At 62.4% G+C, this 53,849-nt stretch carries 69 protein-coding genes and 1 pseudogene (1 of these 70 running past the window's edge); 47 read left to right on the top strand and 23 right to left on the bottom strand.

Annotated features, from left to right (window positions below; translation table 11 throughout):
• From MKZ35_RS09090 to MKZ35_RS09065, 6 genes are all read left to right on the top strand, one after another.
• Nucleotides 1-60 carry the end of an alpha/beta fold hydrolase gene (locus MKZ35_RS09090; protein ID WP_482512920.1) on the top strand. The gene continues 882 nt to the left of window position 1, outside the view, so only the last 60 of its 942 coding nucleotides appear in the window; the start codon falls outside the window, past its left edge; its stop codon occupies nt 58-60.
• A gap of 22 nt (nt 61-82) precedes the next feature.
• Nucleotides 83-466 carry an alcohol dehydrogenase catalytic domain-containing protein gene (locus MKZ35_RS09085; RefSeq protein WP_482512919.1) on the top strand — a complete coding sequence of 128 codons (384 nt, stop codon included), beginning with the start codon at nt 83-85 and terminating at the stop codon, nt 464-466.
• Nucleotides 417-983, top strand: a complete 567-nt coding sequence (locus MKZ35_RS09080) for a zinc-binding dehydrogenase (protein ID WP_482512918.1) — start codon at nt 417-419, stop codon at nt 981-983. Before MKZ35_RS09085 ends, MKZ35_RS09080 begins: the two co-directional genes overlap by 50 nt.
• Entirely contained in the window at nt 980-1,684 is a 705-nt protein-coding gene (locus tag MKZ35_RS09075) for a hypothetical protein (RefSeq protein WP_482512917.1), read from the top strand. The genes MKZ35_RS09080 and MKZ35_RS09075 overlap by 4 nt, the downstream gene beginning before the upstream one ends.
• 61 nt (nt 1,685-1,745) lie before the next feature.
• On the top strand, nt 1,746-5,369 hold the full coding sequence (locus MKZ35_RS09070) for a bifunctional metallophosphoesterase/BamA family protein (RefSeq protein ID WP_482512916.1): 3,624 nt from the start codon (nt 1,746-1,748) through the stop codon (nt 5,367-5,369).
• 75 nt (nt 5,370-5,444) lie between these two features.
• On the top strand, nt 5,445-5,831 hold the full coding sequence (locus MKZ35_RS09065; protein WP_482512915.1) for a VOC family protein: 387 nt from the start codon (nt 5,445-5,447) through the stop codon (nt 5,829-5,831).
• Between the two features lie 70 nt (nt 5,832-5,901).
• On the opposite strand, the gene MKZ35_RS09060 is transcribed toward MKZ35_RS09065, so the two are convergent.
• The 4 genes from MKZ35_RS09060 to MKZ35_RS09045 form a co-directional block, all read right to left on the bottom strand.
• The gene (locus MKZ35_RS09060) at nt 5,902-6,042 is read right to left on the bottom strand and encodes a DNA-3-methyladenine glycosylase I (RefSeq protein WP_482514726.1); all 141 of its coding nucleotides are present in this window, start codon (nt 6,040-6,042) and stop codon (nt 5,902-5,904) included.
• Nucleotides 6,039-6,488, bottom strand: a complete 450-nt coding sequence (locus MKZ35_RS09055) for a DNA-3-methyladenine glycosylase I (protein WP_482512914.1) — start codon at nt 6,486-6,488, stop codon at nt 6,039-6,041. The genes MKZ35_RS09060 and MKZ35_RS09055 overlap by 4 nt, the downstream gene beginning before the upstream one ends.
• Before the next feature lie 11 nt (nt 6,489-6,499).
• Nucleotides 6,500-7,753 carry a DUF763 domain-containing protein gene (locus MKZ35_RS09050; protein WP_482512913.1) on the bottom strand — a complete coding sequence of 418 codons (1,254 nt, stop codon included), beginning with the start codon at nt 7,751-7,753 and terminating at the stop codon, nt 6,500-6,502.
• 103 nt (nt 7,754-7,856) lie between these two features.
• A complete protein-coding gene (locus MKZ35_RS09045) occupies nt 7,857-8,546 on the bottom strand; it encodes a MarR family winged helix-turn-helix transcriptional regulator (protein WP_482512912.1) in 690 nt (229 codons plus the stop codon).
• Between the two features lie 207 nt (nt 8,547-8,753).
• On the opposite strand from MKZ35_RS09045, the gene MKZ35_RS09040 reads away from it, so the two are divergent.
• The 24 genes and pseudogenes from MKZ35_RS09040 (at nt 8,754) to MKZ35_RS08925 (ending at nt 29,314) form a co-directional block, all read left to right on the top strand.
• Entirely contained in the window at nt 8,754-10,118 is a 1,365-nt protein-coding gene (locus MKZ35_RS09040) for a TolC family protein (RefSeq protein WP_482512911.1), read from the top strand.
• 37 nt (nt 10,119-10,155) lie between these two features.
• Complete coding sequence (locus MKZ35_RS09035; protein ID WP_482512910.1) at nt 10,156-11,247, top strand: HlyD family secretion protein; 1,092 nt, start codon at nt 10,156-10,158, stop codon at nt 11,245-11,247.
• Nucleotides 11,248-11,286: 39 nt separating this feature from the next.
• The gene (locus MKZ35_RS09030) at nt 11,287-12,915 is read left to right on the top strand and encodes a DHA2 family efflux MFS transporter permease subunit (protein WP_482512909.1); all 1,629 of its coding nucleotides are present in this window, start codon (nt 11,287-11,289) and stop codon (nt 12,913-12,915) included.
• Between the two features lie 199 nt (nt 12,916-13,114).
• Nucleotides 13,115-13,792 (top strand): DUF2461 domain-containing protein, encoded by a 678-nt coding sequence (locus MKZ35_RS09025; RefSeq protein ID WP_482512908.1) that lies wholly within the window; start codon nt 13,115-13,117, stop codon nt 13,790-13,792.
• Nucleotides 13,793-13,962: 170 nt separating this feature from the next.
• Nucleotides 13,963-14,217, top strand: coding sequence for an acyl carrier protein (locus tag MKZ35_RS09020; protein WP_482512907.1), 255 nt, complete (start codon nt 13,963-13,965; stop codon nt 14,215-14,217).
• Nucleotides 14,218-15,026: 809 nt separating this feature from the next.
• Nucleotides 15,027-15,329, top strand: a complete 303-nt coding sequence (locus MKZ35_RS09015) for a VOC family protein (protein WP_482512906.1) — start codon at nt 15,027-15,029, stop codon at nt 15,327-15,329.
• 190 nt (nt 15,330-15,519) lie between these two features.
• Nucleotides 15,520-16,143 carry a TetR/AcrR family transcriptional regulator gene (locus MKZ35_RS09010; RefSeq protein WP_482512905.1) on the top strand — a complete coding sequence of 208 codons (624 nt, stop codon included), beginning with the start codon at nt 15,520-15,522 and terminating at the stop codon, nt 16,141-16,143.
• A gap of 18 nt (nt 16,144-16,161) precedes the next feature.
• A complete protein-coding gene (locus tag MKZ35_RS09005; protein ID WP_482512904.1) occupies nt 16,162-17,571 on the top strand; it encodes a TolC family protein in 1,410 nt (469 codons plus the stop codon).
• Between the two features lie 48 nt (nt 17,572-17,619).
• A complete protein-coding gene (locus tag MKZ35_RS09000) occupies nt 17,620-18,708 on the top strand; it encodes an efflux RND transporter periplasmic adaptor subunit (RefSeq protein ID WP_482512903.1) in 1,089 nt (362 codons plus the stop codon).
• Nucleotides 18,709-18,832: 124 nt separating this feature from the next.
• Nucleotides 18,833-20,053 (top strand): annotated as a pseudogene (locus tag MKZ35_RS08995) (efflux RND transporter permease subunit); the annotation flags it as partial.
• Nucleotides 20,054-20,121: 68 nt separating this feature from the next.
• Nucleotides 20,122-21,966, top strand: coding sequence for an efflux RND transporter permease subunit (locus tag MKZ35_RS08990; RefSeq protein WP_482512902.1), 1,845 nt, complete (start codon nt 20,122-20,124; stop codon nt 21,964-21,966).
• A gap of 44 nt (nt 21,967-22,010) precedes the next feature.
• On the top strand, nt 22,011-22,295 hold the full coding sequence (locus MKZ35_RS08985; protein WP_482512901.1) for a DUF2798 domain-containing protein: 285 nt from the start codon (nt 22,011-22,013) through the stop codon (nt 22,293-22,295).
• Nucleotides 22,296-22,342: 47 nt separating this feature from the next.
• Nucleotides 22,343-23,137: a hypothetical protein gene (locus MKZ35_RS08980; RefSeq protein WP_482512900.1), complete on the top strand. Its 795-nt coding sequence runs from the start codon at nt 22,343-22,345 to the stop codon at nt 23,135-23,137.
• Entirely contained in the window at nt 23,086-23,673 is a 588-nt protein-coding gene (locus tag MKZ35_RS08975) for a hypothetical protein (RefSeq protein ID WP_482512899.1), read from the top strand. Before MKZ35_RS08980 ends, MKZ35_RS08975 begins: the two co-directional genes overlap by 52 nt.
• Nucleotides 23,674-23,853: 180 nt before the next feature.
• Nucleotides 23,854-24,171 (top strand): VOC family protein, encoded by a 318-nt coding sequence (locus MKZ35_RS08970; RefSeq protein ID WP_482512898.1) that lies wholly within the window; start codon nt 23,854-23,856, stop codon nt 24,169-24,171.
• A 421-nt stretch (nt 24,172-24,592) separates the two neighbouring features.
• Nucleotides 24,593-25,366 carry a hypothetical protein gene (locus MKZ35_RS08965; protein ID WP_482512897.1) on the top strand — a complete coding sequence of 258 codons (774 nt, stop codon included), beginning with the start codon at nt 24,593-24,595 and terminating at the stop codon, nt 25,364-25,366.
• Nucleotides 25,367-25,377: 11 nt separating this feature from the next.
• Nucleotides 25,378-25,632 (top strand): hexameric tyrosine-coordinated heme protein, encoded by a 255-nt coding sequence (locus tag MKZ35_RS08960; RefSeq protein ID WP_482512896.1) that lies wholly within the window; start codon nt 25,378-25,380, stop codon nt 25,630-25,632.
• 97 nt (nt 25,633-25,729) lie between these two features.
• Nucleotides 25,730-26,311: a protoglobin domain-containing protein gene (locus MKZ35_RS08955; RefSeq protein ID WP_482512895.1), complete on the top strand. Its 582-nt coding sequence runs from the start codon at nt 25,730-25,732 to the stop codon at nt 26,309-26,311.
• 32 nt (nt 26,312-26,343) lie between these two features.
• Nucleotides 26,344-26,607 carry a DUF2024 family protein gene (locus MKZ35_RS08950; RefSeq protein ID WP_035558423.1) on the top strand — a complete coding sequence of 88 codons (264 nt, stop codon included), beginning with the start codon at nt 26,344-26,346 and terminating at the stop codon, nt 26,605-26,607.
• Between the two features lie 26 nt (nt 26,608-26,633).
• Nucleotides 26,634-26,915 (top strand): hypothetical protein, encoded by a 282-nt coding sequence (locus MKZ35_RS08945; RefSeq protein ID WP_482512894.1) that lies wholly within the window; start codon nt 26,634-26,636, stop codon nt 26,913-26,915.
• Entirely contained in the window at nt 26,905-27,552 is a 648-nt protein-coding gene (locus MKZ35_RS08940; protein ID WP_482512893.1) for a MarR family winged helix-turn-helix transcriptional regulator, read from the top strand. The genes MKZ35_RS08945 and MKZ35_RS08940 overlap by 11 nt, the downstream gene beginning before the upstream one ends.
• Nucleotides 27,553-27,581: 29 nt before the next feature.
• Nucleotides 27,582-28,208, top strand: a complete 627-nt coding sequence (locus tag MKZ35_RS08935; protein WP_482512892.1) for an FMN-binding negative transcriptional regulator — start codon at nt 27,582-27,584, stop codon at nt 28,206-28,208.
• 343 nt (nt 28,209-28,551) lie between these two features.
• Complete coding sequence (locus MKZ35_RS08930; RefSeq protein WP_482512891.1) at nt 28,552-28,863, top strand: cupin domain-containing protein; 312 nt, start codon at nt 28,552-28,554, stop codon at nt 28,861-28,863.
• Nucleotides 28,864-28,906: 43 nt separating this feature from the next.
• Nucleotides 28,907-29,314, top strand: coding sequence for a group III truncated hemoglobin (locus MKZ35_RS08925; protein WP_482512890.1), 408 nt, complete (start codon nt 28,907-28,909; stop codon nt 29,312-29,314).
• Between the two features lie 17 nt (nt 29,315-29,331).
• Here MKZ35_RS08925 and MKZ35_RS08920 read toward each other — a convergent pair whose 3' ends face one another.
• From MKZ35_RS08920 to MKZ35_RS08910, 3 genes are all read right to left on the bottom strand, one after another.
• Complete coding sequence (locus tag MKZ35_RS08920; RefSeq protein WP_035558529.1) at nt 29,332-29,979, bottom strand: MOSC domain-containing protein; 648 nt, start codon at nt 29,977-29,979, stop codon at nt 29,332-29,334.
• 109 nt (nt 29,980-30,088) lie between these two features.
• Entirely contained in the window at nt 30,089-30,847 is a 759-nt protein-coding gene (locus MKZ35_RS08915) for an aminotransferase-like domain-containing protein (RefSeq protein WP_482512889.1), read from the bottom strand.
• Nucleotides 30,808-31,563, bottom strand: coding sequence for an aminotransferase-like domain-containing protein (locus MKZ35_RS08910; RefSeq protein ID WP_482512888.1), 756 nt, complete (start codon nt 31,561-31,563; stop codon nt 30,808-30,810). The genes MKZ35_RS08915 and MKZ35_RS08910 overlap by 40 nt, the downstream gene beginning before the upstream one ends.
• 158 nt (nt 31,564-31,721) lie before the next feature.
• Between MKZ35_RS08910 and MKZ35_RS08905 the strand changes: the two genes are divergently transcribed.
• The 11 genes from MKZ35_RS08905 to MKZ35_RS08855 all read left to right on the top strand — a co-directional run bounded on the left by MKZ35_RS08905 (nt 31,722) and on the right by MKZ35_RS08855 (nt 39,074).
• On the top strand, nt 31,722-32,189 hold the full coding sequence (locus MKZ35_RS08905) for a cupin domain-containing protein (protein ID WP_482512887.1): 468 nt from the start codon (nt 31,722-31,724) through the stop codon (nt 32,187-32,189).
• Between the two features lie 12 nt (nt 32,190-32,201).
• Nucleotides 32,202-33,104 (top strand): dihydrodipicolinate synthase family protein, encoded by a 903-nt coding sequence (locus MKZ35_RS08900; RefSeq protein WP_482512886.1) that lies wholly within the window; start codon nt 32,202-32,204, stop codon nt 33,102-33,104.
• A gap of 169 nt (nt 33,105-33,273) precedes the next feature.
• Nucleotides 33,274-33,651, top strand: a complete 378-nt coding sequence (locus tag MKZ35_RS08895) for a VOC family protein (RefSeq protein ID WP_482512885.1) — start codon at nt 33,274-33,276, stop codon at nt 33,649-33,651.
• Nucleotides 33,652-33,761: 110 nt separating this feature from the next.
• Nucleotides 33,762-35,291, top strand: coding sequence for a hypothetical protein (locus MKZ35_RS08890; RefSeq protein WP_482512884.1), 1,530 nt, complete (start codon nt 33,762-33,764; stop codon nt 35,289-35,291).
• A 126-nt stretch (nt 35,292-35,417) separates the two neighbouring features.
• Nucleotides 35,418-35,690 carry a helix-turn-helix domain-containing protein gene (locus MKZ35_RS08885; RefSeq protein WP_035558396.1) on the top strand — a complete coding sequence of 91 codons (273 nt, stop codon included), beginning with the start codon at nt 35,418-35,420 and terminating at the stop codon, nt 35,688-35,690.
• 12 nt (nt 35,691-35,702) lie between these two features.
• Nucleotides 35,703-36,581, top strand: coding sequence for a helix-turn-helix domain-containing protein (locus MKZ35_RS08880; RefSeq protein WP_482512883.1), 879 nt, complete (start codon nt 35,703-35,705; stop codon nt 36,579-36,581).
• Nucleotides 36,578-37,216, top strand: a complete 639-nt coding sequence (locus MKZ35_RS08875; protein WP_482512882.1) for a P-loop NTPase family protein — start codon at nt 36,578-36,580, stop codon at nt 37,214-37,216. The genes MKZ35_RS08880 and MKZ35_RS08875 overlap by 4 nt, the downstream gene beginning before the upstream one ends.
• Nucleotides 37,217-37,297: 81 nt before the next feature.
• Entirely contained in the window at nt 37,298-37,507 is a 210-nt protein-coding gene (locus MKZ35_RS08870; protein ID WP_482512881.1) for a hypothetical protein, read from the top strand.
• On the top strand, nt 37,507-37,746 hold the full coding sequence (locus tag MKZ35_RS08865; RefSeq protein WP_482512880.1) for a hypothetical protein: 240 nt from the start codon (nt 37,507-37,509) through the stop codon (nt 37,744-37,746). Before MKZ35_RS08870 ends, MKZ35_RS08865 begins: the two co-directional genes overlap by 1 nt.
• Before the next feature lie 122 nt (nt 37,747-37,868).
• Complete coding sequence (locus MKZ35_RS08860) at nt 37,869-38,660, top strand: arginase family protein (protein WP_482512879.1); 792 nt, start codon at nt 37,869-37,871, stop codon at nt 38,658-38,660.
• A gap of 96 nt (nt 38,661-38,756) precedes the next feature.
• Nucleotides 38,757-39,074 carry an antibiotic biosynthesis monooxygenase gene (locus MKZ35_RS08855; protein WP_482512878.1) on the top strand — a complete coding sequence of 106 codons (318 nt, stop codon included), beginning with the start codon at nt 38,757-38,759 and terminating at the stop codon, nt 39,072-39,074.
• Between the two features lie 303 nt (nt 39,075-39,377).
• Here MKZ35_RS08855 and MKZ35_RS08850 read toward each other — a convergent pair whose 3' ends face one another.
• The 6 genes from MKZ35_RS08850 to MKZ35_RS08825 all read right to left on the bottom strand — a co-directional run bounded on the left by MKZ35_RS08850 (nt 39,378) and on the right by MKZ35_RS08825 (nt 42,867).
• Entirely contained in the window at nt 39,378-39,773 is a 396-nt protein-coding gene (locus MKZ35_RS08850) for a VOC family protein (RefSeq protein WP_482512877.1), read from the bottom strand.
• Nucleotides 39,770-40,252, bottom strand: coding sequence for a DoxX family protein (locus MKZ35_RS08845; protein WP_482512876.1), 483 nt, complete (start codon nt 40,250-40,252; stop codon nt 39,770-39,772). The genes MKZ35_RS08850 and MKZ35_RS08845 overlap by 4 nt, the downstream gene beginning before the upstream one ends.
• 34 nt (nt 40,253-40,286) lie before the next feature.
• On the bottom strand, nt 40,287-40,640 hold the full coding sequence (locus tag MKZ35_RS08840) for a nuclear transport factor 2 family protein (RefSeq protein WP_482512875.1): 354 nt from the start codon (nt 40,638-40,640) through the stop codon (nt 40,287-40,289).
• An 88-nt stretch (nt 40,641-40,728) separates the two neighbouring features.
• Nucleotides 40,729-41,334, bottom strand: coding sequence for a Crp/Fnr family transcriptional regulator (locus MKZ35_RS08835; RefSeq protein WP_482512874.1), 606 nt, complete (start codon nt 41,332-41,334; stop codon nt 40,729-40,731).
• 150 nt (nt 41,335-41,484) lie between these two features.
• Complete coding sequence (locus MKZ35_RS08830) at nt 41,485-42,372, bottom strand: SDR family oxidoreductase (protein ID WP_482512873.1); 888 nt, start codon at nt 42,370-42,372, stop codon at nt 41,485-41,487.
• 15 nt (nt 42,373-42,387) lie between these two features.
• Nucleotides 42,388-42,867 (bottom strand): ester cyclase, encoded by a 480-nt coding sequence (locus MKZ35_RS08825; RefSeq protein WP_482512872.1) that lies wholly within the window; start codon nt 42,865-42,867, stop codon nt 42,388-42,390.
• Nucleotides 42,868-43,010: 143 nt separating this feature from the next.
• On the opposite strand from MKZ35_RS08825, the gene MKZ35_RS08820 reads away from it, so the two are divergent.
• Together MKZ35_RS08820 and MKZ35_RS08815 are read left to right on the top strand one after the other, a co-directional pair.
• Nucleotides 43,011-43,364, top strand: coding sequence for a winged helix-turn-helix transcriptional regulator (locus MKZ35_RS08820; protein WP_482512871.1), 354 nt, complete (start codon nt 43,011-43,013; stop codon nt 43,362-43,364).
• A gap of 84 nt (nt 43,365-43,448) precedes the next feature.
• Nucleotides 43,449-43,718, top strand: coding sequence for a hypothetical protein (locus tag MKZ35_RS08815; protein WP_482512870.1), 270 nt, complete (start codon nt 43,449-43,451; stop codon nt 43,716-43,718).
• A 412-nt stretch (nt 43,719-44,130) separates the two neighbouring features.
• Here the strand turns inward: MKZ35_RS08815 and MKZ35_RS08810 are convergent, their stop codons facing one another.
• From MKZ35_RS08810 to MKZ35_RS08780, 7 genes are all read right to left on the bottom strand, one after another.
• The gene (locus tag MKZ35_RS08810) at nt 44,131-45,066 is read right to left on the bottom strand and encodes a proline dehydrogenase family protein (protein WP_482512869.1); all 936 of its coding nucleotides are present in this window, start codon (nt 45,064-45,066) and stop codon (nt 44,131-44,133) included.
• A 105-nt stretch (nt 45,067-45,171) separates the two neighbouring features.
• The gene (locus MKZ35_RS08805) at nt 45,172-45,582 is read right to left on the bottom strand and encodes a winged helix-turn-helix transcriptional regulator (RefSeq protein ID WP_482512868.1); all 411 of its coding nucleotides are present in this window, start codon (nt 45,580-45,582) and stop codon (nt 45,172-45,174) included.
• Nucleotides 45,583-45,804: 222 nt separating this feature from the next.
• Entirely contained in the window at nt 45,805-46,146 is a 342-nt protein-coding gene (locus MKZ35_RS08800) for a GNAT family N-acetyltransferase (RefSeq protein WP_482512866.1), read from the bottom strand.
• Nucleotides 46,147-46,154: 8 nt separating this feature from the next.
• Nucleotides 46,155-46,601, bottom strand: a complete 447-nt coding sequence (locus MKZ35_RS08795) for a DMT family transporter (protein WP_482512865.1) — start codon at nt 46,599-46,601, stop codon at nt 46,155-46,157.
• A complete protein-coding gene (locus MKZ35_RS08790; protein WP_482512864.1) occupies nt 46,598-47,470 on the bottom strand; it encodes an alpha/beta fold hydrolase in 873 nt (290 codons plus the stop codon). The genes MKZ35_RS08795 and MKZ35_RS08790 overlap by 4 nt, the downstream gene beginning before the upstream one ends.
• 58 nt (nt 47,471-47,528) lie before the next feature.
• On the bottom strand, nt 47,529-48,089 hold the full coding sequence (locus tag MKZ35_RS08785) for a TetR/AcrR family transcriptional regulator (protein WP_482512863.1): 561 nt from the start codon (nt 48,087-48,089) through the stop codon (nt 47,529-47,531).
• A gap of 101 nt (nt 48,090-48,190) precedes the next feature.
• Complete coding sequence (locus MKZ35_RS08780) at nt 48,191-48,328, bottom strand: hypothetical protein (protein ID WP_482512862.1); 138 nt, start codon at nt 48,326-48,328, stop codon at nt 48,191-48,193.
• Nucleotides 48,329-48,330: 2 nt separating this feature from the next.
• On the opposite strand from MKZ35_RS08780, the gene MKZ35_RS08775 reads away from it, so the two are divergent.
• Nucleotides 48,331-48,522, top strand: coding sequence for a hypothetical protein (locus MKZ35_RS08775; protein WP_482512861.1), 192 nt, complete (start codon nt 48,331-48,333; stop codon nt 48,520-48,522).
• Nucleotides 48,523-48,573: 51 nt separating this feature from the next.
• Here the strand turns inward: MKZ35_RS08775 and MKZ35_RS08770 are convergent, their stop codons facing one another.
• Together MKZ35_RS08770 and MKZ35_RS08765 are read right to left on the bottom strand one after the other, a co-directional pair.
• The gene (locus MKZ35_RS08770; protein ID WP_482514725.1) at nt 48,574-49,290 is read right to left on the bottom strand and encodes a zinc-dependent alcohol dehydrogenase family protein; all 717 of its coding nucleotides are present in this window, start codon (nt 49,288-49,290) and stop codon (nt 48,574-48,576) included.
• On the bottom strand, nt 49,227-49,583 hold the full coding sequence (locus tag MKZ35_RS08765; protein ID WP_482512860.1) for an alcohol dehydrogenase catalytic domain-containing protein: 357 nt from the start codon (nt 49,581-49,583) through the stop codon (nt 49,227-49,229). The genes MKZ35_RS08770 and MKZ35_RS08765 overlap by 64 nt, the downstream gene beginning before the upstream one ends.
• Before the next feature lie 120 nt (nt 49,584-49,703).
• Here MKZ35_RS08765 and MKZ35_RS08760 point away from each other — a divergent pair, with 120 nt between their 5' ends.
• From MKZ35_RS08760 to MKZ35_RS08750, 3 genes are all read left to right on the top strand, one after another.
• Nucleotides 49,704-50,081 (top strand): winged helix-turn-helix transcriptional regulator, encoded by a 378-nt coding sequence (locus tag MKZ35_RS08760; protein ID WP_482512859.1) that lies wholly within the window; start codon nt 49,704-49,706, stop codon nt 50,079-50,081.
• Nucleotides 50,082-50,334: 253 nt separating this feature from the next.
• Complete coding sequence (locus tag MKZ35_RS08755; protein WP_482512858.1) at nt 50,335-51,963, top strand: SNIPE associated domain-containing protein; 1,629 nt, start codon at nt 50,335-50,337, stop codon at nt 51,961-51,963.
• Nucleotides 51,964-52,012: 49 nt separating this feature from the next.
• On the top strand, nt 52,013-52,942 hold the full coding sequence (locus MKZ35_RS08750; RefSeq protein ID WP_482512857.1) for a hypothetical protein: 930 nt from the start codon (nt 52,013-52,015) through the stop codon (nt 52,940-52,942).
• 577 nt (nt 52,943-53,519) lie between these two features.
• On the opposite strand, the gene MKZ35_RS08745 is transcribed toward MKZ35_RS08750, so the two are convergent.
• The coding region (locus MKZ35_RS08745) for a type II toxin-antitoxin system antitoxin SocA domain-containing protein (protein WP_482512856.1) at nt 53,520-53,849 on the bottom strand (330 nt) is incomplete at its 5' end.

Below are 53,849 nucleotides of genomic sequence, written 5' to 3'. Positions count from 1 at the left end.
CCGGACCCTGCTGCGCCGGAACCGGCGGCTGCCGCCCGCCCGGCCACAACCACTCTTTAGCCAGCCCCCTCCTCATAAGCCCATGGCCCCCCATATGCATGCCATCGTCGCCGAGAACGGGCAGCTAACCTACCGGGAGGTAGGCCGGCCGTGCTGTGGGCCTGGCGAACTGCTGTTGCACGTGCGTGCGGCCGGGGTTCAGCCCCGGCACGAATGGCCCACCGAGCCCTCGGCAGCCGGGCTACCGTTGCCAGGGCTGGACGTGGCCGGTGTGGTGGTGACAGTAGGCACTGCAGTCCAACAGTTCCGCGTGGGCGACGCCGTGTGCGCCATGACCGACCCCGTGCGCCGGGGCCGCTTTGCCGAATACGCCGTGGTGCCCGCGCGGGCCGCGGCGCTCATTCCGGCCGGCCGGAATGAGCGCCGCGGCCCGCGCGAGCCTGACGGCCTGGGGCGGCTTGTTTGACTGCGCCCGCCTGCAGGCCCGGCAGCGCATCCTGATTCACGGCGCGGCCGGCGGCGTGGGCTGCCTGGCCGTGCAGCTGGCGCTGTGGAAGGGGGCCGAAGTGTTTGGCACCACCGCCACGCCTAACCTGTCCTACGTCGCCTCGCTGGGCACCCACCTTACTATCGACAGTGCCGAGCAGCGCTTCGAGGCCGTGGTGCCCGACGTGGACGTGGTGTTCGACGCCGTGGGCGGCGAGTGGCTGCACCGCTCCTACACCGTGCTTCGCCCCGGCGGAACACTGGTTTCGGTGGTGGAAGAACCCGACCCTGCGCAGCTGCACGGCCACCAGCTGCGCGGCGTGTATTGCCGGCCGCAGGCCGACGGGGCTGCCCTGGCCCGCCTCCTCCAATTGGTAGCGGCCGGCAGCGTCTGCGTGAAAGTGGGGGCCACTTTTCCCCTGGCGCAAGCCGCCGAGGCCCTGCGGGAAGCCGCGAACCCGCACGCGCTGGGCAAGGTCTTGATGACCGTGTCTTGAACATCACTACTTCGCTTGCCACCGCGGCTGGGGGAGTTGAGTATCCTGGTATTCGTCATGAAAAAGCTGTACGCACGAGCCTGGCGCTCATTCCATTAGTAGCCGTAGTTTTTTGGTGGTGGGGGAGCAGGGCCCCTACTCCCGCGCCGGATGAGGCGGCAGTCGTTCCCGCCTCCCCTGGGCTTGATTCCCTGCTGCTTACCAGCACCGGGCTGATTGGGGCCGGCGGGGAGGAGCCGCTGCTAGCGCGGGTGCACGGGCGCGTAAAGCGGCTGTACTTCACGGGCGGCGAGTACGTGCGCCGGGGCGATGTGCTGGCGAAACTGACCAATTATTCCTTTATCCTGGCGCCCCGCGACGGGTTTTTGGGGGCTAATCAGCTCAGCGCGGGCCAGTACGTCACGACGGTCACCCCGGTCACCACACTTTCCCGCCGGCGCACCCTGTCGGTGGCACTATCCCGGCAGCCCGGCGTCCGGCCCGGCGATTCGGTGCGGGTGTGGGTAGCCGCCCGGCCGACCCGCGTGGTGCCGGCCGTGGTGGGGCCACCAATCAACCGTGGTACCGGGGATTCCCTGGAGATTCTGCTGGGGCCGGGCGCCCCTTTTCGCATCGGGGAGCAGGCCTGCGTGGGGCGGTATACGGTCCGGCAGCTGGCAGCCAAGGGTGCGGTAGCCGCCCGCCAAACCGGCCGTGAATGAGCCGCGGTCCATTCAAGGAACCGGGCCACGGGGCCTGAACCATCACCTTAGCGCTGTTATTATGACTTGTTCGGCTGCCTCTTTTATCGATGCTCTTCCGGGACTTCATCCTGGCTTGACCAAGCCGGCCATTCGCAGTTGGACGGCTGGAATGCTGGGCTGGTTGCTGACGCTGCTGTTGTGCGAAACGGCCCTGGTGACCAAAGCGCAGCCAGCCCCCACGCTTTCCGTATTTCTACTAGGCGGCACGGGCTACGCCGAACCGGGTGCTCCACTGGCCGCGTGGCCGGCGCTGCTGGCGCAGGCCCGGGCGGTCGGACCCAATAGTGTGTTCGTGGTGCTCGGCGATAATCTGCCCAAAAAAGGCCTGCCCGCCGAGCACGAGCCCGGCCGGGCCGCCGCCGAACAAGCACTGCAGCCGCTGCTGGCGGCCCTGCGCGAATTTCCCGGTCGTGTGGTGTGCCTGGCCGGCGAAACGGAGTGGCAGGGCGGCGGCAGCCGCGGCTGGGAACGGGTGCGCGCCCAAGCCGCCTACCTTGAAGCGCAGCTGGGCCGTGGCAACGTCTTTCTGCCCACGGGCGGCTGCCCCGGCCCCGTCGAAATCAACCTGGATGCCACCCACACGCTGGTGGTGCTCGACACCCAATGGTGGCTGCACGCCTGGGACAAGCCGGGCGACGAATCGGCCTGCGACGCCAAAGACCCCGCCGCCGTGGTGGTGCAACTCGACGACATCCTGAGTCGCAACCAGGGCCGGCACGTGCTCGTGGCCGGCCATCATCCTTTGTTCAGTTCCGGTTACGGCGTGGCCCTGGCCCTGCTGCCCAATCCCCGCAACCGGCTGTTGCGCCAGTCCTTGCTGAGCGTGCTCAACCGCTACCCCAACCTGACCTACGCGGGCGGCCACGAGCGCAGCCTGCAATACCTCGAACCGGGCAACCAAAACCATTACATCGTGAGCGGCGCGGGGGCGATGGGGGCCGGCCGTACCCCGCGCCGCAACGCCGTGTTCACCGCCCGCGTCCCCGGCTTTGCCCGCCTCCAGTATGGGCAATCCGACAGCGTACTACTGACACTCAGCAGCGCAGCGGGGGCGGAGCTTTTCCGGCGGGATTGGGTGGAGCCTACTACCACCCCGTTAGTGCCCACCGCCTACGGCCGCATCCGGCCCGATAGCGTAGCCGTGGTGCAGGCTGGCGCGCAATACCGCGCCGGGAAGGTGCGCACCTGGCTCCTGGGCCCGAATTACCGCGCCGAGTGGACGCAGGCCGTGCCCGTGCCGGTGCTGAATCTGGGAACGGCGCACGGCGGCCTCACGCCCCTCAAGCGCGGCGGCGGTATGCAAACCAAGTCGCTGCGGCTGCGCGGGGCCGATGGCCGCGAGTACGTGCTGCGCTCCATCAGCAAAGACGTGGACCGGGCCGTGCCTGCCTTTTTGCAGCATACGCTGGCCGCCGGCGTAGTGCAGGACCAGATTTCGGCCTCGCACCCCTACGCCGCGCTCACCGTACCCGCGCTGGCCGAGGCCGCCGGCGTGCCCCACACCACCCCGCAGGTAGTGCTCATCCCCGACGACCCGCGCTTGGGACCGTACCGCCGTGCCTTCGCCGGGTCACTGGCCTTGCTGGAAGAGCGCGACCCGGCCCCGCCGAAATCTGCGCCTAGTCAGCCGCTGCCCAAAGCCTACAGCACCCAAGAGGTGCTAGACCAGCTCCAGGCCGACCCGCGCCACCGCGTGGACCAGCGCCAGGTGCTGCGCGCCCGCCTTTTTGATATGGTACTGGCCGACTGGGACCGGCACGAGGACCAGTGGCGCTGGCTGGCTTACCGCCGCCCCGACGGGGGCCGTCTGTTTCGGGCTGCACCCCGCGACCGGGACCAGGCGTATTTCGTGAACCAGGGTTTTTTGCCCCGCCAGGCCAGCTCGGACTACACCCTGCCCAAGTTCCAAGGCTTCGACTACACCTTCCGCAACGTCAACACCTTCAACTTCCAGGCCCGCTACTTTGACCGCAGCTTCCTCACCGGCCTGAGCGCGGCCGACTGGCGCGCCGTGGCCGACTCGGTGCAGGCCAGCCTGACCGATGCCGTGCTGGAACGGGCCCTGCGCCAGCTGCCCGACTCGGTGTACCGGCTGTCCGGGCCCGTCATGCTGGCCAAGCTCCAGGCTCACCGCGACCAACTGCCTCGCTGGGCCGCGCAGTACTACAAATTCCTGGCCCGCGACGTGGACGTGGTGGGCAGCCAGGCGCGGGAGCTGTTTGAAGTCGAGCGCCAGGAAAACGGCCAGACCCGTGTTACAGTTGCCACGCTGGCGGCAACGGGGCAGCGCGGGCCGGTGCAGTACCAGCGCACGTTTCAGCCCGACGAAACCCGCGAAATCCATCTCTACGGCCAGGGCGGCAATGACGTATTCACGCTGCGTGGCCAAGCCGCGCGCGGCCCGCTGGTTCGCATTATCGGCGGCGAAGGCGTGGATAGCGTATTCGACGCCACGGCCGTGCGGCACGGCCCGCGCCGCACCCGCGTATACGACGAGCCGCGGGGTTTAACCCTGACCGCCGGCCCCGAAACCCGCGACCTGCGCTCCGACGCGCCTGGCGTGAATGCCTACAACAGCCAGGCGTTTCAGTACGACTACACCGGCCCGGTGTATCCGCTGGCGTACAACCTTGATGACGGGGTTTTTCTGGGCCTCGGGGTGCTGTGGAAGCGGCCCGGCTTTCGCCAAACGCCTTGGAAAAGCACGCAGCGCCTCACCGGCAACGTGGCCCTGGCCACCGGCGCATTTTCCTTCGCCTACGCCGGGCAGTTCACCCACCTGCTGGGCCGCTATGACCTGCGGCTAACGGCCGATGTGCAGGCGCCCAACTACGTGCGCAACTTCTTCGGCCTGGGCAACGAAACCACCTACGACCAGGACGTGAACATCCGCTTCTACCGGGTCCGTTTCCGCCACCTGGCCTTCGGCGCGCAGCTCCAGCGCCGCCTCGGCGACCATTGGCAGTTCTTCGGCGGGCCGGTGTACCAAAACGTCGAAGTAGAGCGCACCCCCGGCCGCTTTCTGGCCGAAACCGCCGATGCGCGCCTATTTCCGGCCAGCTTATTCGCCAACAAGCAGTACTCCGGCGGCACCATAGGCATTTCCTTCGACCGCCGGGCCGACAAGCTGCTGCTGCCCGAAGGGGCCACCTGGCACACCGCGCTGAGCGCCGTGCGCGGCCTCACCGCCGCCGCCCGCCCACTCACGCAACTCACCACCGAGCTGGCGCTCTATCGCAGCCTGCGCGTGCCGGTGCGCCTCACCTTGGCCACGCGCTTCGGCGGCACGGCCGTGCTCAGCCGCGACTACGAATTCTTCCAGGCCGCCACCCTCGACGGCTTGACGAATCTGCGCGGCTACCGCCGCACCCGCTTCGCCGGCCGCCAGAGCGACTACAATAACACCGAGCTGCGCCTGCAAATCGGCCAGTTTCGCAGCTACCTGTTCCCGGCCGCCTTTGGCCTCATTGGCTTTCACGACGTGGGCCGCGTGTGGGTGCCCGGCGAAAGCGCCGACACCTGGCACCGCGGCTACGGCGGCGGGCTCTGGCTGGCCCCGTTTCAGCAAATCGTGGTGTCGGCCATGTACGGCATTTCCGAGGAGGATAAAGTGCCGCTGGTGCGGGTAGGCTACTTCTTCTAATTCAAAGCTCGCGAGTTACTGCTACAAATGCCTGATACTCTTTGCCGGGCAGCCACATTCTATTTCCATTGTGCTATGACAGCCGTCCTAACCAGCTTCACCATTCACGTCTCCAACGTCTGGCAAACTGCCGAGTGGTACCGTCAGGTATTTAGCCTCCAGGCCACCTTTGCTCCCAATGCTGGCGCTGCCCAACTTGATGTGCCCGGTCATCTGCTCACTTTCGTTTCCCACGACGTCCAATCGGAAAGCTTCGGCCCACGCCGTCTCAACTCGTTCCTGTCCGACCCAGCTGCCTTTCATCTCGATATCGCCACGGCCGACGTGCAAACCTTATTTGAACAGGCCCTCCAATGCGGAGCCGCGTCCGTGCACGAGCCTCTACTGGATGAGGCAGGCCGCCTCGTCGCCAGTCTGCGCGACCTCAATGGCCTGTTGATTCATCTTATCAATCCGCTCTAGGTGCTTTCGGCTACCTCCAATACCAAGCAGAAGCTAATCCTTTCGGGCATCACAAGCTTCAGCCGTTGCGCTAACCTTCCATGTATCGGTACGCCCCGTGCCGGGGGCACTCCACCGCATGGTCGTTTACCAACCCCGCCGCCTGCATCAGCCCGTAGCAGGTGGCCGGCCCCAACAGTGCGAAGCCGCGCCGCTTTAATTCCTTGCTCAGGGCCTCGGCGGCGGGCGTGTGTAGTGGCGGGGGTGCGCGTCGGCGCGCTCGTTATCAACTGGCTGGCCGCCCACGAAGCCGTAGAAGAACTTCAGCACTCCCGCTCCGCCACCTTCGGCAGCCAGTAGCTGCAGCCAGGCGCGGGCGTTCTGCACCACCGCCTCCAGCTTGCGCCGGTTGCGGATGATGCGCGGGTCGTCCAGTAGCTCGTCCACTTGGTACGCCGAGAACCGCGCCAGCCGGGCCGGGTCGAAGCCGGCGAGTAACTCGCGCATCGGCTCCCGCTTGGGCAGCACTATCCGCAAGCCGATGCCCACCTGAAACGTGTAGAGCACTACGTATTCAAACAGCACGTCGGCATCGTCAATCGGGTCGCCCCATTCCTGGTCGTGGAAGTCGCGGAGCTGTTTGGTTTGCTCAAACCAGGTGCAGCGGGGTAAGGCCATTTGTTTGGTTGCTAGTTGCTAACTGATGGATTTTGTTCCGATGGAGTTTCCGGGCGGGGCACCAGCTTGCTGGCCGCAGCCGGCCCGGTCCCATGAATGCTTCGGGCACCGTAGAGCAGTGCGTTTTGCCGCTCGTGTCGCAGCACGGCATCAAAAGCCTCTTCTTCATCCTCGTGCGGGGTGAAGTTTTGCTCCGCGGCCTGAGCCATTACCGTTAGCTTTTTCAGGGCTTGCTGCCGGTCGGGCTCGCCCAGTTTGGCTCGCTCCACAGCTGTTTTCAGGGTGCGGATGGTTTCGTCGTATACCCGCGTGGGCACGGCGAACGGCCGCGCGGCCTTGCCGCCGTGGGCAAACGAGAACCGGGCCGGGTCGCTGAACCGCGCCGGCGTGCCGTGAATCACCTCGCTCACCAGCGCCAGCGACTGCACCGTGCGCGGCCCCAGGCCCGGCAGCAGGAGCAGGTTCTCGAAATCCTGGGGTTGCTTTTCCTGCGCCAGCCACAAAATGGCCCCCAGCCGCTTCAGGTCCACGTCTTTGGCCTTCACGTCCTTGTGCGTGGGCATGACGAGCTGTCGGATTTCCCGAATCATGCGCTCGGGCTCCTCGCGCGCTACTTGCAGCATGGCTCCCTGGGCGGGCCTGGCCTGGTGCGCCACCAGGTTCAGAATCTCGCCCTGCGAGGTACCGCACACGGCCGCGTGCGGCTCGTCCACGAACGAGGTCAGCGCCTCCGAGTGCCAGTGGTAGCGGCGGGCCGAGGCCGTGTCGGCGGCCGTGTTCATGCCCTGCTGCACCACGGCCCACTGGCCGGCCTGGCTCACCACGAAGCTGTGCAGGTAGAGCTGGTAGCCGTCCTGCACGGCGGTGTTATCGACTTTGGCGCTCAGCCGGCTGCAATAGGCCAGGTGCGTCCCGTCGAGGCCGGTTCGCTCGCCCACGGCCAGCAGCTCGGCGGGGGTTTGGAGCGACTGCTTGCCCTTGCCGCCGCACACGTACAGGCCCAGCTCGTGGGCGCGGGGGTTGAGGCTGCGCTTGAGCGCGCCCATCACAGCCGTGGCCACGCCCGATGAGTTCCAGTCCATGCCCAGCACGGCCCCGAGCTCTGAAACCAGAACGGGTCGGCCAGCCGGCGCAAAACCGTCGTGGCCGTGTTCGAGCACGATGGCTTCCACGATGGCCCCGCTCAGGGTCGTCATCCGCTCAAAGAGCCAGCTCGGAATGGGCCCGCTGTAAAGCGGCAAATCGGCGGTACCTGATTTTTTCATGGCAAAAAGAAAAGCGGTGGGTAGGTTTTGGCGGTCAGCCAGGCCAACCGGGTAAAACCGTCAGGATGGTTTCGGTTGGTGGTGCCCGGCCCGATAAGTCCGGTTATTTGGCAGGTGCCGGGGCTGACCTTAACCCCGTGTCTTTCAGCGTATCCAGCGGCAGGTCGCGGTTGGCCAGGAGTGCCAGGTAGATGGGCTCGTGAAACTTGTCGAGCCGCCGGAGCAGGGCGCTGAGCTGCCGCTGTTCGTCCTCGGTGAGGTCGCCCGTGAACAGGCTGGTGGCCTGGTCCATGACCGGCTGCGCGGCCCGGAGCGTGGCCATGCCGGCGGGCGTGACGGTGATGCGCCGGGTGCGCTTGTCCTGCTCGTCGTCGGTTTGCGTGACGAAGCCATTGTCAATCAAGCGTTTGATAACCAGCATGCCCGAGGTCTTCTCGTTCACCGTCATCTCCACCAGGTGGGTTTTCGTCAGGCTGCCGCGCTCGGCCAGCGTGGCCAGCGTGATAAAGTCGTCGAAATTCAGCAGCGGTATCGATTCAAAGGCCTTCTTCACGTAGCCCCGAAAATATCGGTAGGCCTTGGTCACGACGTGCGACATGTAGGTCTGCAACACCGGCACATCGGGGTGATAATAGCTGAACTCCGGCTCCGGCACGGGAGGCGCAGAGGCTGCGGTCTGCTGGTGCGCGGCCCAGGCCAGAAAGCTGGGTAAGGTTTGCGTTGCCCGGTCGGGGTACGCCTGTTCGAAGGCGTCGCCCAGGTCGAGCAGGTCTTTCATTAAAGCGGAATTCATAAGGCAACAGGGGGCGGCAAAGGGCTGGCACAAGTACGGGAGTTGTGCAGCAATGGACAAATTTCAGGCGAGAAATAGCTTGCTACAAGGTTTTTAAACCATTTATGGAAAATAATTTTGTCCATTAAGGAACAATACTGACACTGATTAGTTCATAAATGGACAATGCAATTACCTTTGTCGTACTCGCTAACCCTTTAACCTCTCATGCAGCGTTCTTTACTTTTTGTGCTGGCCTGTAGTGGCTGGCTTGCTCAGCCGCCCGCCGCCCGGGCCCAGAACCCCGCTTCCACGCCAACCGCTACGAGCAACCGTGCCCTGGGCCTGGCCGAGGCCGTGCAGCTGGCCCTGGCCACCAGCAAGGACCTCAAGCGCAACGAGGCCGCCCAGCGCCAGGCCGCTGCCCGCGTGCAGCAAGCCAAAGACGGCGTGGTGCCGGGCGTCCAGCTGTCGTCCACCTTTTTGCGGCTTTCCGACAACGTAACGCCGTTCAGCGTGGGGCTGCCGGGCATGGGCGACGTGGTGCTCAACCCGCAGGTGCTCAACCAATCCTACAACAGCCTGCAGGTGCGGCAGCTGCTGTGGGCCGGCGGCAAGGTGCGGCTGGGCATCCAGGCGGCCCGCCGCGAGCAGGAAGCCACCCAAGCCGAGGCCGACCAGTACCACCTGCTGGCCGCCGACAACGTCACGACCATCTGGTACGACCTCTACACGCTTAATGCTTCGGAGAAAATAATCCGCGAGAATATCAAGCTGCTCCAGGACCGCCGCCGCGAGCTGAGCAGCCTGGAGCGCCAGGGCGTAGTGCTCAAAATCGACGGGCTGAAGATTGAGCTGGCCATCTCGCGCCTCGAAAGCGCGCTGGCCGATATCCGCAGCGGGCAGGCCATCAACGGCTTCAACCTGGCCCTGGCCACCGGCCTGCCCACGACCACCACATTCGCCCCAAGCGAGGCCGCGCTGCCAGCCGCCCAGGCCCTGCCGCCGCTGGCCGACTACCAGCGCGAAGCCCTGACTAACCGCGCCGAGCTGAAAGCCCTGACCCTGCGCCGCGAGGCGGCCCTCGTCGGGCAGCGCATCGTGCGCGGCAACACGCTGCCCGTGCTCAGCTTCGGCGGCACCGTCGATTACAACCGCCCTAACCTGCGCGTTTTCCCGGCCGAGGCCGAGTTCAAGGCCACGTCCAGCGTGTTTGCCAACCTGACCTGGGACGTGGGCAGCCTCTACGCCAACCGCGCCAAAGCCGCCGAAACCCGCTTCGGCCTCGAACAGCTCAGCACCGGCCTGGAGCAGCTGAGCGAGGGCATCCAAAGCGAAGTCAACGCCAGCTACCGGACCTACGAGCAGGCCCTGGAAAAAATTCGGGTGGCCGAAAATGCCATTACGCTAGCGCAGGAAAACTTTCGGGTCGAGCAAAACCGGTTCAAGGCCAGCACCATCACGCCCGCCGATTTTCTTGCCGCCAACACCCAGCTCATTCAGGCCCGCCTCGACCTGACCACCGCCCAGGCCAACGCCGAGCTGGCCCGCTGGAAGCTGCTCAAAAGCACCGGCCGCCTGACGGCCAACTAACTCAAGCGCAACCTCACCTTTTAACTCCTCACTCCTCATGCTTTTTACTTTTCGTCTTAACGCCTTACTTCCCCTCGCTGCCCTGTCCCTGGCGGCCCTACTGACGAGCTGCGGCGGCCAGGAAACCGACAACGCCCAGGTGCAGGCCGACATCAGCCCGGTCATTCCTAAAATAGGCGGCACCGTGCTGGCCGTGCGCGTGGCCGACAACCAGCGCGTGCAGGCCGGCGACACGCTGGCCGTGCTCGACGACCGTGACTTCCGGCTGCGCGTCGAGCAGGCCGAAATTGCGCTGGCCCAGGCTGAAGCCAACGTGGCCATGGCCCGCCAAAGCCGCCGCGCCGCCGACCTCGGCACCGGCACCGTAGCCGACAACTCGGCCGCCGCCGCGGCCGGCATCGGCACGGCCCGCGCCGGGGTGCTCACGGCCCGCGTCCGCGCCCGCCAGGCCGGGCAGAACTTCCAGCGCCAGGCCGCCCTGCTGGCCGAGCAAAGCACCACCCAGCAGGCCTACGACAACGCCCTGGCCGAACGCGACGCCGCCGCCGCCGGTCAGGCCCTGGCCGAAGCCCAGGTCCGGGTGCTCACCAGCCAGGCCGCCGCCGCCGGCAAGCAAGTCCTCAGCACCCGCACCCAGGCCGAGATGGCCGGCTCCGGCGTGGCCCTGGCCGAGCTGGCCGTGAAGCAGGCCCGCGCCGCCCTGGCCACGGCCCGTTTGCAACATTCTTACACGGCGTTGCTGGCCCCGGCAGCCGGCATCGTGAGCGACAAAAACGTGCAAATCGGGCAGGTCGTCGCCCCCGGCCAGACCCTGCTGAAGGTGGCCATCGACGGCAAGCTGTGGGTGGTGGCCAATTTCAAGGAAACTCAGCTGGCCGACATGAAAGTGGGCCAGGCCGTCGAAATCAAAGCCGATACTTATTCCGACAAGGTGTTTGCGGGCAAAATTGAGTCGCTGGCTCCCGCTACCGGCGCGCGCTTCTCGCTGCTGCCGCCCGACAACGCCACCGGCAACTTCGTCAAGGTCACGCAGCGCGTGCCGGTCAAAATCGCCTTCACCGAAGCGCCGGGCGCCGACACCCCACTGCGGGCGGGCATGAGCGTGACGGTCGAGCTAAAGAAAATCTAAGCCCGCTTCCATTCCTCATTTTTATTCCTCCTCCAAAAAATGGCTTCGCTCGCCCTTTCCCCCGACGCTGCCGTGCCCGATAACGGGCCCGTAACCGCCGCCGCCCCCGACCAGCCCACCTACGAGGTCGGCTTCCGCAAGTGGCTCATCACCATCACGGTGATTACCTGCGCCATCATGGAGCTGATTGACTCGTCCATCGTGAACGTGGCCACCCGCCAGATTGCCGGCAACCTCGGCGCGACCATCGAAGAAACGGCCTGGGTTATCACGTCCTACGCCGTGGCCAACATCATCATCATCCCGCTCACGGGCTTCCTGTCCGACCTCATCGGGCGCAAGGTCTATTTTACGGCCTCGGTGGCACTGTTCACGGTGGCGTCGTTCCTGTGCGGTTTTTCGCATTCCATCGAGACGCTCATTTTCTGGCGCGTGGTGCAGGGCCTCGGCGGTGGAGCGCTGCTGGCCACGGCCCAAACGGTGCTCGTCGAAACCTTCCCGCCCGAGGAGCTGGACACCGCCAACGGCATCTTCGGGGCCGGCATTGTGATGGGGCCGACGCTCGGGCCGGTGCTCGGCGGCTACCTCACCGACAACTTTCACTGGGGCTGGATTTTTTACGTCAACGTGCCCATCGGCATCCTGGCCACGTTCCTGAGCTGGAAATACATCAAGGGCACCAAGCACGCGCTCGAAGGCAAAATTGACTACTTCGGCATCCTGTTCATGGCCCTGGGCATCGGCGGGCTGCAAATCGTGCTCGAAGAAGGAGAGCGCAAGGACTGGTTCACGAGTCAGTTCGTGGTGGTGGCCACCGTGGTTTCCGCCGTCAGCCTGGTACTGTTCATCGTCCGCGAGCTGACGGCCAAAAACCCGGTGGTGGACCTGCGGGTGCTGGCCAACCGTAACGTGGCCATTGGGGCGGTGTTACGCTTCGCGTTCGGGGTGTCCATCTACGCTTCGGTGTTTTTGTACCCGGTGTTCGTGCAGGGCTTTTTGGGCTGGAACGCCACCCGCACCGGTCTGCTGCTACTGCCCGGCTCGCTTATTACGGGGGTGCTGATGGGGGCGATGGGGGCCTTGCTGAAGAAGGGGGTAAACCCCAAAATTCTCATCATCATCGGTTTTGGTTGCGTCATCACCTACGAGTGGTTTGCCTATAGGCTGGCCACGCCCGAGGCGGGCGAGTGGGACTTGTTCTGGCCCCAGCTCGTGCGCGGCATTGGGTTCGGCTTCATTTTCGTGCCCGTCTCGGGCCTCATTCTGGCTGGCCTCAAGGGCCGCGACATCGCCCAGGCCTCGGGCCTGACCAACATGCTGCAGCTGCTGGGCGGGGCCGTGGGCATTGCGGCCGTCAATACCTTCGTGGTGCGCCGCATCAGCATCCATCGGATTGATTTGCTGCCCAACCTCTCGCTGACCAACCCCGCCGCCTCGGAGCGTTTCTACGGCCTGCAAGCTATGTTCCAGAGCAAAGGCTATGCCCTCGGCGACGCCCAAAAGCTGGCCCAGGGCGCGCTCGAAGGCACGCTTTCGACCCAGGCGGCCATTCTTAGCTACTCCGAGGGCTTCATGCTGATTGGCCTTATCTGCCTGGTCGCCATCCCGCTGGTGCTCTTTGCCCGCTTCCGCAAGGGGGATGTGGTGGAGGTAGGCGCGGCCCACTGAGGCACGGCCGCCGCGCCGAACTGTTGCTTTCTTTTTATCTTAGGACTTACGCAGTTGCTTTTACCAAACCGCTTTTACAGCCCCTGGGGGGCTTTTTCAAGTTTCTTGAGCAGCTTTTATACCTACCATAACTGCTTGGCTATCCAGTTCTTTTGTTTCAACTGCGTAAGTCCTATATCTATTCAAAGACTCGTTCATCATGCTTCAGGCAAGTACCCTTCAATTTCTAACCGACCTCAAAGCCAACAACAACCGGGCGTGGCTCGAAGCCCACCGCCCCGCCTACGAGGCGGCCAAAGCCGACTTCGCCCGGCTGGTGGGCCAGCTCTTGGCTGGCCTGCGCGACCTGGACCCCGACCTGGGCCGCAGCCCGCTGGAGCCCAAGCAGTGCATTTTTGCCATGAACCGCGACATCCGGTTTTCGGCCGATAAGTCCCCCTACAAAACCAGCATGGGGGCTTGGTTCAACCCCGGCGGCAAGAAAACCCCCACGGCCGGCTACTTTCTGCACATCGAGCCGGGCGGGGCGAGCTTCCTCGCCGGGGGCCTCTACCAGCCCGAGCCGCCCACGCTGGCCCTGATTCGACAGGAAATAGACTACAACCTGGCCGACTTCGAGCGGGTGCTCCACGAGCCATCGTTTAAGCAGCATTTTGGCGGCCTGCTACAAGAAGATGCCCTCAAACGCCCGCCCAAAGGCTACGAAGCCGACAACCCGGCCATCGGGTACCTGAAGCTCAAGAGCTTCACCGGCTCCCACCCGCTGCACGATGAGCAGTTGACCCAACCCACGCTGACGGCGGACGTGCTGACGGTCTGCCGGAGCCTTAAGCCGCTGGTGCAGTACCTGAATCGGGTGGCTCCCCAAACGGCCTGACCTCTCAACCCCACCCGACGTTCTGCCTCTCCGATTTATTCGCAAGCCGGCCGGGTAGTGTTCCCCCACGGAATGCCCTGGGTAGACGCCCGCCAACGCCCCCGGCCAGCACGCTAGCCAACCCCCTGACTACCATATGCCCGGGTCTTTTGTCTGCCCCGCCTTTGTCCATGCCTGCCCAGTTCTCCACCCGTGCCATTCGCCGCCGCGTTATCCGGGCCTTGCGTCACTTGCTGGTGGGCGGCCCCCACGTGGCCGACCACAAGCGCCTGCACGAGGACTACCATTTCAGCGACTACGACCGCATGGAACTGGCGCTGAACCTGGAGCGCGAGTTTCAGCTAACCCTCTACGACCACGACATCGCCGGCTTTAGTACTGTGGGCAGCGTAGTGGCCTGCGTGTGCCGCCACCTCGCCCGCTGAGGCGTTTTATCCCCTTCGCGCTGCCCTGCGGCTTTTGTACACTCATTACTTTCTGTACGGACGCGTTAACTGCTTCTCCCGAAGTTGACCTATGCCCGGTTCCGTCTGCCGGTTTCCATTCAGGGCGCTCTGTTGGGCTGCCCTTGGCCTGCGCAACAAGCCGCGCCCGGTAAGCCTGCTCGAAGTGCAGCTGGCCGACACCGGCTAGGGCTTTTCCTCGAATGCGGCACTTACCCGCAGGATGCCATTTCTCATTTACTTCCCCAAACTACTATGGCCCCTAACAGCACGAAGGCCGCTGCTAGCCACAACTCTGGCCCCAGCTCGGTATCTGGGCTTGCCCCCAGCGAAGTGCGGTTGTGACCCGTTGGTTCCGGAGCCATGAGCACTGACTCGTCCTCGTCCAGGCTGGTAATCGGTATCGCTGAAGCCCTGTGCCGCTATGACAGCTACTTGCGCCATTACCCCATCAGTGAAGCCGGGTTTGAGGCCTGCGTTCAGTCATTGCCCCCGGCACTGCAGGCCGCTTGCCTATACCGTGGCCGCGGCGACTGTCTGAGCAGCCGGTCTTTCCGCGAATACTGCCTCGGCTGCTGTGGTGGCAATTCCCGTGCAGAGTTTTTGCGTGCGCATCTGACCCCCGCTGACTTTACCCGCTGGCAGGCAAACCTAGATTTTTGGGATGTCTGGTATGAGTGCTGTGCTGCGACAGGCTTTTTTCCTATTTGAATTTTCACTTACCCAGCCAGTCCCGACGCTCACCTCAGCTGGTGCCCGCTGCCGAATTGGCGGCTAATTCTTTTGACTGCATGACTTCCCTACGCTACTTTACCATCCATGTACCCAACGTCTGGCAAACCTGCGAGTGGTATCGACAGGTGTTCGGCTTCACCGCCATCCTCAGCGCTGATGCCACCGCCGCCCGCCTCGATGTGCCCGGCCAGCGCTTGGTTTTTGCTGCCTACGACATGCAGGACGAATCATGCGGCCACCGCCGTCACCACTCATTTCTGCTTGACCCGCCCGCTCTACATTTTACCTTTTGCCCGCTACATGCGGCCTGGTATCCTGGGAGAGCTTCCCGCTACCAGGCATCTGCTCGTTGCACCTGATTCCGCACTTGCCCCGGCCGACGCGCTGCCGCGCTGCCGCCGTGTTGCTGATGGCCACTTAGCGGATTTCATTTGTACAGCACGTAGCTAAGCCATTTGGGTTGTGGGAGGCATGGGATTGCAAATTATTATTTGGTAAACATGAACACCGTTCATTATATTTGCCCCGTAAACAATTCCATCCCTCGCCGTGGGCATCGCTGAACGCAAAGAGCGCGACAAGACCGAACGCCGCCAGTCCATCCTGGACGCGGCGCAGCACCTGTTCATTGAGCAGGGCTTCGAGAAAGTGAGTATGCGCAATATCGCCGATGCCATCGAATACAGCCCGGCCACCATCTACCTCTACTTCAAAGACAAAAACGAGTTGTTGTTTGCTCTGCAAAATCAGGCATTCGGACGGCTGGCGCAGGAGTTTGAATCCGTATTCGTTATTGAGCACCCGGCTGAGCGGCTGCACGCGCTGGGGCATAAGTACCTCAGCTTCGCCTTCGAGCACCCCGAGTTGTTCGAGTTGATGTTTATCATGACCGGCCCGATGGAGGCTGTCGCCGCCCGCGGCGAAACCGCCCCCTGGGCCAGTGGCCGGGCCGCTTTCGACCGGGTGGTACGAGTGATGCAGCAGGGCATTGACGCGGGGGTATTTAAGCACCAGGATGCGGAGAGTGCCGCCCTGCTGGTCTGGGCGCAGGTGCACGGGCTGGCCGCGCTGTTTTTGCGCAAGCGGCTAATGATATTCTCGGAGGACCGCCGCCAGACCATCATGGAAGAAACGATGACCTTATTCAACCAAGTGCTGCATCACGGACTTTAACCTTTTTTTGCTCCGGTTATGAACACTGTAATCTTACCTACCAGTGGTAATAAAGCTTGCCGTTGGCTTGCGCCGCTACTTTTAATCGGTTTAGGACCTGCCTGGCCGGCTGCCGCCCAACTCGCCAACCGCACGCTGCAAGGTTACGTGGAAACGGGCCTGGCTCAAAATGTGGCCCTGCGCCGCGAGGGCATTGCCGTGGCCAGCGCCACCCAGCGAGTACGACAAGCCAACGGCCTCTACCAGCCCCAGGTGCAGCTAGGCGCGACCTACACGCTGGCCAACGGGGGGCGCACCATCAACATCCCGGCCGGCGACCTGGTGAACCCGGCCTACCGGGCGCTGAATGCGCTGACGGGCACCAACCAGTTTCCGCAGGTGGCCAACGTGTCCGAACAGCTGCTGCCCAACAACTTCCAGGAAACCAAAATCCGCATCATCCAGCCGCTCTTTAACACCGACATCTACTTCAACTACAAAGCCCAGAAGGAGCTGTTGTCAGCCCAGGAGGCCCGGCAGGCGGCGTACCGTAACACCCTGCGCCATCAGATTGAGGTGGCCTACTACCAATACCTGCAAGCCGGCGCGGCCGTGGCCGTGTACCGTACCACGGCCAGCACGCTGACGGAGTTGCTGCGTGTCAACAAAGCGCGCCTCGACGCGGGGCTGACCACCAACGACGCCGTGTACAACACCAAGGCCCAGCTGGCCGGCAACCAGCGCGACCTGACCACCGCCGCCAACCGCCGCCAGCTGGCCCGCACCAGCTTCAACTACCTGCTCAACCGGCCCCTCGACGACAGCATTGCCGTGGAGGAACCCACCGGCACCACCCTGGCCGCCGCGCCGGGGGCCACCCTGACCGCCTACCGCACGGCTTCCCTGACCCAGCGGCCCGAGCTGGAGCAGCTGGCCCGCGCCGAAGCGGCCAGCGCCCTGGGCCTGCGCCAACGCCGCGCCGCCCGGCTGTATCCGCAGCTCAACTGGGTGACGGACCTGGGCTACCAGGGCTTCGGCTACCGCTTCGACGTGCCCCAACAGCGGTTTCAGTTCATGCAGTTCGCCCTGAGTTGGGACCTGTTTCGGGGCGGCATCCGGCGCGCCGACGAGCAGCTGGCGCGCCTGGCCCTGGACGATGTGCAGGCCCAGCGCGCCGACCTCGTGCAGCAGTTGCAGCTGCAAGTCACGCAAGCCTACGACAATCTGGCCTCGGCGCGGGCCGCCCGCACGGCCGCCGAGGCGGCTCAGCTCAACGCCGAAAAGAGCTTCCAAATCGTGCGCCGCCGCTACGACGAGGGCCAGGCCATTGTGCTCGAACTGCTCGACGCCACCACCCGCCAAACCACCGCCCAGGTGGCCCGCGTCATTTCCGGCTACGACGTCTTCATCCGCGAAGCCGAACTGCGCCAGGCGCTGGCCGCCGAATAAAACAGCCTTGACCCGAATCAATCACTAGCCTCTCAATCATACATTCCCATGAAGAAGCGCCTCTTTTCTCTTCCTGCCCTGGTGGGTGCCGGGCTAGCCCTTGGACTGCTAAGCGGCTGCCAAAAATCCGAATCCGCGACGGCCGAACGCAGTACCCGACCCAACACCACGGCCACCGACAACGTGGCCGTAATCCTGGCCCCGGTGCAACGCCAGGCCCTGGCCCGGCCCATCGAAGCCGCCGGCCAGCTCAGCAGCGAAACCGAAGCCCGGCTCTCCTTCAAAACCGGCGGCATCGTGCGCCGGGTGCTGGTGGAGGAGGGCGACTACGTGCGCCAGGGCCAGCTGTTGGCCGCCCTCGACCTGACCGAAATCAGCGCCCAGGTGGCCCAGGCCGAGCAGGGCCAGACCAAAGCCCGGCGCGACGTGGAGCGCTTCGGCCGCCTGCTGGCCGATTCCGCCGCGCCGCTCGAAGCGGTGCAGAACCTGCGCACGGCCTACGCCGTGGCCCGGGAGCAGGCCCGCATTGCCCGCTTCAACCAGCAGTTTTCCGAAATCCATGCCCCGGTGGCCGGGCGCATCGTGCGCAAGCTGCTCAATGAGGGCGAGCTGGCCGCACCTGGCACCCCGGCGTTTTTCATGAACGCCACCAAAGGGGCTGGCACCTGGACGCTGAAAGCCGCCGTGGCCGATAAGGACTGGGCGCGCCTGCAAGTGGGCGACGCCGCCGAGGTGCACCTCGACGCCTACCCCGACCGCCTATTCCGGGGCCGGGTGAGCCGCCGCGCCGCCGGGGCCGACCCGGCCAGCGGCACCTGGCAAATCGACGTGCGCGTGGACGCCCAGCCCGCCGCGCCGCTGGCCACCGGCCTGTTTGCCCGCGCCACGCTGCGCCCCCGCCAACAAGCCACCTACCACATCGTGCCGGCCGACGCGCTGGTGGAAGGCGAGGGCGACGACGCCTTCGTGTTCGCGCCCGTGGGCCGGGGTGCGGGCAAGGTCCGCAAGCTGCCGGTCAAAGTCGCCTTCCTCGACGGCAGTCGGGTGTACGTGCGCGTCGGCCTCGATTCGGTGCCCCAGGTGGTGGCCGGCGGCGCGGGCTTTCTGACCGAGTATTCCACGATTCAGGTGCGCTGATTGATTGGTAATCAGGCCCACGGAACGTCATGTTGAGCGTAGCGCAGCGAAGTCGAAGCATCTCTACCGCAGCAGTAATTCAATCGGCCCAACAAAGCGGTAGAGATGCTTCGACAAGCTCAGCATGACCGTCCATTTTGCCCTCATAGTCCCCAAACCCCCAAATCCCATGCGCCGCTTCATTACTTTTTTCGTCACCAACCGCTCGTTCACTGCCATTCTGTTCGTGGCGCTGCTGGCGGCGGGGCTGCAATCCCTGCTCACCATGCCGCGCGGCGAAGACCCGGAGGTGGACTTTCCCACGTTTACGGTGGTGGCCGTGTACCCCGGCGCCTCGCCCGCCGACGTGGAAGACCAGGTGGTGCAACCCCTGGAAAAACGCTTCAACGAGCTGGATAACGTCAAAAAAATCAACTCCACGGCCGACGACGGGCTGGCCATCATTCAGGTCGAGTACGACTTTTCGGTCACGCCCGACGACAAGTACCAGGAGATGGTGCGCGAGGTAAACGCGGCCCGCACGGAGCTGCCGGCCAGCTTGCAAAGCCTGGAAATCAAGCGGTTTCAGTCTTCCGACGTGAACGTGTACCAGTACGCGCTGCTGGGCCCTAACGCCTCGTATGAGCAGCTCGAATTCTGGGCCGAAAAGCTCCAGGACGAGCTGGAGCAGCGCGTGCCGGGCTTCAAGACGGTGGACACCTGGGGCTACCCCCAGCGCGAGGTGCGCGTGGCCCTGAACCTGGAAAAGCTGGCCCGCCAGAACATTCCGGCCGCCGCCATCCTGGGCGCGCTGCAAAGCGAAAACCTCAACATTCCCGGCGGCAGCGTGGAAGTCGGGAGCCGGCGCTTCAACCTCAAAACCAGCGGCGACCTGCGCACCCTGCCCGAAATTGAAAGCACGGTGGTGTACGCCCAGGGCGGCAAAATCGTGCAGCTGCGCGACGTGGCCGACGTGCGCTTTGCCTACGAAGAAGCCCGCCACATTACCCGCCTCGACGGGGTGCGCGGCGTGCTCGTCACGGCCACCCAGAAGCCGGGGCAGAACATTTTCAACCTCCGCGACCAGGCCGAGCCGGTGGTGGCCGCCTTCACCAAAACCCTGCCCCAGAACATCCGGCTGGTCAAGTCCTTCGACCAGTCGGCCAGCGTGGGGGCGCGGCTGGGGCGGCTGGGCAAGGACTTCGGCCTGGCCATTCTGCTGGTGAGCCTGACGCTGCTGCCGCTGGGCTGGCGGGCGGCGCTGGTGGTCATGATTTCCATTCCGCTCTCGCTGAGCGTGGGCCTGTTTCTGCTCGATGCGCTGGGCTTCACCATCAACCAGCTCAGCATCGTAGGCCTGATTGTGGCCCTGGGCATTCTGGTGGATGATGCCATTGTGGTGGTCGAGAACATCGAGCGGTTTTGCGCGCCGGGGTGGAGCGCACCCGCGCCGTCATCGAGTCCACGGCCCAGCTGGGGCTGGCCGTGGTGGGCGTCACGGTCACGCTCATCATTGCCTTCGTGCCCTTGCTGCGCCTGCCGGCCGGGCCGGGAGCCTTCATTCGCGGGCTGCCCACGGCGGTGGTCACGGCCGTGGCGGCTTCGCTGCTGGTCTCGCTCACCATCGTGCCGTTTCTGGCCCGGCTGCTGCTGCGGCCCGCCGCCAACCCCGAGGGAAATATCTTCCTGCGGGCGTTGCACCGGGGCGTGGATTTGACCTACGGCCGCCTCATGCACGGGGCGCTGCGCCGCCCCCGGCTGGCGCTGGCGGTGGCCTTCGGAGTGGTGGGCGTGGGGCTGGGTTTCGCGGTGCCGCAGATGGGTTTCAGCCTGTTTCCGAAGGCCGAAAAGCCCCAATTTCTGGTGAACGTGGAGCTGCCCAACACGGCCGGTTTGCCCGAAACCAACCGCATAGCTCGCGACGTGGAGCGGGTGCTGGCCCGCCACCCGGAAATTGTGCATTACACCACCAACGTGGGCAAGGGCCAGCCGAGCATCTATTACAACGTGCCCCAGCGCAACGAGCAGCCCAATTTCGCCCAGATTTTCGTGCAGTGCAACACCGAGACCTGGGAGGAGAAAAACGAGCTGGTGCAGCGCCTGCGCCGCGAGCTGTCCGTTTACCCCGCCGCCCGCGTCGAGGTCAAGGACTTCGAGCAGGGCCCGCCGCTGGAAGCGCCCGTGGCCGTGCGCCTCTTCGGCGACAACCTCGACACGCTGCGCCGCCTCTCGCTGGTGGTGGAACGGGAGCTGCGTGCCATTCCCGGCACCACCTATATCTACAACCCGGTGGCTACCCGCCCCACCGACCTGAAGGTCGTCATCAACAAGGAAAAAGCGAGCCAGCTCGGCATTGCCACGGCCGACATCGACCGCACCGTGCGCCTGGCCGTGGCCGGCATCCGGGCCGCCGAGCTGACACCCGGTGACGGCCAGGACAAGCTGCCGGTGAACGTGACCCTGGCCCGGTCCGGCTTCCAGCGCCTCGACGTGCTCGACCGCCTCTACGTGCCCACCGCCACCGGCCGGGTGGTGCCGCTGCGCGAGGTGGCCGACGTGCGCCTGCAAACCGCCGCGCCCGCCATCCGCCACCTCGACCAGGCCCGCTACACCACCGTCAACGCCTTTGCCCAGGACGGCTACCTCTACGCCACGCTGCAAAAAGCCGCGCAGGAGCGGTTGGAGAAGCTGAAGTTTCCAGCCGGCTACTCCTTCCGCATGGCCGGGGAGCAGGAAAACAAGGACGACGCGCTGGAGGGCTTCGGCACCACCATTCTGCTTTCGGCCTTCGCCTTCGTGCTGGTGCTGGTGCTCGAATTTGGCAGCATCAAAAGCACACTCATCGTGCTGTCGGTGGTGCCGCTGGGCGCGGTGGGGGGCGTTTTGGCGCTGCACCTGGCCGGCTACCCGTTCTCGTTCACGGCCATCATCGGCTTCGTGGCCCTCATCGGCATCGAAATCAAAAACTCCATCCTGCTGGTCGACTACACCAACCAGCTCCGAGAGCAGGGCCAGCCGCTGGAGCAGGCCATCGAGGCGGCCGGCGAAACCCGCTTCATCCCCATCCTGCTCACCACCTGCACGGCCATCGGCGGCCTGATTCCGCTGATTCTGGAACCGGCCCCGCTCTACACGCCGCTGGCCTGGGTGCTCATCGGCGGGCTGCTCTCGTCGCTGCTGCTCTCGCGCATCGTGACGCCGGTGCTCTACAAGCTGTTTCCACCCGACATCAAGCTGCCGGCCGAGGCGGAGCCTGCGCTGGAAACAGCGGTGGCGTAGCCCGGCGCTGGCTCCATTTCCGTCCGCTCCATATTCGCCCGCCCATGAAACTTGAAACCAAGCGCTTGCTGCTTTTTGGGGTGCTCATCACCATGACTACCTCGCTCTACGTGACCTTCCTGGGCACCTGGCTTACCTACGGTATTCGCCCCGGTTTCCTCAGCCAGTGGCTCCGCGGCGTGCCGCGGGCCTACTTGGTAGTGCTGCCCTACATTCTGCTCATGGGGCCACTGGTGCAGCGGCTGGTGCACCGGCTGCTCCCCGCTCCACCCGCGCCCCAGGCCGACGCACCCATCCAGCGCCAGTTGGGGAATGAGGCTGGTGCCTAAAGCGCAGGCCGCTTCCATTTCCGTTCTATCCACATTTCACCTGACTCATGGATTATCCAACAGAAGGTTTCCTGATGAGCGCTCCGCCGGTACCCACTTGGGTTGTCAGCGTCGTGCTGAGCGTGTGCGTGTCGGTGTTTGCCCTTACCTGGCGGGGCATCAGCGAAGTGGCCCGCCGCCTTTTCTCACCGGAGAAGGCGTGGCGCATTTCCACACGGGTGGCAGCAGGGCTGATTACCTGGTTGCTGGCCGGCGTGTTTCTCACGACCGTGGTCCGGCTGCCCAACACCACCTCCGCCGGCGTAGTGGCCCCGCTGGTCTGGGTAGGGTTGCTGGTAGTCATCGGTTATGGCGCGCGGTTCGTATCATCCGGCTACCTGGCCTTCGTGCTGGCCATTCCCCAAAGCTGGCTCATCGGCTTGCAGTTTTACCGCGTCCTCGGCGTAATATTCCTGGTACTGCTGGCCCAACGGGTACTGCCGGCCCACTTTGCGTACCCCGCCGGGGTGGGCGACTTGTTGGCGGGCCTGCCCACGTTGCCGGTAGCCTATCTCTGCGCCCGCCACCCTGCCCGCGCGCGGGCCGCTGCCTATGCCGTGAACCTGCTCGGAATCATCGACTTCGTCGTGGCGCTGGGCATCGGCACCAACCTGCTCCAGGTCCCGGCCCAGGACCTGTTTGGCGTCTCCGCCGGCACCACCGCCGTGCTGCCCATCTTTCCGCTGGGCCTCATTCCTACGGTCATCATCCCGTTGGGCCTCATGCTGCACCTGCACTCGCTGACCAATTTATGGGAGGCTCCCCCGGCAAATGCCCCGCTGCCGGGCCCGGTCAGCCGCTAGCATTCGTCATCCTCACCCGCCGCTTCTCGCTGATGGAAACCACTGCCTACACCCCGTCTGAAGTTGACCACTTCCTACGCCACCAGATGCCGCAGCTGCTGGCTCAGCTCACGCCCGAACACCCAGCCGCGTGGGGCAGCATGAGCCCTCAGCACATGGTCGAGCACCTGGCCGCTGCCGTGCGCCTTTCCAACGGCCGCTTTCACGTCCCGACCGTCCAGGGCCCCCACGAGCAGCGCCGCCTTTGGCTACTGACTGACGCGCCCTTCGCGCCCAACTCCCGCAACCCCGTGCTGCCGCCCGAGCCGCTTTCCCTGCGGCTGCCCTCGCTGGCCGACGCCCGACAGGCGCTGGATGCTGAGATGGTGGAGTTTTACCGCTACTTCGCCCGGCAACCCGATGCCACGCCCGTGCACATGGCCTTTGGCGAGCTGAGCTTTTGGCAGTGGCAGTGGTTTCATTTCAAGCACTTCGGGCACCACCTGCTGCAATTTGGCTTGCTGCCGGCGAGCCTCTTTCCGCGCCTCGTTGCCTAATCCAGCAGCGAGGGCCTGCGAGCATTTGAATTTTCTACCTACTCACCTGGCAAATCCCCAAGGCTTGCGCGGTAGACCCATCAATTCTCACTGTCTCTTCATTGCCTGCCACTTTTAAGCCGCTAACTCCCAGTTCGCTGGAATGCGGGCTTTCTTCCGCTCTTCTTCGCTGCTTTATTTATGCCTCATTTGTTGGTCCGTCTCACCGTTCACGTTCCTAACGTGTGGCAAACTTGCGAGTGGTATCGCCAGGTGTTCGGCTTCACCGCCATCCTCAGCGCTGATGCCACTGCCGCCCGCCTCGATGTGCCCGGCCAGCGCTTGGTTTTTGCCGTCCACGCCGCGCAGGAGCAGGTCTTCAGCCGCCGCCACCTCAACTCGTTCCTGTCCGACCCGGCTGCTTTTCACCTCAATATCGTCACGGCCGACGTGCAGCAGTTGTTCGACCATGCCCTGACTCACGGGGCTGTGCCCGTGCGTGACCCCGGCCCACGATGAACACGGCCAAGCAGTGGCCAGTTTACGCGACCTGAATGGTGTCCTCATTCAACTAATTCAGCTCCCGTTACCCAACGCGGAAAGTTAGGTATAGGTTGATGTATACCTGCATAGGCAAACCAACCACCTCATGTGGGCTACCCAGCCCGCCCCGGACCTCACGTTTCGCTGACTGCTGGAGGGATTAGTGAAGCACGCCGAGGCCGTGGCACTGGGTTCAATCTTCTGATTGAGCATCGGCCAGGCGGTGTACGCCCGTAACCCGCTTCCCACGCCACCACGCTCAGAGAGTTGCATCTCACAAATCAGCGAGATGGACCACAATTTTTTTATGGTCTGGTCCAGCCTCCGGAATAGATTATTTAGTTAGGAGTACAAACTACTTTTGACGGGTCATTCACCATCAAAAGCTTTGTGCTCCATGAAAAAATCCGTTTTGACGCTGGCCCTGCTCAGCGCTTTCGCTACTGCCGGCCGGGCGCAATCAGCCGCCGCCGGCAAAGCCTACGCCACGGCCGACTACACGCCCAAAAAAGCCGCCGTCAATTACCTGCCCGAGCTGGAAACGCTCGTCTTCGAATTTCAGGTAGCGGGCAGCGCTGGCAAAACCCAGCCGAAGCCGGCCGGCAAAACCGACGGCGCGCCCGTGCTCGGCTATGTGTTCCCGACCACGCTCAAATCCACCGATATTGGGATGGCCGCCACCGAGGGCATTGTGGCCCTGGCGCTGACTTCGCACCCCGATTTTGAGGACACCCCGCTGTGGGACGAAAACGGCGACGGCGACTACAACAACGACGGGCTGGTGTGGCACGCCCACTGGGTGGTGCTCATCAAAGACAGCCGTGTGGCGGGCGGCTTCTCGGTCAAGGAGTTCGGCGCGATGAAGGCAATGGCCGGCATGGACCACATGAGCGCGCCCGCCGCCGCCCCCAAAATGCCGCCCACCAGCACGCCCAGCATGGGTATGTACATGGACTCGCCGGGCTTCACCGTCACGATGAAGGGCAATACCGGCCGCGCCGTGGTGCCGCTCGACCGCATCAACCATAAGCGGGATTTCAAATTCGACCTCGTTACCTGCTACATGGAGGTTAACGCCTCGGACAAGAACCGGCCCATGCTCGGCGTGTACCAGGTGTACGGGGTGCTATCGGGCAACCTCTCGCTGCCCTACACGGTGGCCGCGAAATAAGCGCTGCCGCCATGCCCGATTTGCAACTTGTGCCCGGCAACAGCCTGCTCACGGCCACGCCGGAAGAAGGCCGCCAGCTCGCCGTCAAACTGGCCCGCCTGGTCATCAAGCTCACCCAACCCGACGACGAAAAGCGCCGGCAGCAGCGCGCCCTCTACGCCGAAGACCCGCGGATGCTCATTGCCATCGGCCAGACCGTCGCCACCGAATTTGCCACCGTTGCCGCCGCCAACGGTTACTGGCGCAACCCGCCGGCGGCTGGTTAATCATTCCTTTTACTTCGCAAAGCCTGTTTTTGCCCGCCTCCCGGCGGGGCCGGGCTTGCCTATTTCTCACTTTTCTCAACTTCTTGCCCCCATTCTCATGGAAAACCCCACCATCCCCGGCTACGCCTACGGGCAGGTCAGCCGCTCACCCGTCTCGCTCGAAGAGCTGGATTTGCTCAAGCAAACGGTGCTTTTTTCGGCCGACGACGAACAGGCGCTGCGTATGGCCGGCCAGGTGCTGGCCCCGCAAACCGATGCCATCCTCGACGTGTGGTACGGCTTCGTCGGCGCTCACCCGCACTTGCTGCGCTACTTTTCCTCTAATCAGCAGCCCGACGGCAACTACCTCGCCCGCGTCCGGGCGCGGTTCGGGCAGTGGATTCTGGATGTCTGCAACCGGCCCTACGACCAGCAGTGGCTCGATTACCAGCACGAAATCGGCCTACGTCACACCGCCGCCAAAAAGAATGCGACCGACCACGCCGCCGCCGAGCTGCTCATTCATTTGCGCTACCTAACGGCCTTCGTCGTGCCGCTCACGGTCACCATCAAGTCGTTCCTGCAAAACGGCGGGCACACGGAGGCCGAAGTGGAGGCCATGTACGGTGCCTGGTTCAAGGCCGTCACCCTCACCGCCACGCTCTGGAGCTACCCCTACGTGAAAGAGGGGCAATTCTGATTTCTCTCACTTGGTTTAACTGTTGTACTATCATGGGAGTCGCCGTTTACGATACCTACGTCCGCAAAAAGGACAGCAGCGTGATGCACTTCGATATTCTGGTGCCCGACACGCTCACGAATAAAGAAACCATTTACGGCTACGGCCGCGAGTACCTGAAAAGCAAGGGCCAGGAAGGACTGGCGCTGACGGCCCAGGAGTGCGCCTTTTGCCACGTCGAGCAGCCGACCCTGGAAATGGAAGCTGCTCTCCAGCTGAAGGGTTACTACATCATCGAAATGCAGGGGTGCCAGTAGGTGCCCCTGCTTTACCCTCCCAACCCATGCTGCCGTACCAGCCCATCGACTGTGCGTTTCACGACCTGCTGGAAGCCACCATCACGTGGCGCACCTACTCGCACCTGCAATACTTCACCGACCTTTGGGAGTTCACCACCGTGACGACGCTGCTCAAGGACCTGACCAGCGAGCGGCACGCCGACGGGCTGGCCGAGTACCTCGTCATCGGCACCGGCGAGCGGATTCGGCTCGACCGGGTGGTGAACGTGAACGGCACGTTTGCGCCGCCTTTTCGTAACTACCTGGACTTCACTTGTGACTGCTGAACCCGCCCCCAACACGCCCTTCGACCCCGACCAGCAAAACCACCCGCCCAGCGTGGACCGCAAAATTGTGGCCGCGCTGGAGCGGTTGAGCGGGGTGTTCCGGCTGTTGCTCTGGCAGCAGGCCACCGGGGAAGGACTGAGTCCCTTGCAGTTGCAGCTGCTGGTGTTTTTGCGGTTTCACCGGCCCGGCCAAGACACCGTGAGCCACCTGGCCCGCGAGTACCACGTGAGCCGCCCGACCGTGAGCGAGGCCGTGAAAACCCTCGAACACAAGCAGCTGGTGCAGCGCCACGCCGACCCGGCCGACCTGCGCAGCCACGCCCTGCGCCTCACGCCCGCGGGCCAGGCGCTGGCCGACCGTGCCAGCCAGTTTGCCGGGCCGCTGCACCAGCCGGTGGCCCGCCTGCCGGCCCGCCAAAAGCTGAGCCTGTACCAGGGCCTGTTTGGGGTGATTGATGAGTTGCAGCAGGCCGGCGTGATTCCGGTGCAGCGCATGTGTTTTTCCTGCCGGTTTTATGGGCAGCAGCCGGCCGGCGGCCACTTTTGCCACTTGCTGCAAATCCCCCTGGAAGGGGCGCAGCTGCGCATTGACTGCCCCGAGCATGAAGTCGCTGTTTCGGAAACCGTAATTTTATAAATCCCGAACGCTTTATTCCAACCACTGGCATGTATACCCCTGCTCATTTTGTCGAAACCCGCGTTGACGTAATGCACGACCTGATGCGGGCTTGTCCGCTAGCCAACCTAGTGGTGGCGACGGCCACTGGTTTGGTGGCCAACCACATTCCCCTGCTCGTAGCCGAGCAGCCGGTGCCCTATGGCACGCTGCAAGGTCACATCGCACGAGCCAACCCACTATGGCGCGTTTTCCAGCCCGAGACTGAGGCTCTGGTCATTTTTCAAGGGTCGGATGCCTACATCAACCCGGGCTGGTACCCGACCAAACAGGAGAACGGCAAGGTGGTTCCGACCTGGAACTACGCGGTGGTGCACGCCTATGGCACATTGCGCATCATCGACGATGCCGCGTGGGTACGGGCCCAAATCGAGTTGCTTACGGCCCGGCAGGAGGCAGCCAGTGCCCAACCCTGGCAACTAAGTGATGCCCCGGCCACCTTCATCGACGGCCTCTTAGGGGCGGTGGTGGGCATCGAACTCACCATCACCCGTTTGGAAGGCAAATGGAAGGCGAGCCAGAACCAGTCGGAACGGAACCGGGTAGGAGTAGTCGACGGCCTCCAAGCGCGGCAGCGCCCCTACGACCAGGACATGGCGGAGCTGGTCACCCAATAAATAGTTTTATACCAAACGTCCCGCCCCGCGAAAGGTCCGTAGTTGGTTGCCGGCGCGGCACCAAAGTGTACTGCTCGATGAAGCCACCAAATCGGTGACGTGCAGGCTACTGGAAAGGTATGCCTCGCACTTGCAACGGGCCTGCCAACGCCACGATATCGGGCCAGTGCTGGCACTGTGGAATGAGCTATTTGAGTAGCAGCCGCACCGGCGGCCCGGCGGCTTAGCCGCAGCAACCACTGCCACTCTCAGGCAACTTTTGCCTCCTCATCAGTCGTCGCCAAAATGGTTGATGGCAACGGGCCGCAGCTGGCGAATTACCCTCATTTTACTCATCTTGTTTATGGCGTTTCCCCTCATTTCCGGTAGTATGCTCGACGGACTGCACCCGCCCATTGGCGAGCAAAAAGGTCTAATTCTATTAAATCGGGACGGCCAGAAAATTATTTACAAAACCTTCCACGACGGCGAAACCATGCCCACGCACCAGTACGCCGGCGGCGACGTATTAGTGGTGGTGCTCGCTGGCAAGCTGGCCGTTACGCAGGAAGAAACTACCGTGGACGTGCAAGCCGGCGACTACGTGATTTTCGCGGCCGGGGCCCCGCATTCGCTGGCCTGCCAGCAGGCCGCCCGCATCCTCATTTACCGATAAGGGAGCCAGCTTTTCCCGCTGTTTTCTTAACCGATTCCCCCTCATGGCCCCCTCCGCTTTAGCTGACATCCGCGAGCAGGACGACATCCGCCGGCTCATCGACGCCTTCTACGCGCGAGTACAAGCGGACGAGCTGTTGGGGCCGGTGTTCGCCGCCCGCATTCCGGCCGGCCACTGGCCCCAGCACCTCGACACCATGACGCGCTTCTGGACGGCCGCCCTGTTGGCGCAAGCGGCTGGCTACCGCGGCAACCCAGGGGCCAAGCACATGTACCTGCCAATTGAAGACGCCCACTTTACCCGCTGGCTCGCCTTGTTTGGGCAAACGGTGGACGAGTCGTTTGCCGGCGACAACGCCACGGAAATGAAGCTGCGCGCCCGAAAAATGGGGGAAATGTTCAAGGCCAAGATAGCCTCGGCCCGTGCCGGCGGCATTGTGCCGGTGCTATAAGTCCGGAGCAGATTGATTTAAATGGCCGCGCTAGCCAGCTGTTTTACAAACACGTCGCGCCAGGAAGGGGGCAAAAAGGGCAGACGGATAATCTGCTCAAGTAATGCCACATCCGGGTGCGGCAGGTAGCGGCAATCCGACACGTCCTGAATGGTTATCGGATACGGCGAGCGTTCGACCAGCTCCAGGGCGTCGCCCGCTTGTAGCACTCCGGTTTGCTCGACCCGGAAGTAAATACCCAATCGGCGGGCATCCTGAAACTGCTTCACCAGGCGTTCGTCGTTCAGCCGAATGCCCAGCTTGAAGCAGGGCTGGCGGGGCTGCACAGCGCGCAATACCGCGGTGCCGGCCCGAAAACAATCCCCCAACCGCACCTCGCTTTCCAGCAGGCCGGCGGTGGTCAGATTTTCGCCGAACGCTCCCAGCATCAGCAGCTCGGCCGGCACCAGCCCGTGCCAGTAGGCGTAATGCTCTTGGGGGTAGGCGTACACCGCCTTGCCGGGGCCGCCGTGCACCCGTAGGTCGGCTTGGCCGTCACCGGCCAGGTTTTCGGCGTGTACCGCCACCGCTCCCTTCACAGGCTGCTTGAAAATACCGGTGCTCACAACTTTGCCCTTCCAGATTACTTCACGGGGCTGGCCAACATTGACGGATACGATGTGCATAAAAAAGAGCAATAGAGGGTGCAAAGCTGCTTTGGTCGGCTAAAATACCGGGCAATTCGCTCCCTGACCAAGCTGGCCCACCTGGTTTGATACTATCGGTCCCCTCCCCTTAGGGCCGCAATTGATGCAGCACGGCTCCCAGCTGCGCTACGCCGTGCGCCAGCTCTTCGGGCGTGAGCGCCGCGTAGCCCAGCCGCACGGCATTGGCGGCCGGTTCGCCCACATAATAGCGGCTGCCCGGCGTGATGATTACTTTGCGCAGCCGCAAGTCTTCCACCAACCGCTCCACATCCACGTCGGCACGGAACTCCACCCACAGCGCCAGGCCCCCGGCGGGCAGTACGAAGTTTAGCTGGTTGCCCGGTAGGCGGCGCAGGCCGTCGGCCAGCGCGTCGCGGCGGGCGTGGTAGGCCGCGTGCGCCCGGCGGGCGTGCCGCTTGATTTCGCCCTCCTCAATCAGTTCGGCCACCGCCTGCTCCAGGATGGTGTCGCCCTGCCGGTCCACCAGCGCCCGCAGCCGGCCCAGCGCCGTCACAAATTCCAGCGGGCCCGTCACGTAGCCCACCCGCAAGGCTGGCGCAATGAGTTTGGACAGCGAGCCGATGTAGATAACCACGCCGTGGGTGTCGGCGCTGGCCAGCGGCAGCATGGGCTGGTGCTGGTAATGAAACTCGTGGTCGTAATCGTCTTCGATGATGGCCACCCCGTACCGGGCGGCCAGGGCCAGCAGCTGCACCCGCCGCGCGGCCTTGAGCGTCACCGTGGTCGGAAACTGGTGATGCGGCGTCAGGTACAAGGCCCGCACCGGGCGGCGGCGGCAGAGCTGCTCTAGCTCGTCCACGCACAGCCCTTCCGCATCCACGGCCACCGGGGCCAGCTCGGCCCCCAGCAGCCGGAACGTCTGCCAGGCCGGGGGTAGCCGGGATTTTCCACCGCCACCACATCACCGGGTTGGATGAGCAGACGGGCCGTCAGGTACAAGGCCATTTGGGTGCCCCGCGTCAGGCAAATACCAGCCGGCGTGGTGCTTAGCCCCCGGTCCTGGTTGAGCATCCGGGACAACGCTTCGCGCAGGGGCAGGCTGCCCAGCGGGCTGTCGTAGCCCAGCTGGTTGCGGCGGCCCCGGCCCTGCAACACCCGGCGGTAGGCGCTGGCCAGCGTGGCAATGGGCGCGAGCCGCGCATCCGGGGTGCCGTCGTTGAACACCAGCGCCCCCGGTAAAACCGGAACCGCCAGGTCCGGCTCCAATAGGTTCTGCCACCGGAAGCCCGGCTGCTCGGCCTGGCCGCCGGCGGCCGGCGCAAAGGGCGCCGGGGTACTCTCGGGCAGCCGGCTCGACACGAACGTGCCGCGGGTGTGCTGCGACTCCAGCCAGCCCTGGGCCAGCAATTCCTCGTAGGCCAGCACCGCCGTTTTGCGGTTCACCCCCAGCTGCTTGGCCAGCTCCCGGGTGCCCGGCAGCGCCGTTCCCGGCAGCAGCCGGCCCCGCCGTATTTCACCCGCAATCAGCTCGCCGATTTGCAGATACATGGCCTTGCCCGATGCGAAGTCAGGCTGAAAATTAGTATCCCAGGCGCGCAACATAACTGGACCCGTTGGTTTGTGAAAACTGGACGAATTGAGAGGGCCAAGGTAAGACCAATTTTGTGTTGTCGGAGGCGGGCATATTGGCTGCCCCGGGTTCTGGAAACAGCCAATGGCTTGCTTTCGACACCATTATTCACCTCAACCATTCCCACTTCATGGAAACCCCAGTAAAAGAAAAAGCCTTTCAGTCGGCTGACTTCCACCGGACCTACGCCCGCCCCGAAGTACACATGCCCGACCGGCTGCACCACCCCAATGTGGAGCAGGCCGGGGCCCACGACCAGTTCTCGACCGAGCGCAAACACCCCGTCTTTTTCGTGGACCTGCCCACCGTGGCCATCAGCATGACCATCGGCGGCCTGCTGCCCGGCCAGGTCACCAACCAGCACCGCCACACCTACGAGACGGTCATCTACATAATAGAAGGGGAAGGCTACACCCAAATTGAAGACCAGCGCGTGGAATGGAAGGCCGGCGACGCACTCTACATCCCGATTTGGGCCTGGCACAACCACGGCAACCGGAGCGAGTCGGTTTCCGCCCGCTACATCGCCTGTGAAAACGCGCCACTATTGCAAAACCTCGGCGTGGCCTTGCGCGAAGAGCGGGGCCGCGACCTCTAATTCCTTCGTCCCATGTCGAAGCAAACTCCCTTCACGGGCATTATTGCCTATCCCATCACGCCCTTTACCGCCGCCGGGGCCGTGGACCTCGACCTCTATTGCCAGTTGGTCGAACGGCTCGTCGCCAGCGGCTCCCACGGCATTGCCCCGCTTGGCAGCACCGGAGTGCTGCCCTACCTCACCGATGCCGAACGGGACGCGGTGACCACGGCCACCATCCGGCAAGTGGCCGGCCGGGTGCCGGTCCTGGTCGGCGTGTCGCACCTGACCACGGCCGGGGCGGTCCGCCACGCCCGATTCGCCGAGCAGGCCGGGGCCACGGCCATCATGGTGCTGCCCATGAGCTATTGGAAACTCACCGAAGCCGAGATTCTGACGCACTACGAGCAGGTAGCCGGAGCTGTCGCCATCCCGCTGATGGTGTACAACAACCCCGCCACCGGTGGCCTGGACATGTCCCCGGCCCTGTTGCGGCGCCTGCTGGAAATCCCAAACGTCACGATGATTAAGGAAAGCACCGGCGACGTGCAGCGGATGCAGGCCCTGCGCCGGCTGCTAGGCAAAGACGTGGCGTTCTACAACGGCTCCAACCCCCTGGCCCTGGCCGCCTTCGCGGCGGGTGCCACCGGCTGGTGCACCGCGGCCCCCAACCTCATACCCGAGTTGAACCTGGCCTTGTACGAGGCCATTCAAGCCAACCGGCTCGACCGGGCGCAAGAACTGTTCTACCGCCAGTTCGAGCTGCTGCAATTCATTGTCGCCAGGGGGTTGCCCCGCGCCATCAAGGCTGGCCTGGAGCTGCAAGGGCTTGACGCCGGCCACCTGCGGGCACCGCTGCTGCCACTCACCGCCGACGAAACCAGCGAATTGAAGCGTATTCTGGAGTCAGTTGCCCAGGAATCAGTAGCTGCTTAAATCAAAGAGGGTCTGAAAATGCCTGGTGGCGTTTCCAGGCCCTCTTTTATGCAGTTCAGGTAGATAATGGAAACCAGAGAACAGACCGTAATGAGTCTAAATGATTTTTATTCGACATATGACAGATAGTATACAGCAAGCCAATAAGTTAAACTGCTTAACTATCCACGTGCCTAACGTGTGGCAAACTGCCGAGTGGTACCGTCTGGTATTTGGTTTCCTTTCTATCCTCAGCGCCGATGCTACCGCCGCCCGCCTCGATGTGCCCGACCAGCGCTTGGTTTTCGCGGCCCACGACGTTCAGGAAGTCGCCTTCGGCTCGCGCCGGCTTAACTCGTTCCTGTCCGACCCGGCCGCCTTTCACCTCAATATCGTCACGGCCGACATGCAGCAGTTGTTCGACCATGCCCTGACTCACGGGGCTGTGCCCGTGCGTGACCCCGGCCCCGATGCTCAAGGGCAGTTGATAGCCAGCCTGCGCGACCTAAACGGTGTCCTCATTCAACTTTCCCAACTTTTACCGCTTTCGCAGGAAACGAACGATTAGCTGATTACTTAATCGGGGTTCTCGGAGGTTCATTTTGCGAAAACAAATGGCCCGCACAATGTTACGTTTGTGTTACCAATCCCACCACGAACCGTAATCAGCTACCCTAAGTGCCCTACGAACTCGACTTGCTCACCCGGCTTGTCACCGGTGATTTATCACCCGCCAGCTTTCACTTCCCCGAACAAGCTACCCACCGCGACTTTCTCCGCCAACGTTTCGGCACCTACGCCCGACACTTCAAAATTCAATACCTCAGCCCGACACCCGGCGAATTCACCCACCAGCACCACGATGAGTTTGTTTTCCTCGAACTCAACGACCTGCCCGGCCTACCCCTCATTCCCAATGGCCCCGAGCCCCGTACCCTGGGCCTGCTGCTCGTCGATGCCCTGCCCCGTCTGGGGCTTTCTTTGCCCGAGCTACAAGATGCCCAGTGCCACCAGGTCGGCGAACAGTATTACCTGGAACTCACGGCTGCGTGCAGTTTTGAGAGCCTGCCCGCCGCCAAAGCGCGCTACTTTTACTACCATACTCAGCTGCTTGACGAAGCCGCGCGCCTACGCCGGGTGCTGCCCTCGTGCGCGCTGCTGCGCCAGGACGGGGCCGGCATCACGCTCTACGTGCACCAGCACCAGCGGACGCTGCAAAATCTGCTGGCTCACGCCCGTCAACAGCTCGAACCCGCCCGGCGCCCTGTCTGCTATGGTAGCCCCCAGCTTTATTCGCTCGCCGAAGTTCACCAGTTACTGTACGTCGAGTTGGAAAAGCTATTGGCCCAATTCGAGCAAACCTTTCCCGAACACCTCAACCTCACGGCCCCACTCTCTTATCGCCGCCGGGTGCAGGCCCTTGCCGATGTACAAACTCCGCTGGCGGCCGTGCTGCTGGCCCTGCACAGCGCCGAAACCCTGCCTCAAACCCTGCTTGGTCCCGTTAGCGAATGCCTGAGCCGCTTGCTTATCACGGTGCAGGATACCGACCTCAGCTACCAGGATTTGCTCTACCCACGGCTGTTGCTCCGAGAGTTGCACACGCGCCTACAGCGCGGTTGGCCCCTTACCACCGAGGGCCTTGGGCGCTTGCTGCTGCGCTACAACTTCAACACGCCCGGGTTCTTTTGCCTGCTCAAAGCCTACGTGCGTGCCGAGGCCGAAGCCGCCGGCGAGCACCTGGCCGACCAGCTGCCTGTCATCCGGCGCTACCTCACGCGCTACCGCCAGCTCCAGCCCGCCACCGAGCTGCTGTATATGCCCACGCTGCCGCCCCTGCGCACCCAGCTCCTCAACTGGCTCGAAGCCGAGCACGACTACCTCAGTCACTTGGTGCAGGCCACCACCACCCCGGCCCCGGCTGCCACTTCCGAAGCCGCCCGTATCCTGACGCCACTTTCGGTAGCCCAAATGGCCCACTTGCTGCGCACGCTCTACGATGCCGGCGTCTTCGGCCAGGCCAGCCAGCGCGACTTGTTCCGCCTGCTGGCCGCCAACTTCCGCACCGCCCGCCAGGAGCGCATTTCCGAAAAAAGCCTAGCCGCCAACTTCTACAACGCCGAGGACAGCACCCGCCAGGCCGTCGAGAAGCTGTTAGCCAAAATGCTCCAATCCGTACGACAGCCGACCGACGACCAATCAAATTAACCACTCCTATAAAAATTATTGCCCTGTAAATCAGTAGGGTTGTTGGGGGTTGTACAACCCCTGTAGCTGGCAGCGCATGCGTTGAAACCCTCCCTTTGTCGGACTCATCAAACGTCCGCAAATCGTATGGCTGCCCGCATTATCACCCCCGAAGACCTCGCCGAATTCAAGCAAGAGCTATTTCAGGAGCTGCAAAAGCTCTTTGCCGCCCAGGCCGGCAGCGGCCTCCAGAAAAAGTGGCTCAAATCAACCGAAGTGCGCGAACTGCTCGGTATCTCGCCCGGCACCCTGCAAAACCTGCGCGTGAACGGTACGCTGCCCTACACCAAAGTCGGTGGCATGGTGTACTACCAGTCCGACGACATCCTGAAGATGCTCGAGGAAAACCGTAGCAAATAGGTAGGAAGCGCCATGAACCCGCTGCCCACTACTCACGCCGTCATCCCGGCCTCCGTCCGCTATGACCTGGTCCTGCCGCCCGCCGCCCGCCTGCTCTACGGCGAAATCACGGCCCTTTGCGCCCAACGCGGCTATTGCTGGGCCACCAACGACTACTTCGCCCGCCTCTACCAGGTGCGCCGCGCCACCGTCTCCGCCTGGATAAGCCAGCTCATCGAGCGCGGCCATCTCGCCACCGCCACCGACCCGGCCCGTAGCAACCAGCGCCTGCTGCGCCCGGCCGCCGGCCTGGCACCGACCCCTTCCGATAAATCGGTAGCCCCACCCGATTTATCGAACACTGCCGCACGGTTTTCCGCACCCCCCATTCCGCCAAACCGTACGACCTATCCCGAAATTTCCTTCACCGAAATGGAGGCACTCCTATTAGGTAAAAAGAATGATAATAATGAATGGGAGAGGGGAGGGCCACTCGCACCCGAGCTTGAAGTAGAAGTTGAGCTTGACCCTAACGGCGCGGTCCCGCCGCCCATCCCCCCCGTTGCGCTCGTCCCCCTTCCCGCACCGCCGGCTACCCCGCCCGGAGGTTCCGCCACCAGTACGACGGCCCCTAAATTCGTCCGCCCCACCCTGGTCCAAGTGACAGCGTTTTTTGTCGAACAGCCCGACACGCCGGTTGCCGACGCGCCGGCTGAAGCCACTCGCTTCTTCAACTACTACCAGGCCAACGGCTGGCGCATCGGCCGCCATCCCATGGCCGACTGGCCCGCCGCCGCCCGCAACTGGTTGCTCAACATAGACCGCTTCAAGGCCACTTCGTCCAGCGCTGCGTCCGGCACCATCACCCGGCTGCATTCCGGGGGCTCCAAAAACTACAACGAGCCGCTATGAGCCAGTCCCCGGAATTTGAAACCCTGTGGCGGCAGTTCCTCGTTCGGTTCGCCGGCCAGGTCCCCGATTTCCAGCTCGATGACCACAACGAGCCCGTGTACCGCCGCCTGCTGGCCTACTTTGCCGGCGACGAGCTTACGCAAACCGCCCTCAGCCTCGACCCCGGCAAAGGCATCCTGCTACTCGGCCCCGTCGGCTGCGGCAAAACCGCCGCCATGCGCTTCTTCGAGCGTAATACCGGCACCCCCTACCGCATCGTGCCCGCCCGCGACGTGGCCCGTCGCTTCCTCACCGAAGGCTTCGCCGTGCTCGACCGCTACGGGGCTCAGGCTTTCACCCAGCGCTCCTACGGCTCGGGCCAGGGCCCCGACCACCGCTACCCCGTCACCTACTGCTTCGACGACCTCGGCGTGGAGCAAAACGCCCGCCTCTACGGCAACGAGTGCAACGTGCTGGCCGAAATCCTGCTCGACCGCTACGACCGGTTCGTGACCCATTACATGCTCACCCACCTCACCAGCAACCTCAACGCCCCCGAGCTGGAGCAGCTCTACGGCGACCGGCTCCGCAGCCGCCTGCGCGAGATGTGCAACGTCCTCACGTTTCCTGCGAATGCTCCCGACCGGCGGCGGTAAATCCTCTTGCCCTAGTTCCCGAAACCCCTTCGCTCTGTTGCTGGTTGCTATGGTTCAGCAGACTATACTAAAACTCGCCTCATGCTGCTTGGCATCGACAGCTTCGCGGCCGCTCCCACCGGCGGCACGCCCACTGATAACGCCACGGCCCTGGCCCGGCTGCTCGACCGCCTCACCCGGGCTGACGAGGTTGGCCTCGACTTTTTCGGCCTCGGCGAGCACCACCGCCGCGCATTCCTGGACTCGGTCCCCGCTGCGATTCTGGGCGTGGCCCGCACGGAGCCCTGCTAGTGGGCAACCCCGAAGAAGTAGCGGCCAAAATCCTGCGCCACGCCGAGGCGCTGGCGGGTATTTCGCGCGTCACCTTCCAGATGGACAACGCCGGCCTGGCCCCCGGAAAGCTGCTGCACGCCATCGAACTGCTGGGCCAGCGCGTGAAACCGCTGCTGGGCCAAGCCGAATACTGCGCCCGACCGCCGCCGGTAACGCTCCTTATTAATTTTGTTCTACATTACCCAAGTATAATTTAGTTGTTTTCAATTGCACACCGCTCAGTATTCGCTTGGGGTCTCAAAGCGGAAAATCGTAATACATCGGCTTAATGGCATCTTTACCCTCCCTACTATACTTCCCGCAGTGGCAAGGCTCTGGCTTGACCCCTCATGTCCGCACCGGAGCCGAAACCTTGCGCCGGGCTTTTCCTGACGTGCCCACTACTAGCGTGACGCTTGCAGAAGAAGAGCCGCTGGCCACTCGGCATGGCATCATTGGCTACGCTCCGTTGCGCACCCAACTGGCTTCGGCCATGACGCTCCTGGCTAAGCAGCGCCCCGAACGCCTGTTATTGTTGGCCGGCGACTGCGCCGCCGAAATCGGACCTATCAGCTACCTTAATCAGCTCTACAACCACGAACTGACCGTTTTGTGGCTTGATGCCCACGCCGATTTGAATACCCCGGCATCATCGCCGAGCGGAAATTTTCACGGAATGCCCCTGCGTCTGCTGCTGGACGGCCATTTTCCCGGCACGGATTTGCGGGTGGTCAGCCCATTGGCTCCCAGGCAAGTAATTTTCGTTGGCCTGCGCGATACCGACCCGGCGGAAGATGCTTACATCGCGGAGCATGGATTGCAGGTGCTGCCAGCGCAGAATTTTCAACTCCCCGAACTGCTGGCGCTGCTGGCCCAGGCCAACGCGCGCTACCTCTATATTCACCTCGATTTGGACTTGCTCAACCCGGATATTTTTCCGCCCTTGCAATGTCCGGTGGCTGGCGGGCTGACCCCCGAAGCCACGGCGGAGCTGGTACACCACCTCTCCGAGGCGTATGATGTCGTGGGGCTCTCGCTCACCGAAACTACGGCCGCTACCATCGAGGAACTGCGCCCCATAGAACCTATTTTGCAGGAATATCGGCGGTGGATGAGCACCCCAGAGAAATAGCGCAGCCGTCTTGGCAGGATGGTCTGCATAGCCTTGCGCTATTTACAGTGAGCTATTGTTGGAGGATAAAGTCACCAATTTCAACTTTTGAAAGACATGATTGCAAGAATCTGGCACGGCCGAACCGAAAAGGCAAAATCGGTTGCCTACAGCGAATTTCTCGAAGCAGTAGCTATTCCTAACTATGAACGCACGCCCGGATTTCAGGGCCTGACGTTCATGCGGCGCTCGGAAGGCGACACGACGCACTTCACGCTATTGACGCTGTGGGAAAACTGGGAGGCTATTAAACGTTTTGCGGGAGGAGATTTTGAAAAAGCAAAATACTACCCCGAAGACCAGGGGTTTTTGTTGGAATTTGAAGAAACTGTTACCCACTATGAAGTTTTCGGGCACCAAACGCTTGCGCATTAGCATGAATAGGCACTCACTCTACAACATGATGTCCGCAGTCACTGCGCTAAACCCGTGCTGCGGAAGCAACCCCGCGCGCCGCACGGTCTGCCGGTCTTCCAGCCATACATGCACCTTGGCCGTTTCGGCCAGCGGTTAGCTGCTACTTCACCCACCTCACCAGCAACCCCAACGCTCCGAAATAGAGTAGCTCTATGGTGACTGCCTCCGCAGCCGCCTGCGCGAGATGTGCAACGTGCTGACTTTTCCGGCTTCCGCCCCCGACCGCCGTAAGTAACGGCAACTACTTACAAACGGCAAAACCTAATGGCCCTCCGCTTCCACAATTTTAACCAAAACCCCGTTGAGGTCCCGAATGCTGGCCTGTAGCAGTTCCCCTTCTGCTGTCCACGGCTGGGCCACCACCACTGCGCCGTTGGCTGCTGCCCGTTCGGTCAAGGCTTCCACATCCGCCGTCGCAAACGTGAGATGAAACCCGGCCGGGTCCGACAGAAACGAGTTGCGCCGGAAAGGACCAAAATAGTGGGCTTCCTGTTCGGCCGCAGCCAAAACTAGAACCAGGCCGTTGCCGTGCAGTTCTGCCCGCGTGCCGTCGGACGTGGCGCTCCGGCAAGTCAAGCCAAACACCTCCCGGTACCACTCGCACGTTTGCCAGACATTCGCCACGTGAAGGGTAAAATAAACAAGTACGCTATTCACCCGCTCACCCCCGTCGCCCGGCTACGTTCCGTTGTCTCCCCGTGCAGCAGCTCATCCACCGAGTACCGGCCGCTACCGTTCACCATCACCCCAGCCGCCAGGCCCAGCATGAGCAGAAAATATTCGTAGCCCTCGCCTTTCTGGTTGCCGAACCAGTTCATAAAAAAGCCGTTTTGCAGGTGCGAGGTAAACACGATACCCAGCGTCAGCACCGCTAGGGCTGCGGCCCAGAGCCGGCTGGCCCATCCTAACAGCAAACTAAGTGAGCCGAAAAACTCGATGATAATCACCAAAAAGCCTAGAATCCAGGGCAGGTGCATAGTATCGGTGAAAAACTTCATGGTGCCGGTAAAGCCGTAGCCGCCAAACCAGCCTAGCAGCTTCTGCGCCCCGTGGGGCCACATCACGCCGCCCAGCGTGAGGCGCAGAAACAAGCCCGTCCAGTCGTGACGGGTCGCAAAAATTCGGGAGAACATCATGCTTCAAGTAAAAAGGTAAGAAATGGGGCCGGGTCTAGCCGCCGTAGAAAAACTGTTCGCGGATGATAAGCCCGTCCTGCCAGTGCTGCACCGATACCTGGGTATAGTTGCGCACGCCCCATTCGCGGTGAGTGTAGTCGTAGTGCCACACCACGGCCGTTACGTTGTTACCAGCCAGCACGTCTTGTACCGAAGCGCCCCGAAAATCGGTAATGGCCGCGAAAAAGGCTTCTTCGCGCTGCCGGTTGGCGGCCTTGCCCACCGTGGGGGCCTGCTCGTTTTCCTGCATCACCACGTCGGGGTGGTAGTAGCGGTCAAACGCTTCCAACGCCTTGCCGTCGAGTACAAGGGCGTTGAGGTCTTCAATTTTCTGCCGTAAATCCTGCATTGTTTTTGGGGTTAAGAAACAATGCAAAATTCCGGGCAGCCCGCGCCTAACCTCTATGAACCAGTTTAAGAAATAGGCTTAATCTAGTTCAACTTTCGCCCAGCACCTGCTTGCGCACCTTGCTCAGAAACTCGGGCGTGATGCCCAAATACGACGCAATATGGCGCTGGGGCAGGCGCTGCTCCAGTTGCGGGTACTTGGCCCGAAACGCCCGGTAGCGGGCCTCGGCCGGGGCGCTGATACCGGCCAGAATCCGCTGCTGCTGGGCCACGAAGGCATTTTGCAGCATCAGCCGAAAGTAGCGTTCCAGCTTGGGTATCCGCTCGTACAGCCCTTCCAACGCCACCCGGTCGAGCTGCAACAGCTCGCAGTCTTCCAATGCTTCCACGTCAAGCGTGGCCGGCGTTTGGGTCAGGAAGCTGGCCAGGTCGGCAATCCACCAGTCTTCAATGGCGAACAGCACGTTGTGCTCGAAGCCGTTGGCATCGGTGTAAAACGCCCGCAGGCAACCTTTCACCACGAAGCTCTCAAACTGGCACACGTCGCCGGCCTGCACTACGAATTGCCGCCGCCGCAATCGGCGCGGACGCAAGGCCGCCACCACCAACTCAACCTCGGCCGGAGTCAGCGTCAGGTGGCGGGCCAGGCTGTTGAGCAGCAGTATTGGCAAAATGGCTTCGGATGGGTTCGGCATAGCTACAGAAACTAGCCAGCCGCGATTTTGTCTTCCTGAACCGACTCAAAACAATTCTGGGAAGCCCGCCTGTGCAGCCGCTTGCGCGAGATGTGCAATGTCCTCACGTTTCCCGCCGCCGCGCCTGACCGCCGGCGGTAGCCTTTGTAACTACTGCCACGCCACCGACCGCACCCAGGATTGTACGGGCTGTAGGGCTACCGGCAACTGCACCAGCGTCCGTTCGCGCAGGTCAAGTGCTTGCACCGAGGCCGCGTCCTGTGCCACGAAGCGGTAGATGTTGGCAATTTCGCGGGCCGTGGCGGGCCCAAACGCACCGGCCAGCTGCTGCTCAAAGTCGTCGGGGCTGACGGGGGCAAACTGCACGGGGTAGCCCAGGTGTTGCGAGAGGCTCGTGGCAATGTCCTGACCCGTGAGAAGCTGGCTGCCCCCGAGGTTAAATTTCTGCCCCACCAACTGCGGCCGTTGAATGGCGGCTACCATGAATTGGGCCAAATCGTGGTGGCTAATCCAGGCCAGTCGCTGTTCGGCCGCCACCGGATAAGGCAGTATGTGCTGCCCGGTAACGACGGGTATGGACCAGGGCGCGGCCAGGTTGTCGAGGTAGACGGTAGGACGCAGGGAAATGTAGGGGAGTTGCGCTTCGTCAAAAACCTGCTCTATCAGGCGTTTGCTATCGAAGGCCGCAAAACCCGTTTCCACCGCCTGCACCGGCAGATTAGTGTTAAATACCAGGGCCTCGACGCTGCTGCTCCGGTAAGCAGCCACCACGTTGTGAGCGTATTGCAAAAGCAGGTCGGTGTCAAAAATCAGCGGAAAGCTCAGGGCCACGTACTGTACGCCCGCAAAGGCGCGGGCCAGGGCCGCGGCATCGGTGAAGGTGCCGGGTACTACGTCTATGCCCTTGGCGGCCAGGCTGGCCGCGTCTTCAGTGGGCGGCACCAGGGCTCTGACGCGGTAGTTGTTAGCGCGCAAGGCCTCGACGACGGCCCCGCCCTGGAAGCCGGTGGCACCGGTTACTAAAACAAGCTGGTTCATGGGAGTAGGGGTTGATTAGTGGGTTTGGATTTGATTCATGAGCGCGAGTAATTCCTCGACGTGCCACTGCTCGGTAATGCGGCCGTCTTTCACGGTCAGGATGTCGTGCCCGTGCAGGGTCACGTTTCGGCCCGTGGGCGGAACTCCGAAAAACGTCCCCGTGTGCGTAGCCGTCATTTTCCAGCGCACCAGCACCCGGCCACGGGGCAGCGGCTCCAGCACTTCCAGGGTGTGCTGAATGTTGGAAAAGCCCTGGTGTAGCGTCGTTATCAGCCCGTGCAGCCCGGCCAGGCCCGTTTGGTTAGGTACGGCCGGGTCGTGGTCCACTAGCTGAGGCGACACGATGGAACCGAGTTGGGTGAGGTCGCCACGGTCAAACACCTGGTAGAGGCGTACTACAGGGGCAGTCAGCGCGGCGGGGCGCGGGTGCTGGGCTTGTGCCGGCAACGCAAGGGTGCCAAGCAGTAGAGGCCAGTAAAACAGGGCGTGTTTCATGAGGCAGGTTGGTTAGGGTGAATTAATGACCCAAAGCAACGCCCAATACACTACATTTGTCAAGTACTTACAAGAAGGTGTAGTATTGCACCAGTACGGTCAGTATTGGTGAAAATCAGCGACTTAATTTTTTAGTCTTTCGCATGAAATACAAGGATACAGTCCCCAATTGCCCGGTGCGTCGGGCATTGGGCGTGCTGGGCGGTAAGTGGCGCCTGTTGCTGGTCCACGAAATTTCCCAGCAGACCCGCCGCTATGGGGAGCTTAAACGCCTGCTGCCCGACATCAGCGAGCGGATGCTGGTGCTCGAACTAAAAAGCCTGACCGACGACGGGCTGTTGGTGAAGAAGTCCTACGGCGAGGTACCTCCGCGGGTAGAGTACTCGCTGAGTGAGCGGGGACGTAGCGTACTCCCTTTAATTGCGCAGCTGGAGGCATTCGGCTTGGCCACCGATACCCCCCAGCCCTTCGCGACTGAGGTGGTGAAAGACCAGTAGAACCTATGTAGTGGCAGTTTCTACGGCTCCGGCCAGGGCCCCGACCACCGCTACCCCGTCACCTACTGCTTCGATGACCTCGGCGTGGAGCAAAACGCCCGCCTCTACGGCAACGAGTGCAACGTGCTGGCCGAAATCCTGCTCGACCGCTACGACCGGTTCGTCACCAACCAGATGCTCACCCATCTCACCACTAACCTCAACCGAAGGTCAGCGCAGCTAACGCCCCCGAGCTGGAAACCCTCTACGGCGACCGGCTCCGCAGCCGCCTGCGCGAGATGTGCAACGTCCTCACTTTTCCGGCTTCCGCACCGGACCGCCGCCGGTAATTCTAACATTTCTTCAATCCATTGACGCAGCACTAGCAGCACCAATCACTGCCGTCATAGCTTCACTTAATTGTGCTGAGAAATCGGTATCCGTCACCGTCCCCGTCATGTCCAGTTTGGCCCGCACGAAGGGCACCGCAAACGAGGCCGTCGGCACCACACCCGCCAGACGCCTTCTGCTTACCGCGAAGACCAGAAAGTGCACCTCGTCTTAGCCTAATTCAGATGCGAAAAGGCAGGTTTCGTGCTCCCACAAAACTGGACGGCCAGACATTTTCCGAAGCCGGTACCGGTCTGGCTCCGCCCGCGCCTCTGGTACTGGTGGGGCCAGCTCGCGCCCTGTTTTCTCGGCCCCTACACTGGTCTTTCGTGGAAGCTGATGCTGTAGCCGTTTTCAGTCGTTGAATAACTTACCCCTGGGGTAGACGGAAGCTTGGCTACCCGATGATGTCAGCCAACCCCCTGAATAAATTCAGCGGATACTCGGCCCAGCGGTTGCACAAGTACAGGTACCATTCCTTGCCGTAAACCAGGTAGATGCGGCACTGGTAGCCTTGCTCCTGGAACTCCCTCAATTCGAGGTTGCTAATGCCTAACAGCCTTTCTAACACGTAGTGCGTTGGCTGATAGCGGTCAATTAGCTTTACCGTCTCCTGATGAATTTTTTCATCGTGCGAGGCAATAGCGCAAGGGTGGTCGGCGGCTAGTAATTGCTCGGCATACTGTAAATAAATGTCGTCCAGTTCACTGCCTCGTACTAACGAAAACCCCGCCGGCGTGCTGTAGGCGCCTTTTACCAGCCGGATACTGCCTGGAAGTTGCAGCAAATGTTGAAAATCCTCTCTCGTTCGGTGTAAGTAAGCTTGCACGGTAATGCCCAGATTTGGGCACTGGGGTAGGGCTGCCTGGTAAACATTCAATATCTGGTCGGTCCGGTCTGTTCCTTCCATACTGAGTATCACCTCCTGGTTGGCCTCAGCGGCTGTCTGACAAATAAGCCCCAGGTTTTCAAGGGTTAACTCATTCGAAACCAGTAATCCAATGTGGGATAAGTCCAGCGAGACAGATGAGTTGATTCCTTCCGTTTTGATGGCTTTGGCGAACCTGACAAACTCAGCCGCGGCTTCTCGGGCGTCAGCTTCGTTACGAATGCTTTCGCCCATAAAGTCGGTCGTAACCGAGTAGCCCGCGCAGTTCAACTCCCTAATGGAAGCTACCGCCTCCGTCAACGTCTCGCCGCCCAGATAGCGGTTGGCGGCCCTCTTGAGCGCCTTGTACAGCGGCTCGTGTTGGAGCACGAAGTTTTTGGCTTCCTCGTTCAAGGCCGCTTTTTTCAGTGCCTCAGCTCCGACATGTAGTAATTGGGTGTCCACAGTAATGAAAAGTGTTTGGGTAAGTATGCGACCAAGAAAGCAGCGAGCTGGTCGCGTGAATGCGGATTTCAGGCGCGGGCAGCCGACGCGGCTCGGTTGGCATATTCAAAACTCGGAGCCTGCTGACTGCCCCGCAAGAGCGTACAAAAAGGAAAGTTCTACCCGGTCCTGTTTTCCGCTTTTTCCGCGTCTTTTTAGGGTCTGTTCGCCCCAGTCCCACATCTGCCGCACCACGGCGCACAGCGTCCGGCCGTGTTCGGTCAGGGCATAGTCCGCCCGTAGCGGGGGCTTATCGCCCGTTACGGTTTTGCTCAAGATGCCCTCCCGCTCCAGTTCGGCCAGTTGCTTGCTGAGGATTCGCTCGCTGATGCCGGCCAACCGACGGCGCAATTCCGAGTAGCGCCGCGGGCCGTGCTTGAGGTAAATGAGAATGGAAAGCTTATGCTTACCCTTCACGGCCGCTAAAAACCGCTGTACGGGGGCGTGGGTGTCAGGAGCAGGTAATGGCTGGTTCATTAGGGAGGCTGGTCGGAAGGGACGAATCTTAGCCGGCAGCAGATGCTAATGTAAGATTTTGCGATGCCTGATGTGCCGTTCACGCATAAAATGGACGAATTCCCGCCGGGTTTGGGTGTCTACATCCCGACTTCAGCCCCGTTTATCATCTCGTGCACTAAGCAGGCCGATTACCTCACCAAAACCACATTGTACCGATGGCAAACCAACAGTTGAAACCCCTCATCCAATTAGCGCTGGCCGAAATGAAGGCGGGAGGCAAAATATCGGCTGAAGCAACCGCTCGCCAATTCTCTGGCTCCGCGCCGCCGGCTCCACCGCTGTTTTGGTAAGCTCAAACACCGTCTCATCCACCCGAATCAGGCCGCAGGTACCGACCGGCCGGTTTCCCGCTACGGCCATAAAAATCATTCCGCCGCCGTCGAGTAGGTAGCGCTGCGGGTCGGTCAGCACTGCCACATCCTGCGGCTCCAGCGGGTAGTGCTCCGTAATCCACGCTTCGTTTAGCGCCTGAAAGGCGGGCTGATGCGGCGGCGCGTAGTCCACAATGCGTACGTCGTTCATCAGATGCGTCAATTGCGATTAATGAAATACACCCCGGTCAGCACCAACAGCACGCCCACGCCCCGGCCCACCGTCAGGGCTTGGCCCGGTACGCCCAACAGGTGGTACTGGTCGAGAAAAAGGGCGGCCAGCAGCTGGCCGGCCAGGACGCAGGCAAACAGACTCGCCGTGCCGATGCGCGGTACCGATACCACCGTGGCGGTCACGAAAAAGCCCCCCAGCAAGCCGCCCGTGAACAGGTACGGCGGCAGGGCCCGTAGTACCCGCAATGAAGGCAGGGCGTGGCCGGTGGCCAGCACCACCGTACCCAGCGCCAGGGTGCCGACCACAAGGGAGAGCAGCGCCGCCACAAAGGGGCTGTGCATGGCCGCCCGCAGCTGGCTGTTGACCGCGGCCTGCGTGGCCATCGCCGCGCCGGCCAGCACGGGCAGCAGCAGGAAAACCAGGCGGCTCATGGGCGGGATAGGTGCTGGTGGAGAAAGGCGTCGATGCGCGCCGTGATGTCCTCGTGGAATTCTTCGAGCACGAAGTGGCCGCCGGGGTAAAAGTGGTACTCGATAACGGGCAAATCCTGCGCGTAGGCCAGCGCACCCTCTTTGGTGAAAAACTGGTCGTGTTCGCCCCAAACCACCAGCGTAGGGGGCTGCACTTTTCGGAACATCTGGTGCCACGCCGGGTATTGCGGCGGGTTGGTGCGGTAGTCATACTGCAGCTGAAACTGCGCTTCTTTGTTGCCCGGCCGGTCCATCAACAGTTGGTCCAGGGTGTAGGTGTCGGGGCTGACGCGGGTGCGGTCCGAGGCCCCATCTTCGTACTGGAAGCGCGTCACCGGCAGCTCAAACAGGTCGAGCACCTGCTGCTTCTTGGCCGGCGTCGGGTCCGTCCAGGTGGCGACGATGGGGTCAAAAATAGGCCCGATGCCCACCGGGTAGGCATTGGCGTTCTGCACGATGAGGCACTGCAACAACTCCGGCCGCCGCGTCACGATGCGCAGGCCCACGGGCGCGCCGTAATCCTGGACGTAAAGCGAAAACCTGGTCAGCCCCAGCTTGTCTATAAATCCTTCTATCACCTCGGCCAGATGGTCAAAGGTGTAAGCAAACTGGTCCGGGGCGGGAAAACTGCTATACCCAAATCCCGGGTAATCGGGCGCAATCAACCGGTAGTGGCCACCTAGCCCGGCCAACAGGTGCCGGTACATAAACGATGAGGTGGGGAAGCCGTGCAGCAGCAGCAACACCGGGGCGTCGGCCGGGCCGGCTTCGCGGTAAAAGATGTCGAGGCCATCGACCTCAACGGTGCGGTAATGAACCGGAGCATTCATAAGCAAGGGAACAGAGTGAAAGATAGTAGACAGAATTGTCTAGTGACAGGCAAAAAAATTAGTTCAGCAGATTCGCCGCCGTTTGCCCCGCCAGCCGAATAGGCCACGTGTCGTGCTGCACCTGGCTTTCGGTAATGGCGCCCTCGAACAAGAGATAGAGCGTATCGCCCAGCGTATCCGGGTTCCGCCCGGCTCCCGGCAGGTCGGCGGCCAATCCGCGCAACATCGTGCGCAAGGCTTGTTTGTGTCGCCGGGCTTCAGCCGTAATGGTCGTCTGGCCGGCCGGCACTTCCGCCAGGATATTAAGAAAGCTGCATCCCCGAAAATCATCTCGCACCGAGTGCTCTGCCAAAAAGTCAAAACACGCCAATACCCGCTCCCGGGGCTGCTTTTTATCGGCTAAGTAGGCCGTCAGCGCGGCGAACCAGTGCTGGTTTTTCGTCCGCAGATATGCCACGCACAACTCGTCCTTCGACGCGAAATGCTGGTAGAGGCTGCCCTTGGCTACGTTGGCCTCGGCAATAATCTGGTTGATGCCCGTTAGCCCGTACCCTTGCTCGTAGAAGAGCCGGGAGGCGGTGGCAATCAGCCGTTGGCGAACATCAGGTTGGGCAGACATCGGGGGCAAAGGTAAGCAACGGTTGTTGAATTAGACAAGTCGGTCTAATAAATTTCCTTTCAGTTCCTATTCCTGCCTTGGTTCAACGTTTAGTACGGATATTACATGGCCATTTCAAACACGAATTCCAACCCATCCAGGTCATCCCATTGTTCGCCCACTTGATGGAACGGAAACGACCGAATCGTGGCCAGAGAAGCCAGATTATTAGGTCGGATACTAGCCCGTACGGTCTTCACCGTTGGCTCCGAAAGAGCACCTCCACCATACCTGCGGCATCAGGCGGCCCGTGAAAACCCGCGTGCCCAACGGCCCTTCCTTCGACAGCCACCACCTGAGCTATCCAGTCCAGCGTGCGGGCATCCTGCCCAGCTTCTTGGAGCCGATTAGTCCAGCGACGCACCGCGTCGTCGGTGATAAAGAAGGGGGTTAATTGTGCGCCTATTAGGGTACTGGCTCGGTCTAAGTTGCGCTCGATAGACTATTACAGCCGCACCACCACCTTGCCGAAGTGTGCCCCGCTTTCCAGGTAGGCGAGTGCCGCCGGGGCGTTCGCAAATTCAAAAACGCAGTCAATGACCGGGCGGAGCTGGTTCTGGACCATTGCCCCCAGCAGGCGCTCGAACATGGCCCGGCTGCCCACGTAGAGGCCGGTCAGGCGCAGGCTTTTGGTCAGCAAAGGCCCCGTGGCGATGGGCGCAGACCAGCCCGTGAGGACGCCCACAAATGCAATATGACCGCTGGCGCGGGTGGCGAGCAACGACTTTTCGAGGGTGCCGGCTCCGCCCACTTCCACTACGTGGTCGGCCCCGCGGCCACCAGTCAGGCGAAGTACTTCCTGCTCCCAATCGGGCGTGGTGCGGTAGTTGATGGTTTCGGCCGCCCCCAGGGCGCGGGCGCGGGCCCGCTTTTCATCCGAGGAAGAGGTGATAATGACCCGTGCGCCGGCCGCTTTGGCCAGTTGCAGCCCCAGGATGGAAACGCCCCCGGTGCCTTGCAGCAGCACGGTCTGGCCGGGCTGTAAGTATCCCTGCTCAAACAGGCCATTCCACACGGTCACGCCGGCGCAGGGCAGGCACGCGGCTTCCTCGTAGCTCAAGAAGTCGGGCAACTGCACCACGCCGGCTTCGGAAAGCACTACGTATTCGGCCAGCATCCCGTCGGCCGAGCCGCCAAGCGCCTGCTCGTGCACCTCGTCCACCAACGGTCCGTCAAGCCAGGTTTGAAAAAGATGCCCGCCACCCGGTCGCCGGGCCGCACCCGCGTCACCCCGGCCCCGACGGCCGCGACCTCCCCGGCCCCGTCCGAGCAGGGAACAGTGACGCGGGTGCGGGCCGTGTTTTGCGACAACAGCAAGTCGCGGTAGTTCAGCGAGACGGCCCGCACCCGCACCAGCACTTGGCCGGGGCCGGGCTGGGGTGTGTCGGTTTCGGTGAGTTGCCAACCCGTGGGGTCTCCCGGCCGAAGGACTGGGCGCATTTCAAATTTCTTCATGGGATATCGTGCATTAATGTGCGGCGCAAAGCAACCGCGGCCCCGTAGCCGAAACAAGTAGTTTGGCTTTGCGGTCTTAGGTCTGTATTTCGCACCTTTGCTGATAATCAAGTCAAAAAAATGAACCCGCCCCTGTTCGATTTAGCGTATTGTCCGATTGTTCCGGCCCTGGAAGTCATCGGCGGCAAGTGGAAGCCCCTGGTCGTGTACCACATCTACCACGGCGTTCAGCGCTTCGGGGGCTTGCAGCGGCAGCTGCCGGCCATCAGCAAAACCATGCTCACCCAGCAGCTGCGCGAACTGGAACGCGACGGCCTGCTGCACCGGCAGGTATTCGCCGAGGTGCCACCACGGGTCGAATACACGCTGACCGAGTTGGGCCTAACCCTGCTGCCCGTTCTCATCGCCATCGGGGCCTGGGGACGGCAGTTGACGGAGACACCACGCGCCAATAAAACTGCTAGGCAGCTTCCAGGCACAAGTGCTGGAAGACCATAGTGCAAAAGGCTGGGCAGCGAGCGTTTTGAGTCTTGACGCTGCTTGACCGCCGCCGCCTGCGCGAGATGTGTAACGTGCTGACCTTCCCCGCATACGCGCCGGACCGTCGCCGGTGAAGCGTATTTCTACAAATGCGTTTCACGCTCAATTTGCGTTAAAATCAACGCTTTGGTATTGACCTTTCGCGTGGCTACTTTTGAGTGATTTTGATTTTAATTAGAGCCGCCCATGACCCCCATTTCTACTCGTTTTGTTGCTTATCGCACTAATTCTGCTACTGGTACAGGGTCGAAAAACGAAAGCTAAAGAAACCGAGCTACAGCAGGTCCGCGCTGACGCCGCGCGCGAAGCCGGGCTAGCTGCCGGGCGTGAAAGCTTGCTGCATGTGGAAGTAGAGCAGCTCAGCCCGTACCGCACCATCCGGGATGCCGAGCAGTACGCCCAGCAGCTGCGTACCACGGCCGACAACGAAGCGGCGGCCATCCTCAACCGCGCCCGCCGCGAAGCCGACGACCTACGTGCGGCTGCCACGAACGAGCTGACGCAGGCCCGCACTGAAGGCAAAGACATCCGCGACCAAGCCGGCGTGAAGGCCCGCGTCCTGCAAACCCAGGCCGACGCCATCCTGCTCGACGCCACCAACGAAGCCGCCCGCATCGTGGCCACCGCCAACCAGCGAGCCGAAGAAATTGCCGGCGAGGCCCTGGCCGCCGCCCGCAATGCCGCCGGCCTCGAAAAAACCATCCAGGCCCTCAAAAACGTCATCGGCGGCTACGGCGACCAGTACCTGATTCCATCCTACGCCATGCTTGATGAGCTAGCGGACGAGTTCGGCCACGCCCAAGCCGGGGCCGAGTTGAAAAAGGCCCGCGAGCGGACCCGCCAGCTGATGAGCACCCGCGCCGCTGCCAAGTGCGACTACGTCGAGTACATCCGCAAAGTCAACGCTGAAAACTTTGTTACCGACGCCTTCAACGGCAAGGTTGATACCATCTTGGCTGCCGTCAAGCACGACAACTACGGCACCCTGGCCCAGCAAATCAAGGACGCCTACGCCCTCGTTAACAACCTCGGCAAGCCCTTCAAAGACGCCCGCATCACCCCCGAGTACCTGCAAGCCCGCCTCGAAGAATTGCGCTGGGCCACCGTTGCCCATGAGTTGAAGCTCAAGGAGCGCGAGGAGCAGCGTCTCATTCGGGAGCAAATCCGGGAAGAGGAAAAAGCTCGCCGCGACTTCGAGAAAGCGCAGCGCGATGCCGCCAAGCAGGAGGACACCATCCAGAAAAGCATCGATAAAGTGCAGCAGCAGGCCGCCAAAGCTTCGGCCGAGCAGCGGGCCGCCTTTGAGGAGCAGCTGCGCGAGCTGGAAGCCAAGCTGCAGGTTGCCCAGGAGAAGAACCAGCGGGCTTTATCCATGGCCCAGCAAACCAAGTCGGGCCACGTCTACATTATTTCCAACATCGGCTCCTTCGGCGAGCACGTGTACAAAATCGGCATGACCCGCCGCCTCGAACCCCTCGACCGGGTGCGCGAGCTGGGCGACGCCTCCGTGCCCTTTGAGTTCGACATCCACGCCTTGCTCTTCAGCGACGACGCGCCGGCCCTGGAGCGCGACCTGCACCGCCACTTCCTGCGCAACCAGGTCAACAAGGCCAACCCGCGCAAAGAATTCTTCCGCGTAGACCTGGCGCAGATTCGCACCGAGATTGAGCGCCTGGGCATCGATACCAAGTGGACCCTCACCGCCACCGCCCGCGAGTACCGCGAGAGTCTGGCCATCGAGCAGGCCCTGGCCAACAATACCCTCGACCGGGCCGAGTGGGAGAAATTCCAAATGGAAAATGCTCCCACCGAGTTGGAGGCTGAAGAGCAGAAGCTATAAGCTGCCCCAGTTGTCAAACCCCCTTTATCATTTCTAAGCTACCCTACTCATGAGTTGGAAAGGAGCCGCCCGCTCATTCGCCGCCACCGCCCGGCGCATCGAGCGCGACCAGCAGCGCCGCGCCCGCGTTGCCACCCAGCAGTTCAAGCAGCTGCAGAAGGAGCAGGCCGTTACCAGTGCCGCCGAGGCCGTGGCGGGCTACAACGACTACCTCGCCGTCATCAAGTCCGTGCACCACGATTGCAGCGACCCCCTCAACTGGACCGCCATGCAGCGGGAGCAGGCCCCGGCGACTTCCATGCCCAGCACCGAGCACGAGCGCACTGCCCAAGCCGCCCTCGACACTTACCAGCCCGGTTTCTTCGACCGCCTGTTCAAGCGCGGCCCCGCTAAGGTGCAGCGTCTGGAAGAAGCCCTGACCGCCGCCCGCCAGCGCGACCAGCAGTTCACCACCGAAGGCCAAGCCGAACATGCCCGCCAGCTTACCGAATGGCAGGACCGCCAGGACCTCACCCGTCAGGTGCTGGCCAAAGACTCCGATGTGTACCAGCAGGTGCTCGAGATTTTCAACCCCTTCCAGGGTGTCGGTAGTCTTGGCTCCCACCTCGAATTCATGTTTACTGCTGACCACGTCGAAGTGAACGTTCACGTCAACACCGCCGAGGTAATTCCCGATTTTGTCGTCACCCAGTTGGCCAGCGGCAAGCTTTCCGCAAGCAGCTGCCCATCAGCAAATTCAACGAGTTGTACCAGGATTATGTGTGCGGCTGCCTGTTGCGCGTCGCCCGTGAAGTGCAAGCTCACCTGCCCGTCAGCCAGGTGGTCGTGCACGCCCTCGCCAAGCAGCTCAATTCCGCCACCGGCCTCGTCGAAAGCCAGGTTATTGTGTCGGCCACAATGCCCCGCGCCACCCTCGCAACGCTCAATTTCACCGCCCTCGACCCGTCCGATTCCATGCGCAACTTCAACCACACCATGAAGTTCACCAGAACCGGCGGTTTTCAGGTCGTGGAACGCGTGGGCCTGGCGGCTCCGCTGCCGAATAGGAAACGGTGATTGTAAAGGCTTTTATTAAGCAGTCATCTTATTCAGGTACCAGCGCATAAAATGACCTGCCACCACTAACACTCCGAACACCAGAAAGGCCTTTTGAAGAGAATAGTTATGCACTATAATGCCGAGAAAAAAGGTGCAGAGGCCCATTACATAAAATAGGGGCACCATGCTGAAAGCCAAGAGCTTCTCAATTGCAGTTAGCAGCTGACGGTAGCTTGGCTGCCCGCTCAAGGAGAGCGAGCTTACGTGAAAGTCCAGAGCGCGTCGGTCAAGCCATTGGTCCAGCCGAGTGCTTCCGGCTCGTAGGCGGTCCCGCAGCGCAGGACGACGTAGCCAATTCCACAAAAATTTGCCGATGGCTGCTAGTAATCCCGCTATTGCCATAACGATAAGCTTGGAAAAAATTTCGTGAACAGTAGGCATGGGTAGTAGGGGGTTGTAAGTGAAAAATTAATTTATGAACTGGCCAATCTGTGTAGAAAAAGGGTAACTCAAAACGCCTACGCCATCGGCAAAGACCGCAGGTCGTAGGCGTATTCCTGGTAGCTGATGCGCCCATTTTGGGCCTTGTTTTCTTTCCAGGCCCGCTCGGTATGGCTCAGGGTTTCTAGTGCTAAGCGGCTTTTCTTGCCCAGCTTCTGGTATACCAGCTCAATTACCTCGCGCTCTGATTCGCTGAAGATTTCCAGGTTGGCCTTGCGCTTGGGCTTGTACACCAGCACCGGACTGCCGTTGTCGCTCTGCACCAGACTCTCGTGGAAGCTGGCGGTTAGCAGGTCCTGCTGCACCATTTCCTGCAGCCGCTGCCCGTATTCCTGCGGCACGGGACC

The organism is Hymenobacter sp. R533113, from assembly GCF_056835965.1.
Note: the sequence above shows the minus strand (reverse complement) of the source record. Positions and strands in the feature narration are given on the sequence as shown.

Bases quoted from the DNA above. Each gene is read 5' to 3' on its own strand.
- MKZ35_RS09085 (WP_482512919.1), top strand. From the start codon at position 83: ATGGCCCCCCATATGCATGCCATCGTCGCCGAGAACGGGCAGCTAACC.
- MKZ35_RS09080 (WP_482512918.1), top strand. From the start codon at position 417: ATGAGCGCCGCGGCCCGCGCGAGCCTGACGGCCTGGGGCGGCTTGTTT.
- MKZ35_RS09070 (WP_482512916.1), top strand. From the start codon at position 1,746: ATGACTTGTTCGGCTGCCTCTTTTATCGATGCTCTTCCGGGACTTCAT.
- MKZ35_RS09065 (WP_482512915.1), top strand. From the start codon at position 5,445: ATGACAGCCGTCCTAACCAGCTTCACCATTCACGTCTCCAACGTCTGG.
- MKZ35_RS09055 (WP_482512914.1), bottom strand. From the start codon at position 6,488: ATGGCCTTACCCCGCTGCACCTGGTTTGAGCAAACCAAACAGCTCCGC.
- MKZ35_RS09050 (WP_482512913.1), bottom strand. From the start codon at position 7,753: ATGAAAAAATCAGGTACCGCCGATTTGCCGCTTTACAGCGGGCCCATT.
- MKZ35_RS09045 (WP_482512912.1), bottom strand. From the start codon at position 8,546: ATGAATTCCGCTTTAATGAAAGACCTGCTCGACCTGGGCGACGCCTTC.
- MKZ35_RS09040 (WP_482512911.1), top strand. From the start codon at position 8,754: ATGCAGCGTTCTTTACTTTTTGTGCTGGCCTGTAGTGGCTGGCTTGCT.
- MKZ35_RS09035 (WP_482512910.1), top strand. From the start codon at position 10,156: ATGCTTTTTACTTTTCGTCTTAACGCCTTACTTCCCCTCGCTGCCCTG.
- MKZ35_RS09030 (WP_482512909.1), top strand. From the start codon at position 11,287: ATGGCTTCGCTCGCCCTTTCCCCCGACGCTGCCGTGCCCGATAACGGG.
- MKZ35_RS09025 (WP_482512908.1), top strand. From the start codon at position 13,115: ATGCTTCAGGCAAGTACCCTTCAATTTCTAACCGACCTCAAAGCCAAC.
- MKZ35_RS09020 (WP_482512907.1), top strand. From the start codon at position 13,963: ATGCCTGCCCAGTTCTCCACCCGTGCCATTCGCCGCCGCGTTATCCGG.
- MKZ35_RS09015 (WP_482512906.1), top strand. From the start codon at position 15,027: ATGACTTCCCTACGCTACTTTACCATCCATGTACCCAACGTCTGGCAA.
- MKZ35_RS09005 (WP_482512904.1), top strand. From the start codon at position 16,162: ATGAACACTGTAATCTTACCTACCAGTGGTAATAAAGCTTGCCGTTGG.
- MKZ35_RS09000 (WP_482512903.1), top strand. From the start codon at position 17,620: ATGAAGAAGCGCCTCTTTTCTCTTCCTGCCCTGGTGGGTGCCGGGCTA.
- MKZ35_RS08985 (WP_482512901.1), top strand. From the start codon at position 22,011: ATGAAACTTGAAACCAAGCGCTTGCTGCTTTTTGGGGTGCTCATCACC.
- MKZ35_RS08980 (WP_482512900.1), top strand. From the start codon at position 22,343: ATGGATTATCCAACAGAAGGTTTCCTGATGAGCGCTCCGCCGGTACCC.
- MKZ35_RS08975 (WP_482512899.1), top strand. From the start codon at position 23,086: ATGGGAGGCTCCCCCGGCAAATGCCCCGCTGCCGGGCCCGGTCAGCCG.
- MKZ35_RS08970 (WP_482512898.1), top strand. From the start codon at position 23,854: ATGCCTCATTTGTTGGTCCGTCTCACCGTTCACGTTCCTAACGTGTGG.
- MKZ35_RS08965 (WP_482512897.1), top strand. From the start codon at position 24,593: ATGAAAAAATCCGTTTTGACGCTGGCCCTGCTCAGCGCTTTCGCTACT.
- MKZ35_RS08960 (WP_482512896.1), top strand. From the start codon at position 25,378: ATGCCCGATTTGCAACTTGTGCCCGGCAACAGCCTGCTCACGGCCACG.
- MKZ35_RS08955 (WP_482512895.1), top strand. From the start codon at position 25,730: ATGGAAAACCCCACCATCCCCGGCTACGCCTACGGGCAGGTCAGCCGC.
- MKZ35_RS08950 (WP_035558423.1), top strand. From the start codon at position 26,344: ATGGGAGTCGCCGTTTACGATACCTACGTCCGCAAAAAGGACAGCAGC.
- MKZ35_RS08945 (WP_482512894.1), top strand. From the start codon at position 26,634: ATGCTGCCGTACCAGCCCATCGACTGTGCGTTTCACGACCTGCTGGAA.
- MKZ35_RS08935 (WP_482512892.1), top strand. From the start codon at position 27,582: ATGTATACCCCTGCTCATTTTGTCGAAACCCGCGTTGACGTAATGCAC.
- MKZ35_RS08930 (WP_482512891.1), top strand. From the start codon at position 28,552: ATGGCGTTTCCCCTCATTTCCGGTAGTATGCTCGACGGACTGCACCCG.
- MKZ35_RS08925 (WP_482512890.1), top strand. From the start codon at position 28,907: ATGGCCCCCTCCGCTTTAGCTGACATCCGCGAGCAGGACGACATCCGC.
- MKZ35_RS08920 (WP_035558529.1), bottom strand. From the start codon at position 29,979: ATGCACATCGTATCCGTCAATGTTGGCCAGCCCCGTGAAGTAATCTGG.
- MKZ35_RS08910 (WP_482512888.1), bottom strand. From the start codon at position 31,563: ATGTTGCGCGCCTGGGATACTAATTTTCAGCCTGACTTCGCATCGGGC.
- MKZ35_RS08905 (WP_482512887.1), top strand. From the start codon at position 31,722: ATGGAAACCCCAGTAAAAGAAAAAGCCTTTCAGTCGGCTGACTTCCAC.
- MKZ35_RS08900 (WP_482512886.1), top strand. From the start codon at position 32,202: ATGTCGAAGCAAACTCCCTTCACGGGCATTATTGCCTATCCCATCACG.
- MKZ35_RS08885 (WP_035558396.1), top strand. From the start codon at position 35,418: ATGGCTGCCCGCATTATCACCCCCGAAGACCTCGCCGAATTCAAGCAA.
- MKZ35_RS08880 (WP_482512883.1), top strand. From the start codon at position 35,703: ATGAACCCGCTGCCCACTACTCACGCCGTCATCCCGGCCTCCGTCCGC.
- MKZ35_RS08875 (WP_482512882.1), top strand. From the start codon at position 36,578: ATGAGCCAGTCCCCGGAATTTGAAACCCTGTGGCGGCAGTTCCTCGTT.
- MKZ35_RS08870 (WP_482512881.1), top strand. From the start codon at position 37,298: ATGCTGCTTGGCATCGACAGCTTCGCGGCCGCTCCCACCGGCGGCACG.
- MKZ35_RS08855 (WP_482512878.1), top strand. From the start codon at position 38,757: ATGATTGCAAGAATCTGGCACGGCCGAACCGAAAAGGCAAAATCGGTT.
- MKZ35_RS08845 (WP_482512876.1), bottom strand. From the start codon at position 40,252: ATGATGTTCTCCCGAATTTTTGCGACCCGTCACGACTGGACGGGCTTG.
- MKZ35_RS08840 (WP_482512875.1), bottom strand. From the start codon at position 40,640: ATGCAGGATTTACGGCAGAAAATTGAAGACCTCAACGCCCTTGTACTC.
- MKZ35_RS08835 (WP_482512874.1), bottom strand. From the start codon at position 41,334: ATGCCGAACCCATCCGAAGCCATTTTGCCAATACTGCTGCTCAACAGC.
- MKZ35_RS08830 (WP_482512873.1), bottom strand. From the start codon at position 42,372: ATGAACCAGCTTGTTTTAGTAACCGGTGCCACCGGCTTCCAGGGCGGG.
- MKZ35_RS08825 (WP_482512872.1), bottom strand. From the start codon at position 42,867: ATGAAACACGCCCTGTTTTACTGGCCTCTACTGCTTGGCACCCTTGCG.
- MKZ35_RS08820 (WP_482512871.1), top strand. From the start codon at position 43,011: ATGAAATACAAGGATACAGTCCCCAATTGCCCGGTGCGTCGGGCATTG.
- MKZ35_RS08805 (WP_482512868.1), bottom strand. From the start codon at position 45,582: ATGAACCAGCCATTACCTGCTCCTGACACCCACGCCCCCGTACAGCGG.
- MKZ35_RS08800 (WP_482512866.1), bottom strand. From the start codon at position 46,146: ATGAACGACGTACGCATTGTGGACTACGCGCCGCCGCATCAGCCCGCC.
- MKZ35_RS08795 (WP_482512865.1), bottom strand. From the start codon at position 46,601: ATGAGCCGCCTGGTTTTCCTGCTGCTGCCCGTGCTGGCCGGCGCGGCG.
- MKZ35_RS08790 (WP_482512864.1), bottom strand. From the start codon at position 47,470: ATGAATGCTCCGGTTCATTACCGCACCGTTGAGGTCGATGGCCTCGAC.
- MKZ35_RS08785 (WP_482512863.1), bottom strand. From the start codon at position 48,089: ATGTCTGCCCAACCTGATGTTCGCCAACGGCTGATTGCCACCGCCTCC.
- MKZ35_RS08765 (WP_482512860.1), bottom strand. From the start codon at position 49,583: ATGAAGAAATTTGAAATGCGCCCAGTCCTTCGGCCGGGAGACCCCACG.
- MKZ35_RS08760 (WP_482512859.1), top strand. From the start codon at position 49,704: ATGAACCCGCCCCTGTTCGATTTAGCGTATTGTCCGATTGTTCCGGCC.
- MKZ35_RS08750 (WP_482512857.1), top strand. From the start codon at position 52,013: ATGAGTTGGAAAGGAGCCGCCCGCTCATTCGCCGCCACCGCCCGGCGC.